Annotated in this window: 52 protein-coding genes, 2 tRNA genes and 1 pseudogene (1 of these 55 running past the window's edge); 21 read left to right on the top strand and 34 right to left on the bottom strand. The window is 67.5% G+C overall.

Annotated features, from left to right (window positions below):
- Positions 1-120 precede the first annotated feature (120 nt).
- Positions 121-723 carry a TetR/AcrR family transcriptional regulator gene (locus ACIA12_RS12750; protein WP_396367077.1) on the bottom strand — a complete coding sequence of 201 codons (603 nt, stop codon included), beginning with the start codon at positions 721-723 and terminating at the stop codon, positions 121-123.
- Between the two features lie 236 nt (positions 724-959).
- On the opposite strand from ACIA12_RS12750, the pseudogene ACIA12_RS12755 reads away from it, so the two are divergent.
- Positions 960-1702, top strand: a pseudogene (locus ACIA12_RS12755) (SDR family NAD(P)-dependent oxidoreductase).
- Positions 1703-2036: 334 nt separating this feature from the next.
- Complete coding sequence (locus ACIA12_RS12760; RefSeq protein ID WP_396367078.1) at positions 2037-2318, top strand: hypothetical protein; 282 nt, start codon at positions 2037-2039, stop codon at positions 2316-2318.
- Positions 2319-2648: 330 nt separating this feature from the next.
- Here the strand turns inward: ACIA12_RS12760 and ACIA12_RS12765 are convergent, their stop codons facing one another.
- Positions 2649-3917, bottom strand: coding sequence for an NAD(P)/FAD-dependent oxidoreductase (locus tag ACIA12_RS12765; RefSeq protein ID WP_396367079.1), 1269 nt, complete (start codon positions 3915-3917; stop codon positions 2649-2651).
- Positions 3918-4007: 90 nt separating this feature from the next.
- On the opposite strand from ACIA12_RS12765, the gene ACIA12_RS12770 reads away from it, so the two are divergent.
- Positions 4008-5561, top strand: coding sequence for a helix-turn-helix domain-containing protein (locus ACIA12_RS12770; RefSeq protein ID WP_396367080.1), 1554 nt, complete (start codon positions 4008-4010; stop codon positions 5559-5561).
- A 255-nt stretch (positions 5562-5816) separates the two neighbouring features.
- On the opposite strand, the gene ACIA12_RS12775 is transcribed toward ACIA12_RS12770, so the two are convergent.
- From ACIA12_RS12775 to ACIA12_RS12785, 3 genes are read right to left on the bottom strand one after another with little or no spacing between them, the layout of a single operon-like run.
- Positions 5817-6833, bottom strand: a complete 1017-nt coding sequence (locus ACIA12_RS12775; RefSeq protein ID WP_396367081.1) for an NAD(P)/FAD-dependent oxidoreductase — start codon at positions 6831-6833, stop codon at positions 5817-5819.
- Positions 6830-7357: an isoprenylcysteine carboxyl methyltransferase family protein gene (locus ACIA12_RS12780; protein WP_396367082.1), complete on the bottom strand. Its 528-nt coding sequence runs from the start codon at positions 7355-7357 to the stop codon at positions 6830-6832. Before ACIA12_RS12780 ends, ACIA12_RS12775 begins: the two co-directional genes overlap by 4 nt.
- Complete coding sequence (locus ACIA12_RS12785) at positions 7357-8403, bottom strand: type III polyketide synthase (RefSeq protein ID WP_396367083.1); 1047 nt, start codon at positions 8401-8403, stop codon at positions 7357-7359. Before ACIA12_RS12785 ends, ACIA12_RS12780 begins: the two co-directional genes overlap by 1 nt.
- A gap of 18 nt (positions 8404-8421) precedes the next feature.
- Between ACIA12_RS12785 and ACIA12_RS12790 the strand changes: the two genes are divergently transcribed.
- The gene (locus tag ACIA12_RS12790) at positions 8422-9237 is read left to right on the top strand and encodes a UbiA family prenyltransferase (RefSeq protein WP_396367084.1); all 816 of its coding nucleotides are present in this window, start codon (positions 8422-8424) and stop codon (positions 9235-9237) included.
- A 65-nt stretch (positions 9238-9302) separates the two neighbouring features.
- On the opposite strand, the gene ACIA12_RS12795 is transcribed toward ACIA12_RS12790, so the two are convergent.
- A complete protein-coding gene (locus ACIA12_RS12795) occupies positions 9303-10178 on the bottom strand; it encodes a LysR substrate-binding domain-containing protein (RefSeq protein WP_396367085.1) in 876 nt (291 codons plus the stop codon).
- Positions 10179-10298: 120 nt separating this feature from the next.
- On the opposite strand from ACIA12_RS12795, the gene ACIA12_RS12800 reads away from it, so the two are divergent.
- On the top strand, positions 10299-11813 hold the full coding sequence (locus ACIA12_RS12800) for an MFS transporter (RefSeq protein WP_396367086.1): 1515 nt from the start codon (positions 10299-10301) through the stop codon (positions 11811-11813).
- Here ACIA12_RS12800 and ACIA12_RS12805 read toward each other — a convergent pair.
- Complete coding sequence (locus tag ACIA12_RS12805) at positions 11807-12505, bottom strand: SRPBCC domain-containing protein (protein ID WP_396367087.1); 699 nt, start codon at positions 12503-12505, stop codon at positions 11807-11809. The two genes, ACIA12_RS12800 and ACIA12_RS12805, sit on opposite strands and share 7 nt — an antisense overlap.
- A 114-nt stretch (positions 12506-12619) precedes the next feature.
- Complete coding sequence (locus ACIA12_RS12810; protein ID WP_396367088.1) at positions 12620-14128, bottom strand: lysyl oxidase family protein; 1509 nt, start codon at positions 14126-14128, stop codon at positions 12620-12622.
- Positions 14129-14379: 251 nt separating this feature from the next.
- Here ACIA12_RS12810 and ACIA12_RS12815 point away from each other — a divergent pair, with 251 nt between their 5' ends.
- Complete coding sequence (locus ACIA12_RS12815; protein ID WP_396367089.1) at positions 14380-16422, top strand: fibronectin type III domain-containing protein; 2043 nt, start codon at positions 14380-14382, stop codon at positions 16420-16422.
- A gap of 230 nt (positions 16423-16652) precedes the next feature.
- Here ACIA12_RS12815 and ACIA12_RS12820 read toward each other — a convergent pair whose 3' ends face one another.
- Entirely contained in the window at positions 16653-17426 is a 774-nt protein-coding gene (locus tag ACIA12_RS12820) for an SDR family NAD(P)-dependent oxidoreductase (RefSeq protein ID WP_396367090.1), read from the bottom strand.
- Positions 17427-17548: 122 nt separating this feature from the next.
- Here ACIA12_RS12820 and ACIA12_RS12825 point away from each other — a divergent pair, with 122 nt between their 5' ends.
- Complete coding sequence (locus ACIA12_RS12825) at positions 17549-19831, top strand: bifunctional SulP family inorganic anion transporter/carbonic anhydrase (RefSeq protein WP_396367091.1); 2283 nt, start codon at positions 17549-17551, stop codon at positions 19829-19831.
- On the opposite strand, the gene ACIA12_RS12830 is transcribed toward ACIA12_RS12825, so the two are convergent.
- Positions 19771-20619 carry a phosphatase PAP2 family protein gene (locus ACIA12_RS12830; protein ID WP_396367092.1) on the bottom strand — a complete coding sequence of 283 codons (849 nt, stop codon included), beginning with the start codon at positions 20617-20619 and terminating at the stop codon, positions 19771-19773. The two genes, ACIA12_RS12825 and ACIA12_RS12830, sit on opposite strands and share 61 nt — an antisense overlap.
- Before the next feature lie 566 nt (positions 20620-21185).
- Entirely contained in the window at positions 21186-23084 is a 1899-nt protein-coding gene (locus ACIA12_RS12835; RefSeq protein WP_396367093.1) for a S41 family peptidase, read from the bottom strand.
- A gap of 85 nt (positions 23085-23169) precedes the next feature.
- Here ACIA12_RS12835 and ACIA12_RS12840 point away from each other — a divergent pair, with 85 nt between their 5' ends.
- Positions 23170-23874 (top strand): M50 family metallopeptidase, encoded by a 705-nt coding sequence (locus ACIA12_RS12840; RefSeq protein WP_344840815.1) that lies wholly within the window; start codon positions 23170-23172, stop codon positions 23872-23874.
- A gap of 8 nt (positions 23875-23882) precedes the next feature.
- Here ACIA12_RS12840 and ACIA12_RS12845 read toward each other — a convergent pair whose 3' ends face one another.
- The gene (locus ACIA12_RS12845; RefSeq protein WP_396367094.1) at positions 23883-24914 is read right to left on the bottom strand and encodes an aldo/keto reductase; all 1032 of its coding nucleotides are present in this window, start codon (positions 24912-24914) and stop codon (positions 23883-23885) included.
- A gap of 66 nt (positions 24915-24980) precedes the next feature.
- Here ACIA12_RS12845 and ACIA12_RS12850 point away from each other — a divergent pair, with 66 nt between their 5' ends.
- Entirely contained in the window at positions 24981-25481 is a 501-nt protein-coding gene (locus ACIA12_RS12850; protein ID WP_396367095.1) for a DinB family protein, read from the top strand.
- A 21-nt stretch (positions 25482-25502) separates the two neighbouring features.
- On the opposite strand, the gene ACIA12_RS12855 is transcribed toward ACIA12_RS12850, so the two are convergent.
- A complete protein-coding gene (locus tag ACIA12_RS12855; RefSeq protein WP_396367096.1) occupies positions 25503-26633 on the bottom strand; it encodes a hypothetical protein in 1131 nt (376 codons plus the stop codon).
- Between the two features lies 1 nt (position 26634).
- Entirely contained in the window at positions 26635-27501 is an 867-nt protein-coding gene (locus ACIA12_RS12860) for an exodeoxyribonuclease III (RefSeq protein ID WP_396367097.1), read from the bottom strand.
- 46 nt (positions 27502-27547) lie between these two features.
- Between ACIA12_RS12860 and ACIA12_RS12865 the strand changes: the two genes are divergently transcribed.
- A complete protein-coding gene (locus ACIA12_RS12865) occupies positions 27548-28810 on the top strand; it encodes an alpha/beta fold hydrolase (RefSeq protein ID WP_396367098.1) in 1263 nt (420 codons plus the stop codon).
- A 14-nt stretch (positions 28811-28824) separates the two neighbouring features.
- Positions 28825-29952, top strand: a complete 1128-nt coding sequence (locus tag ACIA12_RS12870) for a winged helix DNA-binding domain-containing protein (RefSeq protein ID WP_396367099.1) — start codon at positions 28825-28827, stop codon at positions 29950-29952.
- Here the strand turns inward: ACIA12_RS12870 and ACIA12_RS12875 are convergent.
- The 3 genes from ACIA12_RS12875 to ACIA12_RS12885 form a co-directional block, all read right to left on the bottom strand.
- Positions 29949-30302 carry a VOC family protein gene (locus ACIA12_RS12875; RefSeq protein ID WP_396367100.1) on the bottom strand — a complete coding sequence of 118 codons (354 nt, stop codon included), beginning with the start codon at positions 30300-30302 and terminating at the stop codon, positions 29949-29951. The two genes, ACIA12_RS12870 and ACIA12_RS12875, sit on opposite strands and share 4 nt — an antisense overlap.
- A 54-nt stretch (positions 30303-30356) precedes the next feature.
- Positions 30357-31685, bottom strand: a complete 1329-nt coding sequence (locus ACIA12_RS12880; RefSeq protein ID WP_396367101.1) for an RICIN domain-containing protein — start codon at positions 31683-31685, stop codon at positions 30357-30359.
- Positions 31686-31790: 105 nt separating this feature from the next.
- The gene (locus ACIA12_RS12885) at positions 31791-32393 is read right to left on the bottom strand and encodes a dihydrofolate reductase family protein (RefSeq protein ID WP_396367102.1); all 603 of its coding nucleotides are present in this window, start codon (positions 32391-32393) and stop codon (positions 31791-31793) included.
- Between the two features lie 120 nt (positions 32394-32513).
- Here ACIA12_RS12885 and ACIA12_RS12890 point away from each other — a divergent pair, with 120 nt between their 5' ends.
- Complete coding sequence (locus ACIA12_RS12890) at positions 32514-35327, top strand: helix-turn-helix transcriptional regulator (RefSeq protein ID WP_396367104.1); 2814 nt, start codon at positions 32514-32516, stop codon at positions 35325-35327.
- Here ACIA12_RS12890 and ACIA12_RS12895 read toward each other — a convergent pair.
- Positions 35295-35846 carry a hypothetical protein gene (locus ACIA12_RS12895; RefSeq protein ID WP_396367106.1) on the bottom strand — a complete coding sequence of 184 codons (552 nt, stop codon included), beginning with the start codon at positions 35844-35846 and terminating at the stop codon, positions 35295-35297. The two genes, ACIA12_RS12890 and ACIA12_RS12895, sit on opposite strands and share 33 nt — an antisense overlap.
- A gap of 106 nt (positions 35847-35952) precedes the next feature.
- On the opposite strand from ACIA12_RS12895, the gene ACIA12_RS12900 reads away from it, so the two are divergent.
- Both ACIA12_RS12900 and ACIA12_RS12905 read left to right on the top strand, forming a co-directional pair.
- The gene (locus tag ACIA12_RS12900; protein WP_396367107.1) at positions 35953-36534 is read left to right on the top strand and encodes a TetR/AcrR family transcriptional regulator; all 582 of its coding nucleotides are present in this window, start codon (positions 35953-35955) and stop codon (positions 36532-36534) included.
- A 4-nt stretch (positions 36535-36538) separates the two neighbouring features.
- Complete coding sequence (locus ACIA12_RS12905; protein ID WP_396367108.1) at positions 36539-37084, top strand: AAA family ATPase; 546 nt, start codon at positions 36539-36541, stop codon at positions 37082-37084.
- A gap of 6 nt (positions 37085-37090) precedes the next feature.
- On the opposite strand, the gene ACIA12_RS12910 is transcribed toward ACIA12_RS12905, so the two are convergent.
- The gene (locus ACIA12_RS12910) at positions 37091-37852 is read right to left on the bottom strand and encodes a hypothetical protein (RefSeq protein WP_396367109.1); all 762 of its coding nucleotides are present in this window, start codon (positions 37850-37852) and stop codon (positions 37091-37093) included.
- Positions 37853-37855: 3 nt separating this feature from the next.
- A complete protein-coding gene (locus ACIA12_RS12915) occupies positions 37856-38755 on the bottom strand; it encodes a M24 family metallopeptidase (RefSeq protein WP_396367110.1) in 900 nt (299 codons plus the stop codon).
- 254 nt (positions 38756-39009) lie between these two features.
- On the opposite strand from ACIA12_RS12915, the gene ACIA12_RS12920 reads away from it, so the two are divergent.
- A complete protein-coding gene (locus tag ACIA12_RS12920) occupies positions 39010-39768 on the top strand; it encodes a hypothetical protein (protein WP_396367111.1) in 759 nt (252 codons plus the stop codon).
- On the opposite strand, the gene ACIA12_RS12925 is transcribed toward ACIA12_RS12920, so the two are convergent.
- Positions 39765-40715, bottom strand: coding sequence for a GlxA family transcriptional regulator (locus tag ACIA12_RS12925; protein WP_396367112.1), 951 nt, complete (start codon positions 40713-40715; stop codon positions 39765-39767). The genes ACIA12_RS12920 and ACIA12_RS12925 overlap by 4 nt on opposite strands.
- A 222-nt stretch (positions 40716-40937) precedes the next feature.
- On the opposite strand from ACIA12_RS12925, the gene ACIA12_RS12930 reads away from it, so the two are divergent.
- Both ACIA12_RS12930 and ACIA12_RS12935 read left to right on the top strand, forming a co-directional pair.
- A complete protein-coding gene (locus tag ACIA12_RS12930; RefSeq protein WP_396367113.1) occupies positions 40938-41432 on the top strand; it encodes a pyridoxamine 5'-phosphate oxidase family protein in 495 nt (164 codons plus the stop codon).
- A gap of 35 nt (positions 41433-41467) precedes the next feature.
- On the top strand, positions 41468-42460 hold the full coding sequence (locus ACIA12_RS12935) for a phosphotransferase (protein ID WP_396367114.1): 993 nt from the start codon (positions 41468-41470) through the stop codon (positions 42458-42460).
- A gap of 8 nt (positions 42461-42468) precedes the next feature.
- Here ACIA12_RS12935 and ACIA12_RS12940 read toward each other — a convergent pair whose 3' ends face one another.
- The 3 genes from ACIA12_RS12940 to ACIA12_RS12950 all read right to left on the bottom strand — a co-directional run bounded on the left by ACIA12_RS12940 (position 42469) and on the right by ACIA12_RS12950 (position 44950).
- Positions 42469-42918, bottom strand: a complete 450-nt coding sequence (locus tag ACIA12_RS12940; RefSeq protein ID WP_396367115.1) for a DUF6069 family protein — start codon at positions 42916-42918, stop codon at positions 42469-42471.
- A 3-nt stretch (positions 42919-42921) separates the two neighbouring features.
- The gene (locus tag ACIA12_RS12945; protein WP_396367116.1) at positions 42922-43896 is read right to left on the bottom strand and encodes an RNA polymerase subunit sigma-70; all 975 of its coding nucleotides are present in this window, start codon (positions 43894-43896) and stop codon (positions 42922-42924) included.
- A 97-nt stretch (positions 43897-43993) separates the two neighbouring features.
- Entirely contained in the window at positions 43994-44950 is a 957-nt protein-coding gene (locus tag ACIA12_RS12950) for a helix-turn-helix domain-containing protein (protein WP_396367117.1), read from the bottom strand.
- A 191-nt stretch (positions 44951-45141) separates the two neighbouring features.
- Between ACIA12_RS12950 and ACIA12_RS12955 the strand changes: the two genes are divergently transcribed.
- Genes ACIA12_RS12955 through ACIA12_RS12965 form a run of 3 tightly spaced genes read left to right on the top strand, consistent with a single transcriptional unit; the run spans position 45142 to position 47533 of the window.
- Positions 45142-45936: an alpha/beta fold hydrolase gene (locus ACIA12_RS12955; protein ID WP_396367118.1), complete on the top strand. Its 795-nt coding sequence runs from the start codon at positions 45142-45144 to the stop codon at positions 45934-45936.
- 2 nt (positions 45937-45938) lie between these two features.
- Positions 45939-46745 (top strand): alpha/beta hydrolase, encoded by an 807-nt coding sequence (locus ACIA12_RS12960; RefSeq protein WP_396367119.1) that lies wholly within the window; start codon positions 45939-45941, stop codon positions 46743-46745.
- On the top strand, positions 46742-47533 hold the full coding sequence (locus ACIA12_RS12965) for an MBL fold metallo-hydrolase (protein WP_396367120.1): 792 nt from the start codon (positions 46742-46744) through the stop codon (positions 47531-47533). The genes ACIA12_RS12960 and ACIA12_RS12965 overlap by 4 nt, the downstream gene beginning before the upstream one ends.
- An 8-nt stretch (positions 47534-47541) precedes the next feature.
- On the opposite strand, the gene ACIA12_RS12970 is transcribed toward ACIA12_RS12965, so the two are convergent.
- The 4 genes from ACIA12_RS12970 to ACIA12_RS12985 form a co-directional block, all read right to left on the bottom strand.
- A complete protein-coding gene (locus tag ACIA12_RS12970) occupies positions 47542-48111 on the bottom strand; it encodes a hypothetical protein (protein ID WP_396367121.1) in 570 nt (189 codons plus the stop codon).
- Positions 48112-48393: 282 nt separating this feature from the next.
- Positions 48394-48690: a protease inhibitor I42 family protein gene (locus tag ACIA12_RS12975; RefSeq protein WP_396367122.1), complete on the bottom strand. Its 297-nt coding sequence runs from the start codon at positions 48688-48690 to the stop codon at positions 48394-48396.
- Between the two features lie 25 nt (positions 48691-48715).
- Positions 48716-50635, bottom strand: coding sequence for a C1 family peptidase (locus ACIA12_RS12980; protein WP_396367123.1), 1920 nt, complete (start codon positions 50633-50635; stop codon positions 48716-48718).
- Between the two features lie 388 nt (positions 50636-51023).
- Positions 51024-51100: transfer RNA gene (locus ACIA12_RS12985), tRNA-Ile, on the bottom strand.
- Positions 51101-51219: 119 nt separating this feature from the next.
- Between ACIA12_RS12985 and ACIA12_RS12990 the strand changes: the two genes are divergently transcribed.
- Positions 51220-51366, top strand: a complete 147-nt coding sequence (locus ACIA12_RS12990; protein WP_396367124.1) for a hypothetical protein — start codon at positions 51220-51222, stop codon at positions 51364-51366.
- Positions 51367-51500: 134 nt separating this feature from the next.
- Here the strand turns inward: ACIA12_RS12990 and ACIA12_RS12995 are convergent.
- From ACIA12_RS12995 to ACIA12_RS13020, 6 genes are all read right to left on the bottom strand, one after another.
- Positions 51501-51573, bottom strand: a tRNA-Asn gene (locus ACIA12_RS12995).
- A 94-nt stretch (positions 51574-51667) separates the two neighbouring features.
- Entirely contained in the window at positions 51668-52210 is a 543-nt protein-coding gene (locus ACIA12_RS13000) for a hypothetical protein (protein ID WP_396367125.1), read from the bottom strand.
- 47 nt (positions 52211-52257) lie between these two features.
- A complete protein-coding gene (locus tag ACIA12_RS13005; RefSeq protein ID WP_396367126.1) occupies positions 52258-53172 on the bottom strand; it encodes an RNA polymerase sigma factor RpoD/SigA in 915 nt (304 codons plus the stop codon).
- An 84-nt stretch (positions 53173-53256) separates the two neighbouring features.
- Positions 53257-55164: a DNA primase gene (gene dnaG / locus ACIA12_RS13010; protein ID WP_396367127.1), complete on the bottom strand. Its 1908-nt coding sequence runs from the start codon at positions 55162-55164 to the stop codon at positions 53257-53259.
- A gap of 92 nt (positions 55165-55256) precedes the next feature.
- Complete coding sequence (locus ACIA12_RS13015; protein WP_396367128.1) at positions 55257-56501, bottom strand: NAD(P)/FAD-dependent oxidoreductase; 1245 nt, start codon at positions 56499-56501, stop codon at positions 55257-55259.
- Between the two features lie 106 nt (positions 56502-56607).
- On the bottom strand, positions 56608-56986 hold the 3' end of the coding sequence (locus ACIA12_RS13020; protein ID WP_396367129.1) for a deoxyguanosinetriphosphate triphosphohydrolase. Its footprint extends 863 nt past the window's final position; only the last 379 of its 1242 coding nucleotides appear in the window; the start codon falls outside the window, past its right edge; its stop codon occupies positions 56608-56610.

Consider the following 56986-nt stretch of genomic DNA (forward strand, 5'->3'; position numbering starts at 1 on the left):
CCCGCCCCGCCCCCCCCCCCACACCCCAATATATAAAACCTATTTATAAAACCCCCCCCCCCCCCCCCGCGGCGGGGGGCCCCCCCCCGCTTCTGTTTGCCGGTACTACGTACGCGTGGCTCAGGTCCGCGGGTAGGCGCGGTCGAGGGCGTTGAGGGCGGTGCCGATCTCGGCGCGGATGGTGTTCTCGATGGTGGTGATCGGCTGGGCTTCGACCAGGCCGGTGACGAGTAGTCGGTGACGGAAGGCGAGTAGGCCGACGAGCATGGCGGACCAGCCTGGCGAGTTGGTCTCCGCGATCAGGGGCGTCGTCCAGGAGTTGAGGATGACGAGGCGGCGGGCCCTGAGGGTCGGAGACTCGTTCTCGCAGCTGTGGAAGGCACGGAGGGCTTCGTAGATGTGCTGGTCGACGACGGGCCAGGGGCAGTTGAGGTCCAGCATCGGGCCTTCGAGGAGCAGGGCGCGGACGGCGCTGGTGTGGGACTCGCCGGGGTGGTCGCGGAGGGCGGTCAGCAGGTTCTCGAGGGCTTGGGGCTCGGCGTCGAAGAACAGGTCTTCCTTGCTGCCGAAGTAGTTGAAGATCGTCTTCACCGAGACGTCGGCCGCGGTGGCGATCTCGCTCAGCGTGACGTGCTCGAAGCCGCGCTGCTCGAACAGACGGGTGGCGGCGTCCGACATCGCTTGACGGGCGGCTGCCTTCTTGCGCTCACGTAAATTGTTCATCGAATAAAACTTTACAACCATGCGAACTATTGGCCAAGGTGGACGGCATGGATGCGAATGATGGACGGACTTGGCTGATCACCGGGACGAGCAGCGGGCTGGGCCGGGCGCTGGTTGAGGCGCTCGGCGCGCGGCACGGTCGGAGCGATCGCCAGGGTCGCTGCGATCGGCAGGGGCGGGACGATCGGCAGGGGCGGAGCGATCGGCAAGCTCGGGGGGATGGCGGTGATCGGGTGATGGCTACGGCTCGGGACCTTGGCGCTATCGCTGAGCTGGCGGAGTTGGCGCCTGGGCGGGTGCGGGTGGCGCGGCTCGATGTGACGGATGGGGCGAGTATTCGGGCAGCGGTCGCTGAGGCGGAGGAGGCGTTCGGCGGGATCGACGTACTGGTGAACAACGCGGGGTCTGCGCTGCTGGGGCGTTCGAGGAGCATGCGGACGAGGAGTTGCGGGCGGCGTTCGAGACGAATCTGTTCGGGGCGCTGGCCGTGACGCGGGCGGTGCTTCCCGGGATGCGGGCGCGGCGGTCGGGGCATGTGGTGCAGATGTCGTCGGTGGTGGGCGTGACGTCGGGCGCCGGCGGTACGGCGTACGCGGGGCCGAAGGCTGCCTTGGAGGCGATCTCGGAGGCGCTGGCCGCGGAGGTCGCCGCGCTGGGGATCCGGGTGACGATTGTCGAGCCGGGGCCGTTCCGGACGGACTTCGGTGGGCGGTCGTTGAGTTGGGGGCAGCCGCTGCAGGACTACGCAGCCCTGATCGGGCCCGCTCGGGCCGCCTTCGAGGCGTCGCACGGGACACAGAGCGGAGATCCGGTACGGGCTGCCGAGGCGATCATCAACGCCGTCGAGCAGGCCGATTCGCCGCTCAGGGTGCCGTTGGGAGCAGAGGCCTACGAGTGGATCCGGGGGTATCTGCGCGGGCGGCTCGATGAGCTTGATGTCGCTGAGCCGATCGGGGCGGACACCGCACTGCGGAATTAGATAGAGCGTGGCCCCCGAGGGAGCCGCGCTCTCTTCCAGTCCGGGCTTCATTGGCCGGGCCGGGTGGTGCGAACGGTCCTCCGCCCGAGGACCGCTGGTGCCCGTGGCCTTGCGGCCTCCGGGCGTCGAGTGCTCTGGCCGGAAGGTCCATTGCTGCTTCCGGGTCGGGCACTGGGTGGTGCGGCCGGCTCCCGCGCGGCATCGCGGGAGCCGGGTCTTGCGTTCACGGTCCCGGCAGGCGCTCGGGTGCTGGACCGCTACCGGGTTCCGGAGGTGAGGCTCCGCGGAATCCGGGTACTGCGCCGCGGTTCTCCCAGCAGGGTGGGAGCCGCGGGTGGTGCTGCCGGTATCCGCAGAGCAGGCGCCGTACGGAGGCCGGGTAGTGCTGGCGGATCTGCCGGTTGCTGCGGAGATCCGCCGGTGCTGGCAGATCCGCTGGGTCTCGGCGGGTCTGCCGGTTGCTACTGGCCGGCCGTTGGCTGCGGCCGCCGGTGGTGCTGACGACTTCCCGACAGGGGCCGGGACTTCGCCGGTACTACGCCCCGGGCCTGTGGTCCCGGGATGGTGCCGCCGGATCGCGGTGAGCAGTCCGGGTAGAGCTGCCGGGTCCTGGTGAGCGATCCGGGTGGTGCCGCCGGTCCGTGGTGAGCGGATCGGGTGGTGCGCCGGGTCTTGGTGAGGGGCCCGGGTGGTGCGCCCGGATCTGTGGTTCCGGGGTGGTGCGGCCGGGCTGTGGGGTCACAGGTCCGGGTGGTGCTGCCGGGGACCGCGGAGTCGCGGGCCCGGGGTGGTGCTGCCGGAGCCCCGGGAGATGACGGGGCCGGCCGATGGTCTCCTGCAGGGTGGAGGCCGGTCTGGTCCCGTCGCGGAAGAGGCGGCTGGGGTACGGCTCGGCCGCGACGGGAGTTCGAGGGTGGTCTGGTCGATGGATCTGCTGGCCGGTGGGTCAGCGGAGGGGGTCGAAGGGAGCCAGCTCGGTCGGGGTGCGGCCGGTGGTGATGGTTTCGGCGAGGAGCTGGCCGGTGATCGGGCCGAGGGTGATGCCCCACATGCCGTGACCGCCGGCGGCGAAGACGCGCGGGGACGAGGTGGCCCCGATCAGGGGCAGGCCGTCCGGGGTGCACGGGCGCGGTCCCACCCACTCGAAGGTGCGAGCGTCCAGGTCCGCGTCCCGCAGCAGCGGCCGGGCCGCTTCCACGATGGCGTCGATCCGGCGCGGGTCGAGCTTCGCGTCGGGCTTGCGGAACTCCATCATCCCGGCGACGCGGAGCCGGTCGCCCAGCGGCGTACAAGCGATCCGTTGCGCCGGGAAGTACACGGGTCCGGCCGGCACGTGCGCGATCGGGACGCTGAAGCTGTAGCCGCGACCCGCCTGCACGACGGTCCGTACGCCGAACTGCCGGGCCAGATCGCCGAGCCAGGCACCGGTCGCCATCACGACCGCGTCGTACGGCGTGCTCTCACCGTCCGCCGTGACGATCCGGACGCCGCGGATCTCGTCCACGATGTCCTTCACCGTCACGCCGGTGACGATCTCGCCGCCGCGGGCGCGGACCGAGTCGGCGAGCATGTTCACGTACTCGCCCGGGTTGATGAAGCGCTGGCCGTGCAGCCGGATCGCGGCGCCGATCTCGTCGGACAGCGACGGCTCGATCTCGCGGGCGTCGTCACCGGTGATGGCCTCGAACTCGATGCCCTGGCCGGCCGCGTGGATGTGCTCGATCTCCTCGAGCAGCACCGAGCGCTCGGCCTCGGTCCGGTACGCCGCCAGGAACGACTTGGCCTCGTAGGTCTCCGCCTCGACGCCCGCCTTGGCCAGCGCGTCGAACCCGTTCAGCGCCTGCCGGTTGATCGGCACCAGCGCCTCCATCGCGGTCTTCCAGCGTCCGGCGGTGCTGTTGCGAGCGAAGCGGGTCAGGAACGAAAGGAGCCGCGGGCTCGCCGTCGGCGGCACGTAGACCGGCGAGGAGGGGCTCAGCACCGCACGGACGCCGTACTTGAGAACGGCCGGCTCCGGCAGCGGGGTCGCCAGGCCGGGGGTCAGCCAGCCCGCGTTGCCCCAGGAGGCACCCGCGGCGACGCCTTCGCGATCCAGCACGGTGACCTCGATGCCGGCCTCCTGGAGGAACCAGGCGGTGGCGAGACCGACCATGCCGGCGCCGACGACGGCGACCCGGTCCGGGACGATGTGAGTGCCTTGCACGGAAGCGACCATGTATCGATGGTGCGGCCGCCCGATACCGCTGTCATGGTGCGATCGCACCACAGCTGGCACTGATGACAGTGGCAAGAGCACAATAACTTCATGATCACCGTGCCTGACCTGGTCGTCGCCGTCGGACCGGCCCTGTTCGAGATCGTCGTCGCCGGGCAGGGCGACGGTGAGGTCCGCGATGTTTTCCTCGCCGATCCGCAGGAAGTTTCGACCGGTCAGCCGGGCGACCTGGTCCTGGGCTTCGGCCTGGGCAGTCCGGAGGAGGCAGTTGAGCTAGTAGAGCGCTGTGCAGTCGGCAACGCCTCCGGCATCATCCTGCGGACGACACTGGCCCAGGACCCGGCCGTGGTGGCTCACGCGGACAAGCGGCGCCTCACCCTGGTCGCACTGCAGCCGACGGTCACGTGGGCTCACGTGGTCTGGCTCCTGCGAGGTGTGATCGACAGGGCGGCCGCGCCCGACTCCCCCGCTGCTGGAGACGCCGGTGTGCACCAGGAGCTCTTCGCGCTGGCTGATGCCGCCGCAGCCATCGTCGACGCGCCGGTGACCATCGAGGACAACCAGTCCCGCGTACTCGCGTACTCGAGCCTCCATGACGTCACAGACACGGACCCGACGCGCGTGTCGACGATTGTCGGGCGTCGGGTGCCTGCTGAGGTCATTGCACACTTCCGGGCCCGAGGGATCTTCAGGCGGCTGGCCCGGTCGAGTGAGCCGTTCCTGGTGCCGGACGGGCCGAACGGTATTCGGCCCCGGCTGGTAGTACCCGTGCGAGCCGGCGGTGAGTGGCTCGGGTCGATCTGGGCCGTGGTGGATGGGCCGGTGAGCGCAGAGGTGACTACTGAGCTCAGCAACGCGGCATCGGTGCTTGCGCTGCACATGCTGCGGCTCAGAGCTCAGGCGGACGTCGCTAGGCGGAGTGCGATCGACAGGCTGCGCACTGTCCTACGGCAGTTCTCCCCTGACACTCCGCTCGACGTACGGCTGCCACCGGCGCCGTGGCGGGTGGTGGCGCTGGGTTCGCCGGCCGCGTACGACGTACCGCAAGAGCTGGACCTCTGGGAGTCCACTGGTCGCCGCCACGGCTGGAGCGAGCCGCAGCTCGCCGACCTGGATGGGACTGTCCTGGCGGTCGTCTCAGACGGAGACGGGCCCGGCTCCTGGCGCTGGCTTCGCAAACTGGTCATAGACCTAGCCAAGGACTTCCCCGGTACTACGGCCGCGGCCGGCGGGCGCGCCCGGGGCGCGGCAGACCTACCGAGCTCTCGCGCCGAGGCGGTCGAACTGCTGGGACTGGTACGCCGTGAGCTGGCGCCCGGCCCGGCGCTGCGGGTCGAGCAGGCCTGGCACATCCTCACTGTTCACCGGGCGGTCACCTCGCTTGACACGACCAAACTGGATGGGCCGTTGGCCACTTTGTTACGGCATGACATCGAGCACGACACCGCGTTCGTCGACACCTTGCAGGCGTGGCTGAACTATCCCGGGCAGCCGCAGCAGGCGGCACGGGAGCTGCATTTGCACACGAACACCCTGCGGCACCGGATGAAACGGATCGGGGAGATCGCCCGGCTCGACCTGTCCAGCCCGCGCGAACGGCTGGCTCTGCAGCTGCAGATCGCCGCGGTGCGCACGGAGCACTGAGACGTAGGTCACCGGCCTAAGTAACAAGGCTTCATATTCCGGCAACGGATGGGCAACATCCGGCTGGCAATCTTTAACTCAGAAACACCGAGAACTTGTCCCAGCCTTTCACCAGGAGGCTGGGGCAGACCGTTCCAGCTCTTCACCAGGGAGCTGGAGCAACCCGAGCGAGCATTTCACCAGGATGCTCGGTCGCGTGTGGGCCCGGCGATTGTCTGAGCGATCGCCGGGCCAACGCGCGTTCTGGGGCAGGGCTCAGGCGAGTTGGTTGACGATGGCACCGAAAACTTTCGGCAGCCGCGTCGCGGCCGGGACGATGTGGGGTGCGAGCAACGATCTGTTGCGGGCCCAGAGCAACGAACCGGTGAGGAACCGGCACTCCCAGGACACCCGCCGCCAAGCCGCGTCGTAGGCCGCTGGGTCGTCGCGCTCGACACACCGCACCAGTTCGGCACTGGTCCGCAGAGCCACCGCTATCCCCTCACCGGTCAACGCGTCGACATAGCCGGCCGCATCACCCACCAGCATCACCCGCCCAGCCACCCTTCCCCGGACCCGCTGGCGGAGTGGGCCGGCGCCCATGACGGAGGATGCCTCGGAGGCTCCCTCCAGGCGGCGCTTCAAGGCTGGAAAGGCCTCCAGATGGCTGTCGAAGGAGCCACGCTCGGAGGTGAGAATGGCGACGCCGACCAGGTCGTCGGCAACAGGTGTCACGTAGGCCTCGCCGAGCCGCGACCAGTAGACCTCGACCAGATCGCACCACGGCCTCACAGCAAAGTGCTGCCGCAGCCCGCGACGCGGCTGCGTACTGCCGGTAGTACCTAGGCCTAGTGCGCGGCGGGTTGGGGAGTGGAGGCCGTCGGCGGCTGCTAGGTAGCGGGCGGTGAGGCCGGCGGCTGTGACTGAGTGCTGGTTTTGGGTGATGGCCTCGACCCGGGCCGGGATGACGGGGACTTCCAGCTCGGCCAGGCGATCCACCAGGGCGCGCTGGAGCGTAGTACGGCGTACTCCTAGGCCTGGGCCTTGGCGGAAGCGGGCGTCTACTACGTGGGATGCATCCAGGTAGCGGATGCCATGGAACGGGCGGCCTTCAAGGGAAACGCCTAGACGCTGAAGGTATTCGACGGCGGTGAAGGAGATGCCTTCGCCGCAGGCCTTGTCGATGGGGGTGGGGCGGGGTTCTACGACGGCGACGGACAGGCCGGCCAGGGCGGCGCGGATTGCGGTGGCGGCGCCTGCTGGGCCGGCGCCGGCGACGAGGAGGTCGATCACTTTGTCAGCGTTGAGTCCAACGCTGCTTCCTCCGCGCGGATCCGGACCGTCAGCAGCGGGATGTTCAGCAGCAGGAAGGCGGTGGCCGTCACCCACGCCGTATGCACCAGCGGCAACGCGATCCCCTCCGCGACGACGGCGACGTAGTTCGGATGCCGGAGGAACTTATAGGGGCCAGAGGCAACCAACGACAGGCCCGGTACGACGATCACGCGGGTGTTCCACTGATGCCCGAGCACCGAGATGCACCACCACCGCAACCCCTGCGCCAGCAGCACCACGACGAGCATCGTCCACCCGAGCGCCGGGATGAACGGCCGGTCCGCCACGATCGCCTCGACCAGGCACCCGGCCAGGAACCCGGTGTGCAGCAGCACCATGAACGGGTAGTGCCCCTTGCCCGACTCCACCCCGCCCTGCTTGAAGCTCCACGCGGCGTTGCGCAGCGAGACGACCAGCTCGGCCACCCGCTCGAGCCCGACCACCAGCACCAGCGCGACGTACCACCACAACGACGAGTCCATCACCACTCCAGGAGTACGAGCTCGGAACAGAAGCCAGGGCCCATCGCGAGCAACACGCCCATACCCGAAGGATCCAGCCGGAGGGTGTCACCGAGCACGTGCAGTACCGACGATGACGACAAGTTGCCGACCGCGTCGAGCGACTTCCACGTCAGGTCGAGCGCGCCCGGCCGCAACGACAGCGTCTCCGCGACCGCCTCGAGCACCTTCGGCCCACCCGGGTGGCTCACCCAGGTACCGATCTCGGGAATGGTCAACCCAAAAGCGGCCAGGAACGCCGTCACATCACCACCGAGGTACTGCCGAACCACCTGCGGTACGTCGGCCCCGAGCACGATCCGGAACCCACCAGACCCGACATCCCACCCCATCACCCGCTCCGAGTCCGGATAGAGCCGCGACCGCGTAGCCACCACAGACGGCCCCGCCGCGGCCGGGTGCTCCGAGCCGGTCAGTACCACCGCCGCCGCCCCGTCCCCGAACAGAGCACCACCAACCAGGTTGGGCAGCGACGAGTCATCCCGCTGCAGCGTCAGCGAGCAGAGCTCCACAGACAGCAGTACTGCGACATGCCCCGGCCAGGCCTTGAGATAGTCATGCAAGCGCGCAACCCCTGCCGCTCCCCCGACACATCCCAGCCCGAACAACGGCAGCCGCTTGACGTCCTGACGCAGCCCAAGCCGTACAGCGACCCGCGCGTCGATCGACGGCGCCGCGACCCCTGTCACGGTCGTGAACATCAGCACGTCGACGTCATCCACCGTGAGCCCGGCCGCCGCCAGCGCCCCCGACACCGCCTCGGCGCCCAAGTCGACCGCGACCGAGATCCACTCGTCGTTGGCCTCGCCGAAGTCCTTGAGCGTGGCGTACCGCTCCAGTGGCAGCGCCAGATGGCGATGGGACACCCCGGCGTTCGCGTGCAGCCGGCGGAGCAGGCCGATCCCCTTGCCGTCCGGGAGGCAGATCTCGGCGAACGCGTCGGTGAGCTCCTGTTGCGCATACCGATGGGGCGGCAACGCGGCCTGCACCGCGGCGATCCGCGTCATCGTGGCATCGTTGGGTCGGTGAGCGGGCTGAGCGTACTCAAAGGGCTCGCGATGGCGAGCCATCCCGGTCCGACCGTTGCCGTCACCACCCTGGTCACCGTTGTCGCCTGGTCGGCGGGCCGAGACCCCGCCGGATGCCTGTTAGTCGCCGCAGCAATCCTCACCGGCCACCTCTCGATCGGCTGGAGCAATGACGCGATTGACGCATCCCGCGACACCAGTGTCCACCGAAACGACAAACCAATCGTGCTCGGACTGGTGAGTCGCCGGACTGTGTGGAGCGGCGCGATCGCGATGGCCGTTGCCTGCGTCCCGCTCTCGCTCGCCAGCGGCGTGCTGGCCGGCCTGGCGCATCTGGTCGGCGTGGGCGCGGCGTGGGGTTACAACCTCGGTCTCAAGTCGACCCGGATCTCCTGGGTCCCGTACGCCGTGGCCTTCGGCCTGCTGCCGTCGTTCGTCACCCTCGGTACCGCCGATAGCTGGGCACCTTGGTGGGCATCGGCCGCCACCGCACTCCTAGGCGTCGGCGCCCACCTCGCCAACGTCGTACCCGACCTCGCCGACGACCTGGCCACCGGCGTCGAAGGCTGGCCCCAACGCCTGGGCAAACTAGCCCGGTACGCCGCTCCGCTCCCCCTCGCCGCCGCCACTGTCCTACTCGTCATCGCCCCACCCGGCCCCCTGGGCGCAATCGGCTGGCTAACCCTCGCAGTCGTCGCAGCCCTCCTCGCCGTAATCGTCCTGTGGAAGAACGCTCCATTCCTAGTCACGATCGCCGTAGCCGCAATCAGCATCCTCGCCCTAGTCCTCCGAGGCGACGCCCTAACCCGCTAGCGCGGCAGGGAGAGCGGCGCGGGGTGCGGGCGCGGAGTGCGGGGGCGTGGGCGGAACTGGCTTGGCTAGTCGGCTGGTTTCAGGGGGGCGTTGTTGCTGAGGATGGCTGAGGTGAGCGCTTCGGCTGGTTCCTTGGCGGCTCGGGGGTTGGTGATCAGGACCAGGTCGATGGCTGGTAGCTCGGGGAGGCCGGCGCTGGGTGGGGGCTCTACCAGGTCGGCGGGCATCAGGGAGCGGGCGAAGATGGCTATGCCGAGGCCAGCGCGAACGGCGGCGAGCACTCCGTTGACACCCCGGACTATGCAGGTGATGCGGCAGGAGCGGCCGGCCTGCTCCAAAGTCTGGACGCCGAGGGAGCGGCTGAGGCTCGGCGCTTGGTAGGCGACCAACGGCACCGGGCCGTCGGGCGCGATCCGGGTGCCGGCGATGCCCGCCCAGACGAGCGGGTCGCGCCGGACCACCCGGCCGTTCGGTTCGTATCCGCCGCCGAGGCTGTGCTTGACGTAGGCCAGATCCAGATGCCCCGACTCCACCCGCCGCAGCAGATTGGGGCTCTGGGCAACGGTCAGTTCGAGATCGATGCGCGGATACAACTGCCGGAAGTCCCGCAGGATCCGCGGCAACGGAGTCAGCGCGAGGTCATCGGTCACGCCGAACCGCAGCCGCCCGCGCAGCTCCGAGCCGGTGAAGTATCCAGCGGCCTCCTCGTGCGCCGCGAGGATCGTCCGGGCGAAGCCGGCCATCGCCTCCCCGTCCGCGGTCAGCGTCACGGTCCGCGTGTCGCGGACGAACAACGGCCGCCCGACCGCCACCTCGAGTTTGCGCACGTGCTGGCTGACCGTCGGCTGCCGGATGCCCAGCCGTTCCGCGGCCTGGGTAAAGCTCAGCGACTGCGCGACCGCCAGGAACGTGCGCAACTGGTCCGGATCGTAGGCCACCATCACACCTCTCATTGCGGGACGCAATAAGACTAATAGGAGTGATTCGGTGTCGGAATCCGGTCTCAACCAGTGAGGATGGAACAGACCTCCCCTGACACAAATCTTCCGTAGGGATGACTCTTGACCACCCGGGCCACCGGTTCTGTCCACCCCGTCCCCGACTTCCACACCCATCGCACCACCACCAGCAGGCCGGACCCGCTCAGCCGGCCAGGTTTCAGAGAGACCTTCAGCGCTCTGCAGGTCCGCAACTTCCGCCTCCTGGTGAGCGGACTGTTCGTCAGTTCGACCGGCGGCTGGATCCAGCGGATCGCCCAGGACTGGCTGGTCCTCACGCTGACCGGCAGCGCCACGGCGGTCGGCATCACCACCGCCCTGCAGTTCCTGCCCACCCTCCTGCTCGGCCTGTACGGCGGCGTGATCGCCGACCGTTTCCCCAAGCGCAAGGTCCTGCTCGTCACCCAGTCCACGATGGGCCTGGCCGCCGCGATCCTGGCCACCCTCGCGTTCGCCGGCAGCGTCCAGGTCTGGCAGGTCTACTCGCTCGCCCTCTTCCTCGGCCTCGCGACCGCCGTCGACAACCCCACCCGGCAGTCGTTCGTCACCGAACTGGTCGGCAAGCAGCGGCTGCGCAACGCGATCAGCATGGTCTCGTCCACCTTCCAGCTCGGCAGCCTGATCGGCCCGGCCCTCGGCGGCGCGCTGCTCGGCACGGTCGGTACCGGCTGGGCCTTCGCGCTCAACGCGATCACCTTCTTCGGCTCGATCACCGCGCTGACGATGATGCGCGAGAGCGAGATGCCCGGCCTCCAGGCTGCTCGCAAGGCGGGCGCCGGGATCAAGATCCGTGATGGATTGCAAGCAGGCGTGAAGTACGCGTTCCACGAGCCCGCCGTGCGCTGGGCGATCGCGCTGGTCGGCGTCTACGGCATGTTCACGATCAGCCTGCCGGTCACGTTGACCGCCTTCGCGGATCGCGTCTTCCACACCGGCGCCACCGGGTACGGCGTACTGAACTCCGTCGTTGCGGTCGGCTCACTGACCGGGGCGTTGCTGTCGGCAAGGAGAGTACGGCCGACCCGGCTGCGCAACCTGGTCGCGATCGCCTCGATCCTGGCCGTGACCGAGATGGTCGCCGCGATCCAGCCGTCGCTGTGGACGTTCCTTCCATTGCTCGCCGCGCTCGGCATGGCGACGCTGATGTTCCTCACCGCCGCGCAGTCGATGGTCCAGCTCACCACTCCCGACGGACTCCGCGGCCGGGTCGCCGGGATCTACAACCTGGTCTTCATCGGCGGCGGCGCGATCGGCGGCCCGACCGTCGGTTGGATCGCCCAGCACTGGGGTGCCCGCTTCGGTCTGCTGCTGGCCGGGATGATCCCGGCCGTCGCGACCATCGCGATCGGGATCAAGCTCGCCCGGACCGGCCGGTTCCGCGTGGTGGTGGTCCGCTCGGACACCCGGTCGCCGTGGCTGCAGCCGCCGCGACTCGGGCTGACGCAGACCGAAGTACGGGTCGAGCGGCCGGCGGCGCCACGGATCGAGCGGCCACGCACGATCGCCCGGCGCCATCACCAGCGCGACGCTGACCATCCGCACCCCCGGCGTACCAGGAAAAAGCCCCTGCATCACTGAGTCAGGTAGAACTCCGTCAGCCAGGATTGCCAGGCGTCTTCGAGGCGCTTGGCGTCCTGGCCGGGGCCGTAGTAATGGTGGCCGAGGGCAACGGGCATGCCGAGCAGGCCGCGGTTGTGGAAGCGGAGCAGCGCGTACTCCGTGGTGATGCCGAAGTGGCTCGGACCGTCGTAATCGACCTCGCCGACCACCACCCCGAGCCCGTAGACGTCCAGCTCGACCTTCGTACCGACCTCGCCGCCGACCGCGTCGCGCAGCTTCTGCCACGCCTCCGGGGTGTTCGACCAGGCGGGGCCTTCGGCAACGACATAGGTCGCGGGCGCGCCATGGAAGCCGGACACATACAGCTGCAGCGTATGGAAGTAGAGGTCCCAGCCCCGCGCGGTTGCCTCGTACTCCGCCTCCCAGTCGTCGCCCAGGAATCCGGTCTGGACGAAGCGCAGGACGGAAGACCCGTCCTCCTGCTCCTCGATCAAGTACTCGAAGGCGCTCGTCTCGGTCTGGATGGCGTAGCCGAGACCGGGCTCCCAGCGCAGTACGACGCCGTCGGCCGACAGCCCGTTCTCGTCCGGCGCCGGGTCCATCGGCGCGAACCACCCGGTCAGGCCGGCCTCGGTCGCGATCGCGTCCCACACCTGCGCGGGAGTCGCGTCCAGCGGGATCTCGGCCTCGATCCGGCGTTCCTCGGTCATCGTCGCTCCTGTGCTGTCGACTGCTGCCATTCCATCACCTGTACCCAGCACCGGGGCAACACAAAGGCGGCCCTCCCCCAGGAAGGGCCGCCCAGGCGTTCAGCAGTTAGTGCTTTACGGAACGTCGATCAGACCGACCGGCGGAACCTTGACCGTGCGGTGGTGCGCCGTGCCGCCCAGGATCACCTTGCGGAGGGCGACGTTGTTCGTCGTGCTCGACTCGATCAGCCGCTTCTCCGGGTTGGCCTGCACCTGGATGTAGTACGTGCCGTTCGCCAGGCCGGTGATGTCGAAGGACTGGCCGGGACGGAACTGCTCGTAGGTGTCACCGGATCCGACGTCCAGCACCTCGCGGACCGACAGCGATCCGTGGTTGCCGCACGCGGTGTGCAGGTCGGTGTTCGACGGGTGCCAGTTGGCGTTCTTCACCGTGTAGTCGATGGCGTCGGTCGCGGCCAGGCAGAACGCTTCCTTCTGGCTGCGGACGACCTCGGTCTGCTTGGAGCTCAGCAGGCTGTAGCGGGCGAAGTCGGTGAAGTGCCAGTGGGTGTGGCCTTCCCGCGGGTCCCACTCCATCGTGCCGGTCTTCTGGTACCCGACCTCCTTGCCTGCCGCGTCGTAGAAGTACTGGTAGGCGTCCATCAACTCCTTGCCCTGCTGCCGGAAACCGTCCAGCACCAGCGGCGACGGACCCGCGTTCCACACAGTCGCGGAGAACGCCAGGTAGTCCTTGTCAGCCTCCGGCGTGCCTTCCTCGCCGGTGGTGACCTGGATCCCCCACGCCGGTACCGACCGCAGGTCCGGCTTCGGACCCGCCGGGACCGAGGCCTTGCCGACCGGCCGCTGCGCGTGCGGCTTGACAGCGATATTGGCCGACTTCGCCGCGACGCCCGACTTGGTTAGCGCCTTGGCCTGCGCCTTCGCGAAGGCCTGCTTACAGCCCTCGGCGACCCCATGGCCGCAGTCCTCGACGTTCTTGACCGTCACCTTCAGCGTCACCGCCGAGTCGTAGGCGCCGATCTTGAAGAAGTCCTTGTACGCCTTGTTGACGCTCAGTTTCGCGGTGTACTTGCCCTCCGGCAGATCGACGGTCTCGTCGTCGCGGAAGTAGCTCGTGGTGTTCGACGACCAGCCGGCCTGCAGGCCCCAGACCGCGCCAAGCGTGAACGGGTTCGCGCTGCAGCCCTCCGGGTACGGCGAGGTGGCCGGCGCGTCCGGCCGGGTCCGCGAGCCTTCGCCGTTGAGGCAGAAGGTGCGGTCCTTGTCATAGACCTTCTTGCCTCCTGCATCAGTGATGGTCAGGTGCAGGAACTTGGCCAAGCCGCCGAAGTCCGTCACCGAGCCGGCCGGCAGCGCCTTGGGCTTGCCGTTGACGATCTGCACGCCGACGACCGGGTCCTTGTACGACTTGCGCGTCGCGCGGACCTCGATCGGGCTCTTGCCGGCCACCATGTGGGTGCCGAGGTCGAGCACGATGCCACCCCCATCGGGGTAGCGGTCGAGCGTCACGTCGGTACTGCCGGCCACCAGCTTCAGTTGCGGCTCGGCCGCCGCCTGCCGGCTCGAGGTCGCTGCTCCCGCGGCCCCCGCCGCGAGCGCGACGAGTGTCGCGGCTCCGGTCACGGCCACCGCCGTACGACCGAACTTCCGTGAAATGTTGATGATCAATCCCCTCCCGTTCGGGCAGACCCGCCTCACACGGGTCATCGATCCCTTACGTGTAGAGAGACTCCCGGCCCCCTCTCAAGGTTGATCTCAGTTGGATGGCATTCGTGTTACAGCACTTACTCAGGGTTATCGCGGCTTGTTACTTGACCTCGTAAATTAATCAGCTCTAGGCTCGGCGCACGTTCCGCCCACAACGGAGGACCCCTATGTCTGTACGCCGTACTGGCATTGCACTGCTGGCCGCCGTCGCCCTGGTGTCGGCAGCGGCCTCGATCGCACCCGCGAGCGCCACCCTCCCGACCGCCAAGCCGCCCGTACCAGCGAAGTACCCGCAGATCGCCGCGAAGCCCTATCTGGGCTGGAGCAGCTGGAGCCTGCAGTCCACCAACTATCCCGGGGTGAACCCCGACGGCCCGGGCAGCTTCATCAGCGAGAAGAACATCCTCGCCCAGGCGCATGCGATGGCCACCAAGCTGAAGCCATACGGCTATGAGTACATCAACGTCGACGCCGGCTGGCAGGGCGGCGGTGACGAGTACGGCCGGCCGATCGCGAACCCGGCGCGCTTCCCGCGGGGCATGAAGGCGGTCGGCGACGACATCCACAAGCTCGGCCTGAAGTTCGGCATCTACACCGTGGTCGGCCTCGGCTTCGACGTCTACCGCGAGGGCAACACGCCGATCTTCGACGCACCCGGTTGCTTCACCCGCGACATCGTCTACCCGGACCTGCGGACGACGAACGGCTGGGACCAGGCGTACAAGATCAACTACGCCAGCCCGTGCGCGCAGAAGTACGCGGACTCGATCGCGCGGACCTTCGCGAGCTGGGGGGTCGACTTCATCAAGATGGACGGTGTCGGCCCGGGCTCCTGGAAGGGCGCCCCGGACGACCCGAACCACAACAACACCGAGGACGTCGAGTCCTGGTGGCGCGCGGTCCAGAACGCCGGCCGCCCGATGCAGTACACGCTGTCGTGGTCACTCAGCCACCGGTTCGCCGACACCTGGAAGGCGAACTCGAACGGCTGGCGGATCGATACCGACGTCGAGTGCTACTGCGACACGATCGTGCGCTGGACCGGCTCCGTCGTACAGCGTTGGTGGGATGTCGCGCAGTGGGTCGACGACGCGGGACCGGGGCACTGGAACAACCTGGACGCGCTGAATGTCGGCGTCGGCGCGATGGACGGCATCAGCGAGATCGAACGCCAGTCCTACATGACGTTCTGGGCGATCAACTCGGCGCCGCTGTTCGCCGGTGACGACCTGACCAAGCTCGACGCGTACGGTCTCAAGCTGCTGACCAACCGCGAGGTGATCGCGATCGACCAGGCCGGCGTCCCGGCCCGGCCGCTGAACCAGGACCAGCTGCAGCAGACCTGGTACGCGAAGAACACCGACGGCTCCGTCACCGTCGGGTTGTTCAACCTGGGCGAGGAGCCCGCGACGGTGACCGGGAAGTTCGACGAGCTCGGGATCACCGGCAAGGCCCGGGTGCGGGATGTCTGGGCCGGGCAGAACATGAACAACGTGAGCGGCCAGGTCAGCGCGGTGCTGCCGGCGCACGGGTCGAAGCTGTACAAGATCTTCCCGAACAGCCTCGGCTCGGTCAGCAAGCCGGCCAACGTCAAGGCGACCGATGTCGGCCGGACCACGGTTTCGCTGGCGTGGCGGCCGAGCACCGGCGCCACGTCGTACAAGGTGTTTGCCAATGGCAAGCAGGTGGCCACGAGCACTGGTCCGAATGTCGTCGTCACCGGGCTGTTGCCGCAGACGCAGTACAAGTTCGAGGTGAAGGGTGTCAACGGCAACAAGTCGTCCGAGGCCAGTGCGCCGGTCACGATGTTCACCTCGAAGTCGGGTGGGCCGGTCAGGTACGAGGCCGAGGCGGCGAACAGCACGCTGACCGGCAACGCGAGCGCCAACGGCTGCACGCTGTGCTCGGGTGGCAAGAAGATCGGCAACATCGGCTACGACGCCTCGGTGACGCTGAACGACATCACCGTGCCGGCCACCGGTACGTACCTGGTCAAGATCGCCTACACCGACGGCGACACCAGCCGCCAGAGCATGCTGACGATCAACAACGCCGACTCGTACTGGGTCAACTACCACGGCCTCGGCGACAACGACTGGGGCACCCCGCAGACCGTGTACCTCCCCGTGAAGCTGACCGCCGGCAGCAACTCCCTCAAAATCTCCAACCCGTCGGGCTACATAGCCGACATCGACTGGATCACCGTCTAGCCACCAACTGTGCGAGGGGGACGGACCGCCTGCCCGCGGCCCGTCCCCTCCTCACGTTCCCACCGCGCCTCCCGGCCGCGCCCGTCCCGCATTCGAATCCGCCAGCCCAGCACTCCACCCCGGCCCCGCGCTCCAACCCGCCGGCCCCGTGCGATCCCCGCACTCCAACCGGCCAGCCCCGCGCGATCCCGCATTTGAATCGGCCGAGGTGACGCGAAGCGTCACGAGGCTTAGATGACGGAGGCGACGCCGCCGTCCATGGGGATGACGGCGCCGGTGATGTAGCTGGCTCGGTGGGAGGCGAGGAAGACTGCGAGGTCGGCTACCTCGGCCGGCTCGGCGGCTCGGCCCAAGGGGATGTCGGCAACCATCTCGGCGAGCAGTTCTTCCTTCGGGCGGCCGGTCGAGCGGACCGCCGCCTCGAGGCCTTCGTCGATCCGCCCGGTGCGAGTCATCCCAGGGTTGATCACATTCACCCGTACGCCGCGATCGGCGTATGCCTTCGCATACCCGACCGACGCGAGCATCAGCGCCGCGTTGGCCGCGCCACCGCCGATGTGCAGCGGGTTCGCCGCGCGACCACCCTGCCCGACGATGTTCACGATCGCCCCGGCCCCACGCTCAGCCATCCCGCGGACGACCGCCTCCGTCGCATGCATATATGTGAAGTACTTCGCCTCCATCGCCGCATGCAACGCCTTACTGTCCAGCTCCGCCACCGGCGTACGCCGTGCCGCGCCCGCACAGTTGATCAGAATATCCGGCACCCCGATCCGCTCGAACACCCCGGCCGTCGCCACCGGATCCGTCAGATCGACCGCCTCGACGTCGAACCCGAGCCCCTTCTCCCCCAGCACCTTCTGAGCAGCGGCAAGGTTGCCCGGATCACGCGAGATCCCGACCACCTGCACCCCCTCCCAGGCCAGCGCCTCGACACAGGCCAACCCGATCCCCTTGCTCGCCCCGGTCACCACCGCGATCTTCCCGGACAGTTGCAGATCCACTCGTCGTCCTCCCAGGACTGTGCTGCGCGTTCGTGCGCCGACAGCGAGCCTAGCTCTCACTAATGGAGCCATCGGCAACGAATCGGAGTTATCGCTCGTCTGCCCTTGAACACACCGCTACTATGAGTACTCAGATCGACACCCTTTGTTTCGACGTTCTGTTGCTGTCAGCACCCAACGCCGGAGGACCCGTGCCGAGCATCTCTCACAACCATTCACCACCTCTGTCCGAGCCCGCGAGCTCGTGGAGGTCCATCGTTCGTCATGACGTACCGGCCTCGCTGGTCGTCTTCCTGATCGCGATCCCTTTGTCGCTGGGGATCGCCGCCGCATCCGGAGCCCCGCTGATCGCCGGGCTCGTCGCCGCCGTCGTCGGTGGCATCGTCGCCGGCGCGCTCGGCGGCTCCCCCTTGCAGGTCAGCGGTCCCGCCGCCGGCCTCACGGTCGTCGTGGCCGGCCTGGCCACGCAGTTCGGCTGGGCCGCGACCGCAGGAATCACCTGCGCGGCCGGCCTGCTCCAGATCCTCCTGGGCGTCACCCGGATCGGCAGGCTCGCGCTCTCCCTGTCCCCCGCCGTGGTGCACGGCATGCTGGCCGGCATCGGCGTCACCATCGCCGTCCAACAGCTGCACGTGGTGCTCGGCGGGCAGGCGCAAAGCTCCCTGATCGCCAACGTGGCAAGGCTTCCCGAGCAGTTGGTCGCCCATCATCCGGGCTCCGTACTGGTCGGCATCCTGACCGTGGCGATCCTGCTCATCTGGCCCAAGATTCCCAAAGCCAGCATGGTTCCCGCGCCGCTCGTCGCAGTGGTCGCCGTCACCGCGGTGGCCGCAACCTTCATGGTCGACGTCACCCGAGTCAACCTGCCCGACCAGCCCTTGAAGGAGCTCATCCCACCCACGCTCCCCGGTGGCGGCCCGATCGCGATCGCGACGGCCATCCTGACCGTCGCCCTCGTCGCGAGCGTCGAGTCACTGCTCTCGGCCGTTGCCGTGGACAAGCTTCATCGCGGCAAGCGCAGCAACCTCGATCGGGAGCTGATCGGCCAAGGTGCAGCGAACGCGATCTCCGGCGCACTGGGCGGGATGCCCGTCACCGGCGTGATCGTGCGAAGCTCCACCAACGTGGCCGCGGGCGCTCGCACCAGGGCGTCGGCGATCCTGCACGGCGTCTGGATCGCGGTCTTCGTACTCGCCGCGGGCGCGATGCTCGAGCTGATCCCGATGGCCGCACTGGCCGGCGTCTTGCTGGTCACCGGCCTGCGACTCGTCCAGCTCGCGCACATCCGCACCCTCCGACGCCACGACGAACTACTCGTGTACGTCGTCACAGCAGCAGGCGTCGCCGTCCTCGGACTCGCCGAAGGGGTGCTCGCCGGACTCGTCCTCGCGCTCGGCCGGGTGCTGTATCGGTTGGCCAGGGCAACGGTCACCACGGCCGAGGAGGACGGGGTGTGGATCGTCCGGATTCGCGGCACGCTGGTCTTCCTCGGGGTGGCGTCGCTGGTCCGGACGCTGCGGACGATCCCGGTCGGTGCATCCGTCCGGGTGGATCTCCAGGTCGACCACCTGGACCACGCGGCGTACGAGGCGATCGAGGACTGGCGGCGCGGGCATCTCGCCCGTGGCGGTTCGGTCGTTCTCAACCGGGCGGCGTTCCGGGCCGCGATGCGTGGCGACACGGGCCGCCGGCTGATTCCCTGGCAGCCGCAACGCCAGTTGGTGGCCGAGGTCGACCAGCGGGCCGCGATGCTCGACGGGATCCTCGAGTTCGAGGCGTCGGCCGATCCGATCCGGCCGATGATGGCGCGGCTGGCGGCCGACGGGCAGAAGCCGACGCAGTTGTTCATCACCTGTGCCGACTCGCGGATCGTGCCGAACATGATCACGACGACCGGCCCGGGCGACCAGTTCTGCGTCCGCAACGTGGGCAACCTGGTGCCGCCGTACGGGTCGAACAGCAACTCCGTCGACGCGGCGGTCGAGTACGCGGTCGAGGTACTGGGCATCGCGCAGATCGTGGTCTGCGGTCACTCGCACTGTGGTGCGGCTGCGGCGGCGCTGGAAGCTTCCGCCGACGAGGGTTCCGCGTTGCGGACCTGGCTGAAGCATCTCGAGCTGTCGGTACGCCGGTCCGCCGCGCTGCCCGACATCATCGACCCGGTGACCGGCATCAAACTGTCACCGGCCGACAAGTTGTCCGTCACCAACGTGGCGGTCCAACTGGAGAACCTGCGCAGTTTCGCCTGCGTCCGCAAGGCCGAGGAGGCCGGCCGGCTCGAACTCGTCGGCCTGTACTTCGACATCGGCGCGGCCGCCGCCCGGCTGGTCCTCGAACGCGAGCCCTACCTGGTACGCGCCGACGAGGAACTGGCCACCACGGCTCGTCCACCAGCGGACACCTGAGTCGGCAACTGAGCGGCATCGGCGGGTGCGCTGTCCTGGCGCACCCGCCGGCTGTCGAAGATCAGCACCAGCGGGATCGCCAAGGCGAGCGCGACCAGACCGTCGAGCCAGTAGTGGTTGGCCGTCACGACGACCACCGCGAAGGTGATCACCGGATGCGCGATCCACAGCCACCGCCAGCGCGACTTCGTGGCGCGGATCAGGAACACGGCAACCATGAACGACCAGCCGACATGCAAGCTCGGCATCGCCGCGAACTGGTTGGCCAGCCCGCTCTCGGCATCGGCGCTGTAGACCGACTGCCCGAGTAGCTGCGCGGTGTCGACCAGCCCGTACTGCGGGAACATCCGCGGCGGCGCGAGCGGGAAGACCAGGTGCCCGATCAGCGCCAGACCGGTCAGCGATGCGATGGCCCAGCGCGCTTTCGCGTACTCCGCCGGCCGGCGGATCAGCAGCCAGATCAATACGGCGGCGGTGAGTGGGAAATGGACCATGGCGTAGTACCGGTTTGCCGTCCGGGCGAGGTCGGGGACCTGTAAGGCGACCTGCTGGACCTGCGCCTCGGTCGGCAGACCGAGCCAAGCCTGGAAGTGCCGCACCTCGTCCGCATGGATGAACGCCGAGCCGGCGTGATGCGCCGAGATCAGCCGGCCGAGGTTGTAGATGCCGAAGAGCACCGCCAGCAGGGCGATCTCGCGGACCACGCGCTTGAGCTTCGCGTGGTGTTCGGCGGGTGGGGACAGCGAGGGCAGGTCCTCTAGTGGTCGACAAAGAGTTACCTGCGCCATGTCGCCCTCCCCTGGAAACCGAACGCTCGTTCTCTACCGTCCACCCTGCGCCCGTGAGCCAGCGAAGATCAAGAACGGTCATTCGTTTTACCTTGTGATCTCACTTACACCTTCAAAACTATCGCAACCTGCTGATAGTTGCGAACAATATGAACGACATCACACCCACCCACCACCCATCCCCCAACCTCACCCCTCCCCACAACTTTGAGCACCCACCAGTCACCCTCACGCCGATCCAACGACCACCCCGTGCTCAAGGTTGCACCCCACCCACCAAGCTCCCCCTCAGCCCAGGCGACCCAGCCGCGGAACCAACTGGCCGGCCGCCGAGCCGCCGAGCTGCACAGCCGCCACTTTGGGCACGGGGCAGTCAGCCGTACGCCGAATTGACGACTGCTCGGTGCCCAAAGTGGAACGCGGCCGGCCGGGGTCAGCGTCAGCCGGCAGGAACAGCGGTCACTTTGGGCACCGAGCAGTCGCGCGATCGGTGGATTGGCGACTGGTGGGTGCTCAAAGTGGTGGCTACGGGTGGGGAGTGAGGGGGGAGGCGCGGGGTGGGGTGGTCAGATGAGCGTGCGGTGGGAGGCGGTGAGGGTGCTGGCTGTGTAGCCGTCGGCGCGGAGGAGTTGGCCGGGGGTTACGTCGATGATGTCGATGGTGATGGGGTCGGCGGCCAGGTCTTCGGAGCTGATCGGGCGGTCGTCGAGGTAGAGGTCGACTCGGTCGAGGCCGTCGACGTCCAGGTCGACGGTCAGCGTCGTGCCGGTGAGTTTGGTGGTGACGTCGAGGCGGCGATTGGGCATCGCGGCCAGCAGGGCGCCGGCTGCGTCGAGGAGGTCGACGTTGCCTTCGAGGAGGTCCCGGCGGGTCATCTGGTGGGTCGAATCCGGTCGTACGCCGAGGTCTTCGACCGGCGTGCCGGACAGGTTGCCGACGCGGAGGGTGCGGCGGATCGCGACGCGCAGGTTGGCGCCGTTGGGCAGCGCTACGTACGGCGAGGTCTCGTCCGGTGGCGGCGGCTCGTTGAGCAGGCTGGCGAGCAGGCCGTGGGTCCAGACGTTGGCGCCGCCGGCCCCCGTGTTGTCGTCGACGCCGAGGATCTGGCCGATCTGGTGGTCAGCGAAGCCGGCGGTGAAGATGTCCGTCGCCGAGTACACGCGGGCGTCGGTGATCAGCACGATCGGGCCGTAGTACGTCTGACCGATCGCGTTCGCGCCGTCTTCGGGGGTGATCGGCTTCGCGGCCGAGTACGCGGCGCCGGTCTCGGTGGCGAGGTCGAGCGAGTCGAACCACGGGCCGAGGTCGATGCCGGCCGGGTTGTCCTTGTGGCGACGGCAGATGCGCAGGTTGAGCGGCGTACTGATGAACTGCACCGGCTCAGGTGAGATGTGGCGTGGCGTCAACGTCTGCAAGGTGTACTCGCTCGCGTAGATGTGCCCACCGCAGTTGTCGCGGACGTCGACGACCAGCCCGTTCTGCGGCAGCGCGGCAGCGAGCCGGACGAACTCGTCGCGGAAGGCGATCGGGTCGGTGACGCTGAAGGTGAAGATCCGCAGGTGGCCGAAGGTGCCGCTCGCGGTGACCACCTCACGGGCGCGGAACACGCCAGGCATCGTCGTCGGCAGGTCGTCGCCACCGACTGCTTTGGGCTTCTTGAGTTCGGCCGAGCTCTGGCCGCGTTCCAGTTCGACGACCTCACGGACGTACAGCGCCTTCTTCGCCCGCGACTTCTCGTCCGAGTCCAGGTCGAGCCCCATCGACGCCGAGGCCGGGGTGAGCGCGTCGAGGTCGGTCATCGGCGGCAGGTTCGTCGTCACCTTCCACTGCTCGCGCAGTTCTTGAGCAGAGCCGTCGAGGCCGACGTAGGTCAGGGTCACCCAGTCCTCGTCGGGCGGCGACTGGATCACCAACGGCCTGAGCGTGAGGGATTCCAGGCCGCGGGCGAGGTTCGCGGCGTCGTTGCTGCCGGCGAACTGGGCTCCGTTGAGGGCGACGGCGCGAGCGATCGGCGTACCGTTCCAGTGCGTCACCTCGGCCCCGGCCCCGAACTGCGTCGCGGTGTAGCCGGTGATGGTCCTGGTGATGAGGTAGTGGTCACCGCTCTCGTCGGAACACTTCTCGATCATGAACGGCAGGAACGCGATCTTGCCCGCGAACGGCGCCGGCAGCAGGTAGTTGGTGTGCAGGTCGCGGACCGAGTGGAAGATGCTCGACATCTGCCGATGGAACAGCCACTCCGCCTCCATCGTCTCGGCAGTCTGACGCTCCATCCGCGCACGCATCACCCGCAGGCGTTGGAGCGGATTGACCGCGTGCATCGCGACCTTGAGCGGCAGGTGCACATAGTTCTGTTCGAGCAGCAACAACGACTGATCGACCAGCAGCTTGCGCTGAGCCGGCGTCAGCGTTCCCGCCGAGTCGAGAAACTGCGCAAGCGGTACGACGGCAGTGACGGCTTCCATGGTCTCCCCCTTCGCACTGACGGTCCTGCCCGCGGAGATCGGTGTCAACGGCGGGGTGTGACCGGGTGCCTGCAAGGATGGGGCGATGGGCGAGGTCTGGGACAACATCACGAGCACGCAACCGGGTGCTTCGGGCACGGTGGTCATCGTGACCGGCATCGTCGCGCTGTTGCTGATCGCCTGGCGGCCGGTCTGGCGGCAGACGCGGCAGGTGGTGACGATCGCGCACGAGGGCGCGCACGGGTTGATCGCGCTGCTCGTCGGGCGGCAGCTCGCCGGGATCCGGTTGCACTCGGACACGTCCGGCGTCACCGTGTCGCGTGGCAAGCCGGACGGCGTCGGGATGATCGCCGTGCTGCTGGTCGGGTACCCGGGGCCGGCGCTGTTCGGGATCGCGGCGGCCTTCGTGCTGAAGCAGGGGTACGCCGTTGCGTTGCTGTGGGGGCTCCTCGCCGCGTTGCTTCTGCTGTTGCTGCAGATCCGCAACCTGTTCGGGCTCTGGTCGGTGCTGGCGTTCGGCGCGATCGTCTTCGGTGTCTCCTGGTGGGGCTCGGAGCAGGTGCAGTCCGGGTTCGCGCATCTGCTGACCTGGTTCCTGCTGCTCGCGGCGCCGCGCGCGGTGCTGGAGTTGCAACGCTCGCGGCGGCACGGTGGCGGGCGGAGTTCTGACGCTGATCAGTTGCGGCGGCTCACCGGCGTACCGGCGATTCTCTGGGTCGGGTTCTTCGGCATTCTCACGCTTGCCTGCCTCGCCCTCGGCGTGGCGTGGTCCGGGATCCTGCCCAGCTGACGAGCGGACTAGGCTCGGCCGCCGGTGATCGGGCGGTCGCGCTGGTTGACGCCTGGACCGCCGTACGGGTAGTCCGCCGCCCCCGGGTCGCTTGCCTCGTCGAGGCGCTGGGTCTCCTCGGGCATGAGGTGCAGTCCGGCAGCGGCGAGGTTGTCGTCGAGTTGCGTCGTCGTGCGGGCGCCGAGGATGACAGAGGTGATCCCCGGCCGGTCGACCAACCACGCGAGCGCGATCTGCGCCATCGAGACACCCCGCGCCTCGGCGATCGCGCGGACCGCCTCCACCACGTCGCGCACCCGCTGGTTCTTGCTCCGCCGGAACCAGGACTCGACACCGCGGTTCGGGTCGTCGCCCAGCCGCGTGTCGCCCGTCGGCTCCTCGTCGAAGGAGTACTTGCCGGTCAGCCAGCCACCACCGAGCGGCGACCAGGGCAGCAGCCCGAGACCGTTCTCCTGCGCGGCCGGGATGATCTCCCACTCGATCTCACGCACCAGCAGGTTGTACTGCGGCTGCAGCGTGACCAGTGGCGACCACCCGCGCCGGTCGATCAGGTCGCACGCCTTCTGAAGCTGCCAGCCGGTGAAGTTCGACAGTCCGCCGTACAGGATCTTGCCGGCCCGTACTGCGTCCTCCAGGAAGCTCAGGCTCTCCTGGAGCGGGGTGATCGGGTCCCACGCGTGCAGCTGGTACAGGTCGACGTGGTCGACACCGAGCCGGGTCAGCGACGCGTCGAGCGCCTGCCGCAGGTGCCGCCGCGAGGTACCGAGGTCGTTCGGCCCCTCCCCCATCGGGAAGCGGCCCTTGGTCGCCAGTACGACGTTGTCGCGGGCGCCGGACTTGGACAGCCAGTGCCCGATGATGTTCTCCGAGGCGCCGGCCGTGTACACGTCGGCCGTGTCGATGAAGTTGCCGCCGGCCTCGAGGTACCGGTCGAGCTGCTCGTGCGCGCCGTCCTCGTCGGTCTCGTTGCCGAACGTCATCGTGCCCAGCGCGTACGTCGACACGACCGTGCCACTGCTGCCCAGAGTGCGGTATTCCACGACTGCTCCTTGCTACGAGAACCTATGTCCTGACCAGACTAGACTGCCCGTGACGAAGGGATTTCGATGAACACCAGTGAACTGTTGCTCGACGCCTTCGGCCGGATCCAGGAGGTCGTGCAGGAAGCTGTCGAGGGGCTGGACGACAAGGCGCTCGCGACCCGGCCCGGCGACACCGGCAACTCCATCGGGTGGCTGGTCTGGCATCTGGCCCGGATCCAGGACGACCACCTCGCCGACGCCGGTGGCTACGAGCAGACCTATACGGCTGATGGCTGGTACGAGCGGCTCGGTCTGCCGTTCGACGCGGCCGACACCGGTTACGGACACACTGCTGATGACGTGGCGGCGGTCAAGCTGTCCAGCGAGCAATTGATCGGGTACTACGACGCGGTGCACGCCCGCAGTCTCGAGTACCTGAAGACGCTGACCGACGACGACCTCGACCGGATCGTCGACAAGCGCTGGAACCCGCCGGTGACGCTCGGGGTCCGCCTGATCAGCGTGCTGTCCGACGACCTCCAGCACGCCGGCCAGGCAGCGTACGTCCGAGGCCTGCTCAGCTGAAGACAACCGTTCCGGATCTCCTCAGTTGAGAGTGGTCTTCCAGAGGGATGCGGGTTTGTCGGCAGGGCCGGCCAGCAGGTAGAGGGTCTTGCCGATCAGGGCAGCGTCGTTCACCACGCCTTCAGGACCGGTCGACTCCTGCACCGTCCAGCTGCCGTCGTGCCCGCTGACCACCTTCACCTTGTTGCCCTCAGCAATGAGTTGGTAGATCCGCCGGTCGGCGACCACCGGCGGCGGCAGCTTGTCCTTGTCGCCGACCGCGATCGGCGGCACGTTCGGCAGCCGCTTGCCCTGATCGCCGTCGACCTGCCAGATCGCGAGCTTGCCGTCGACGAACCCGGAGATCGTGCAGGCCGTCGCGCTCGTACAGGTGGCCGTGTTGCCCTGACTGCGATCGCCCAGCTCCGGAAGTTCGATCCTGCTCCAGCCCTGGTCGACCTTCGCCGAACGCCAGACGGCGGTCTCCTGCTTGACCTTCGAATCCAGCCGGACCTGCGAACCGACCAGCAGAATCCCGTCACCGGCCGCGGTGCCGTAGCTCGGGCTGAGCAGCAGCGTCTTCACGCTCTCCAGCGGCGTCTTCGCCGACGACTGCCGCACCCATTTGCTGGTCCCCTGTGGCAACCAGATCGCGCCGTCGAGCCCGGTGTTCGCGCTCCCCCAGGTACCGGCGAGTGCTTCACCAGCAGGCGTGATGATCGCGGAGTACAGGCCGCCCGCGTTCTGCCCGCCGAACGTGTTGAACTCCTGCGGGTACTCCGTCAGCGTCTTGCCCGACCCCGTCCACACCGTCCACCGGGTGTTGGAGTGCGCCCCACCGGAGGCGCCGCCGAGAGCGAGCAGCCGCTGACCGTCATACGCAACGGACTGCCAGGTCGCCAGCAGCGCGTACGGACTCTTGGCCTCCACCTTGATCTCCTGCCGGCTGCCATCCGCCTGCTGGAGCAGCAACCTGGGCACGACCTTCGCACTGCGATCACGCAGCCCGATCAGCAACTCATCGCCATGCCCGGTCAGTACGACGGGTTCGGCCGGCAACTCAACCTGCGCCCACACCACAGCCTGCGGCGGCGCTGCCTTGTCTTCGGAGGAGCAACCTGCAACTGCCAACGAGAGCGCGCTGACGAGCGCAACCAGGCGGAGGGTTTTCACGTCAGCGGTTCTGCGGGAGCTTGGTGGTCTTCTTCTTGGCGCCGCGTGGTGCCGACGGCGGCGGTACGACCGGACCGATGTCGCCGTCCGGCGCCATGTCCAGATCGATGATCACCGGCGCGTGATCGCTCGGACCGGTCCCCTTGCGCGCCTTCCGGTCGATCCACGCCGCCTTGACCCGCTCGGCCACCGGCTCGGAGGTGAGCATCAGATCGATCCGCATGCCGAGGTCCTGGTGGAACATCCCGGCGCGGTAGTCCCAGTAGCTGAACACCCGCTCGCTCGGCCACCGATCGCGAACGACATCGTGCAAACCGGTCGACATCAGGTCGGCCAGCGCCTGCCGCTCCGGCGCGGTGACATGGGTCGACCCGACAAACGCCGCCGGGTCGAAAACGTCCGCATCGGTCGGCGCGATGTTCATGTCGCCACAGACGATCTGGTCGGCCGGTCCAGCCGCCACGACCTCCTTCAACGCGGCGAGCCAAGCCAACTTGTACTGGTAGTGATCCGAGTCAGGCTCGCGCCCGTTCGGCACATACAGCGAGTGGATCCGAACCCCACCACACGTCGCGGCGATCGCCCGCGCCTCCGGATCGGGGAACCCCGGCGCCCCGGCGACTCCGGTGACGACGTCCTCCAAACCGACCTTCGAAAGCAGCGCGACACCGTTCCACTGCGCCTGCCCGTAGACGGCGCTCTCATACCCACGCCCGGACAGCTCGTCCCCCAGCAACTTCGCGAAGGCATCGTCGGCCAGCTTGGTCTCCTGCAAACAGACGACATCAGGCTGCCGCTCATCCAGCCACTCCAGCAACCGTGGCATCCGCTGCTTGACCGAGTTCACATTCCAGGTAGCTACTCGCACCCGCCCTACGTTAGCCCTCTGACCTCGCTGACTGGAGAATGGCCGCGTGCCCAGACTTCCAGGACTTGTCGTCACCGACCATGTGTTCACCGTGCCGCTCGATCACTCCCGGCCGGACGGGCCGACCATCGAGGTACTCGCCCGTGAGGTGGTGGCAGCGGCCAAGGTCGACGCTGATCTCCCCTGGCTGATCTACCTGCAGGGCGGCCCGGGTGGCGCCTCCCCACGACCCACGGGTGCCAGTGGCTGGATCGGCCGCGCCACCCAGGATTACCGGGTGCTGCTGCTCGACCAGCGCGGCACAGGACGCAGTACCGCAGTCACAGCCCGTACTGCGTCCAAACTCGCGCCGGCCGAGCTAGCGGCGTACCTGCGGCACTTCCGCGCCGACTCGATCGTGCGGGACGCAGAACTCATCAGGGCACAGCTCAGCCCCGGCAAGCCGTGGACGACGCTGGGGACGAGCTATGGCGGCTTCATCACGCTCACCTACCTGTCACTCGCACCCGAGGGCCTCAAGACCTGCCTGATCACCGGCGGGCTGCCGGGCCTCGACACGATCGCCGACGACGTCTACACCCGGACCTATCCGCGGGTACGCGCCAAGGTGGAGGCGTTCTACCAGCGCTATCCCGAGGACGTCGAGCGGGTACGCCGGATCGTGGATCACCTGCGCGACAACGAAGTACGGCTCGCCGATGGCGACCCGTTGACCGTCCGGCGGTTCCAGACGCTCGGCCTCAACCTCGGCATGGGCGACTACGCCGAGACCCTGCACTGGCTGATCGACGGAGCCTGGGACGACGGCGCACTGGGTGCTGAATTCCTCTACGGCGTGATGGAGCGAACGCAGTTCGGTACCGGCCCGCTCTTCAGCGTCCTGCAGGAGAGCATCTACGGGCAGGACCACCGCCCGACGAACTGGGCCGCCGAGCGGCTGCGCCCGGCCGAGTTCGACGGCGACGCCGAGCGCTTCCTGTTCACCGGCGAGATGATCTACCCCTGGATGCTCGACGAGATCGCCCTGCTGAAGCCCTTCAAGGAAGCGGCCGACCTGCTCGCGTCGGCGAACAACTGGACTCCCCTGTACGACATACCGAAGCTGCAGGCCAACCGCGTTCCGGTCGCGGCCGCCATCTGGCACGACGACATGTACGTCGACGCGGGGCTCTCACTGCAGACGGCCGCCCGGGTCGGCAACCTCAAGACCTGGATCACCAACGAGTGGGAGCACGACGGCGGTCGCGCGTCCGGCGGCTCGGTCCTCGACCGGCTCCTCACCATCGCCGCGGATCTCCCGCCCGCATGAGCCTGGGTTCGCCGATGAAGGTCAGTACCGAGGAGCTCAACCGGGCGACGCTCGCGCGACAGTTGCTGCTCGAGCGGGAGGCCTTGGATCCCGTCGAGGGGACGCGGCGGATCGTCGCCATCCAGGCCCAGCAGGCGGCATCGCCGTACATCGCGCTCTGGAACCGGCTCGTCGACTTCAAGGCAGCCGACCTCGACGCGGCGTTCCTCGACGGGCGGCTGGTCAAGGCGACGCTGATGCGTTTCACCTTGCACGCGGTGCATCGCGACGATCACCTGCCACTGCACACCGCCATGCAGGCGACCTTGCGGGGCCGACTGACTCAATCCCGCGCCGGCGGACTACCGCTTGGCGATGCCCACGATCTGATCCCCGGGCTGCTCGAGTTCACCGCGCAGCCGCGCACCAACGCGGAGATCGAGCAGTGGCTCGGCGAGCAGGGCGACATCCCCGGCAAGGATGTGTGGTGGGGTCTTCGCAGCTTCGTCCCCGTCCTGCACGCACCGACCGGAGGTCCGTGGTCCTTCGGCCAACGACCCCAGTACGTCGCAGCGCCGCAACCTTCCCCGTACTCCGAGGAACTGGCGACCGAAGCGCTCAAGACCCTCGTCTGGCGCTATCTCGAAGGATTCGGCCCGGCGTCGATGCCCGACGTGGCCCAGTTCGCCTCCGTCCACCGGACCCGCGCCAAGGCAGCCATCGCGGCACTCCTCGACCAGTTGATCGTCCTGGAAGGGCCGGCCGGCGAGCAGCTGTACGACGTACCGGATGCACCACGGCCGCCGGCCGAAACGCCTGCTCCCCCACGCCTGATGGCGATGTGGGACAGCACCCTGCTCGCCTACGAGAACCGCTCGCGCATCGTGCCCGCGGAGTACAAGTCCGTCGTCACCCGCACCAACGGCGACGTCCTGCCGACCATCCTGGTAGACGGCCACGTAGCCGGCCTCTGGCGACCCACCCCCGCGGGCATTGAAGCCAGAGCCTTCCGCCGCCAACCCGCCAAGGTCTGGAAAGCCCTGCGCAGCGAGGCCGAATCCCTCACCACACTCCTCGCCGACCGCGACCCGACCGTCTACTCCCGCTACAACAACTGGTGGTCCAAGCTCCCCTCGGGCCACACCCGCATGCTGACGAGCTAGTCGACGCAGAGGCAGAACGGATGACCGGCCGGGTCGAGGAAGACGCGGAACGTAGTACCAGGCTGGTGCTCAGGCTTGGTCGCGCCGAGCTCGAGCACCTCGGCCTCGCCGGTGTCCAGATCCTGAACCATCAAGTCGAGGTGGATCTGCTGCGGCACCTCCTGCCCCGGCCACTCCGGCGCGCGGTAGGCGTCGACCCGCTGGAAGCCAATGCAGTGCCCGTCACCACGGATCTCGCTCCAGTTGTCGTCCTTCTTCACCTCCCACCCCAGGATCGCCCCGTAGAACTCCGCAAGCGCCACCGGGTCAGGACAGTCGAGAGCAAAACTTGGATACTTAGCAATAGCCATGTCCAGCACGGTACCCAGCTACCCGGACGGATCATGTCCGGGTAGCCGAGCGTTTCACCAGTACGTGTTGAGGTCCGCGAGCAGGTTGCGGACGGCGCCGCCTTCGGGTTTCTGGTAGAAGTCGAGGGCTACGTAGTTGGGCTTGCGGCCGGCGGCCGGGCCGCAGATGCGGCGGATGCGGTTGGTGAGTTTGGTGCCGTTGTCGGCGGTGGCGGAGCCTTCCGACGGGATGTCGCGGTAATGGTTCATGGAGTAGAGGCGGCGGAAGCCGGGCTCTTCCTTGGCGAGCGGGACCTCGTCCCAGCGGCTGTAGCACTGGATGTCGTTGCCGCTCGAGCCCAGCGACCAGTAGTTCTCGGCGGTCCAGTCGCGGTCGAACATCACTCCGTACGAGTCGCGCCCGGAGCGTTGTGAGAAGACCAGCAGGCGGCGGTTCTGGGCGACCAGTTCGGAGATGCGCGGCCAGCCGTTCTGCCGTACTCCGGCCTGCCCGGGATTGAAGACGCGATCGGCGAACCCGTTGACCCGGGCAACGGCTGCCCGCAGCTCCTCGACGCTGGTGTAGTCCTCGATGAACACCGTGACGATCGCGTCGCGGTTCGCGTTGAGGAAGTCGACGACGTCCTGCAGCCCCGCCGTCAACGTCCGTTCGTTGCCCCAGCAACTGCCGTGGCACATCCGGACATCACCCTGGTACGCATAGGCATCGATCTGCAGACCGCGTACTCCTTGGGTCAGCTGGTCTTTCAGACGGTACGACTGGTTGGGGAACCGCCCCCAGAACCCCTCGTCCGTGTTGGCCATCGCGTTGTGCGCGGCCAGGAAGGTGACCTGGTCGAGACGCGGGTCGGCCGGCATCGCGCGGCGCGGTACGTCGAGGCCGTTGAGGTACCACTCGGCGCCCGCCCCCGAGTCGGAGCTGGTGATCAGTTCGCGACCGTTCGAAGGGCCGGTGGCGACGACCTGGAGGTAGCCGCCGGCCGGGTCCTTGATCCGGAACCGTCCGCCGAGGTCCTCGACATCCCAGCCGGATGAGTTGCTTGTGCAACTGCGAAGTACGACCCTCGCCTGATCCCTCGACAGGCACCACGCGTGGTTGCTCTCGAGCCTGATCTTGTAGTGATCGCCATCCCGCTGCACCAGCCACTGCTGGGCGGCCGAGCCGTTCGCGGGCCACTCCTGGATCTTGTGGCCTTCGTCGACTCCGCCGCCGTCCAGGTCGGCGACCCGGCCGTTGGGCACGCTGACGATGAACACCGGCCAACTCGGCGGCTCGGCCGCCTGCCTCGCCTCGGCCTGCGTAGTCCCCAGAGCACAAGTCCCTAGAGCGCAGGCCCCGGCGAGCAGGGCAGCCGTCAACAATCGGACCGTTCGAAGAACCATTTCAGGTACCTCCGGCGTCTCGCCTCGATCCGGCTGGGCGGTGCGGATCCGAGGCGTCCCGCACACAGCGTGCCCAACCGTGCGCACCCCGTCAAAACGAGCCGGTCAGTCGCGCTTGCGGTCGTACAGGAGGCAGAGGGCGCCGCTGTCCGTCGGAGTGGAGTCGACGAGCGTCCACGAGCCGCGCGTGACCGTCTCGTCGAAGAGTTGGACGCCACCGCCGACCAGCTCCGGGCACAGCGTCACCGAGAGCCGGTCGATCTCGTCCGCCGCGAGCAGCACCTTGATCACGCTCGCGCTCGCCAGTACGACGATGTCGCCGCCGCGCTGCTCACGCAGTTCCTTCACCGTGGTGACCGGGTCGCTGGTCGCGATCCGGCTGTTCTGCCAGGCAGCGTTGCGCAGCGTGGTGGAGAAGACGACCTTGTCGACCTCGTTGAGCCAGCGCGAGAACTCCCGGCTCTCCACCGGCGCGGTCTCGTCGTCGGCGACGGTCGGCCAGTACCCGCCGAAGCCTTCGTAGTTCTTCCGGCCGAGCAGCGCGGTGGTCGCGGGCCCGGTCACCCGGGTCATGTGCGCCAGTGCGACGCGGCTGACCGCGTGCGGCACGACCCAGCTCTGGTCGTAGTCGCCGCCCGGGCCATTCACCCGTCCGTCGAGCGTCAGGGAGATGTTCGCTACGACGGTACGGTGCGAAGTGTCGGTCATTTCGGGTTCCTCCTGTTTGGTCGTCCTGATGCATCAACCCTGGCCGCCGACAGCCACCCCGGTCGTCATCCGATCTGGTGACATCCGATCCCGGACCCTGCTGATGCGACGATGGGCGGCATGCCGACGACGATCGTCAGTCCGGAGCTGGTCGGGCGCAGCGATGAGCTGGCCGAGATCCTGGCGGCGTACGAGAAGGCCGCCGGGGGCGAGTCGGTCACGGTGCTCGTCTCGGGTGAGGCCGGCATCGGCAAGTCCCGCCTGACGTCGACCGCGCTCGGCTCGCTGCCGGGCGATCCGCTCGTCCTGTCCGGCGGTTGTCTGGAGCTCGGCGCGGGCGGTACGCCGTGGGTCCCGTTCGTCGCCGTACTGCGCGATCTCCTGCGCACCTGGGGTGCTGAGCGACTGCGTGCCGAGCTGCCCTCCGACGGTACGGCGCTGGCCGCCTGGCTCCCCGAACTCGGGTTGACTCCTGCAGACGGCGGCCAGATCCGGCTGTTCGAGGAGCTGATGACGCTGCTCGACCACGCGGCGCGGGACCGGGCTGTCGTAGTACTGATCGAGGATCTGCAGTGGGCGGATGCGTCGAGTCGGGAGTTGTTCGTCTATCTGGCCCGCAATCTCGGGCCGCGGGCCGTGCTCTTGGTGGGCACGGTTCGTACCGGCGACCTGGTGGCCGGTCATCCGACGCGCCAGTTGCTCGGCGAACTCGGGCGACGCGCCGAGATCGTCCAGCTGGAGTTGCAACCACTGAGCCGCCAGCAGGTCGGCGCACTGCTCTCCGCGATCGAGGGTCAACCTGCGCATCCGGTGGTCAGCGCCGAGATCCACCAACGCAGTGCCGGAAACCCGTTGTTCGTAGAGGCTCTCAGAGCATCCGGTACTTCGCCCGCCGGGCTCGCCAATCTCACCACGCTGCTACTCGACCGCGTCGCCGACCTGTCGCCGAATGCTCGCCAACTACTGGAGACGATCGCGGTCGCCGGTGCTGAGGTGACCGACGACCTGCTGTCCGAGGTCTGCGACAGCGAGCCCGACGACGCATTGCGCGAGCTGATCGAACGCAACCAACTGGTCGCCACGGCCGACGGCTATGCGATCCGGCACGACCTCATCCGCGAGGCTGTCTACGGTTCACTGCTGCCCGGGCAACGGCGCCGGCTCCACGCGCGCTATGCGCGAGTGCTGGCGGACCGTACGAATTCGTCAGCGGCACTGGCCGAGCACTGGGCAGCAGCCGGCGAGCCTGCACTGTCCTTCCAGGCCGCGTGGCGGGCAGCCGCGGTCGCCTCGCAGCAGCACGCCTATGACGAGCAACTCAACCTTCTGGAGCGTGTTCTCACCCTGTGGTCCGCCGGCTCCCCTGCCCAGGAACGAGTCGACGTCCTCCTTGCCGCGGTTGAAGCTGCGTATGCCGCTGGACGATCCACCTCCGGAGTTGCCTACGCGACCGAAGCGCTGGCCGGCCTGGACATCGCTACAGAGTCCGCGCGGGCCGCTCGACTCCTCGGACTCCGAGGACTGCTGCGCAACCGGATCGACAACAGCGGGATCGACGACCTGACCAAGGCCGTCGAACTGGTACCGCCCGGAGCCGACGACGCGTTGCGGAGCAGGCTGCTTTCATCCCTGGCCTACTTGCACTGCATCGACGGATTGCAGTCGCGCGCCCAGACCTGCGCTGCAGAGGCATACGAGCTCGCGCGCGGAGATGACAGCCTGCGAGCGGCAGCGCTGCTGGTGTTCGGCTGGGTCGACGACCGCAACGGCGACGTCCAGTCGGCCTTGAAGCAGTACGCCGATTGCCGTGCGGCGGCGGAGGCCGGCGGCGACCACTACACCTACCTGACCGCCGTCCAATGGGCCGGCCTGACCCTCAACAAGAACGGTCGCCGCGAGGAGGCTGTCGCTCTCATCGCGGCCGCGCAACAGTCAGCCGAACGCTGGGGACTCGGCCGCGCCCGCGGCAGCATGCTGGCCCAGAATCGTGCCTACGCGTTGTTCTACCTGGGCCGCTGGGACGAGGCACTCGACGTCGTCGACGACGCCCTCGCGGACGGCCCGCCACCGCGCCACGACGCCGCTCTGCGATTCCTGGTCGCCCAGATCGCCTGCAGACGTGGCGATCTCGACTACGCCGGCGAGTTGATCAGCATCGCCGAGGACACCTTCGGCGACCGCCGTCCCGCTGCCTTCGAGCACTTCTTCACCAGCCTGCGAGTCCTGGTCCTGGCCGGCCGGGGCGAGCTCGACGCCGCCGAGAAGGTCCTCGCCGACCACTTCGACAAGGTCCTCGCGAGCAACGACATCCTGTACTACGAAACGGCATGGGTACTCCTCGTCGCCGTCTACTTCGAGCGCCTCTCCCGCTCGCACCGCAGACAACCCGCCACCCGCCTCACCGAAGTACGGGCTCGACTGGCCGACGGCGAATCCCGCTGGCCCACCGTCGCCGCCGTCCTCCGCACCGCCGAGGCGGCCGAATCCAGCACCCTGAAGTCCTGGGACGACGCCGTCGCCGCCTGGCGGGCGCTGGCCGAGCCCTACGAACTGGCGATGACGCTGACCGCCGCCGCCTCGGCAGCCCTTGCCACCAGCAACAAACCCGGCGCCCGCCTCCGGCTGACCGAAGCCCAGGCCCTGGCCACCGGCCTCTCCGCCAAGCCTTTGCTGACGGAGATCGCCGCCTTGACCGCCCGGGCAGGTTTGGCCGAAACACCCGTCGTGGCCAACTCCTACGGGCTGACCGCGCGAGAACTCGTCGTCCTGAAGGTCCTCGCCCGCGGCCTGTCCAACGCCGAGATCGCCCGCGAACTGTTCGTCTCCACCAACACCGTCGCGACCCACGTCACCCGGATCCTGCGCAAGCTCTCCGTCACGACGCGCACCGAGGCGGCCGCCCTAGCGCACGGTACCGGCCTGTTGACGGCCTAGCCGGATCGCCGAGACGAGGAAGAAAATTCCACCGAGGACGGCGTACCCGGCGACGTTGGTCAGCTTCGGGTCGGTTGCGGATGCTCCGGCGATGAACGAGAGCCCAGCCAGCACGGAGATTCCGCCGCTCAGCATCATCGGCCACTGGCCTCCCAGCTTGCGACGGCCGGCGCCCACGATCAGCTGGATCAGGCCCGCGACGACCGCCCAGGCGCCCCACACACGCAGTACCGCCGGTACGCCGGAAGCGGCGGCGATCGCCAGTCCGATCGCGGCCAGCAGGCTGATCGCCATGTTGACGTAGAGCCCGCGGGTCGGGCCGGTGGTACGGACATCCACGATTGCCGCGGCGACGTCGAACAACGGGTACAGGACGATCAGGGTGACGGCGAGCGGGCCGAGGCCGGACTTGGTGGCGAACATCAGCCCGGCCCAGACGATGGCGAACGCGAAGCGTCCGAAGTACAGGCGGCGCAGGGCCGGAGCGATCCCGGCGGTGGTGGCTTCAATCGTGGTCATGGATGAGCCCTTCAAAGAGACCGAACGTTCTATCTCTGCCAACCATCGGCGACCGGCTGCGTCTTGTCAAGACAGAACGTTCTACCTATCTGTTACGCTCAGGCAGATGGGTGAGGTACGGATCTCCGAAGCGCGGCTGCGCCTGCTCGACACCGCGACGCGGGTTTTTTACACCGAGGGCATCCACTCTGTGGGCATCGACCGCATCGTCGCCGAGGCCTCGGTGACGCGAGCAACCTTGTACCGGCACTTCACCGGCAAGGAAGAACTGGTCGTCGCCTACCTGCACAGCGTCGCCCAGCTGGAGCGCGACCAGATCGAACAGGCCATCGCCGGTGCCGACTCAGCGGCCGACAGCATCCGTGCCGCGGCGAAGTCGATCACCGCCGGCATCACCTCCCCCGGCTTCCGCGGCTGCGCCTTCCTCAACGCCGCCGCCGAGTACCCGGACCCCGAACACCCTGTCCACCAGGCGGTCCTCGCCCATCGCCAGTGGTTCGCCACCACCATCGCCGACCTGTTCACCCAGCTGGGCGACGCGTTCCCCGAGCCTCCGGCCCGCCACTTCATCATGCTCCGCGACGGCGCCATGGCCGCCGGTTGCCTGGCCGACCCCACCGAGGTCTGCGACACCTTCCTCAAGGGCGTACAAGGCCTACTCACCTACCGCACCGCCCAGTACTCCTGACCACATGTCCGCAACCGTGTACCTCATCGTCGGCCTACCCGGCGCCGGCAAGACGACCCACGCCAAACACCTGGAACTCACCACCCCGGCCCTACGCCTCACCCCGGACGAGTGGCAGATCGCGCTGTTCGGCGACCAGAACCCGCCGGACAAACGCGACCTGGTCGAAGGCAAACTGATCCAGCTCGGCATGCGCGCCGCCCAACTGGGCACCAACGTCGTCTTCGACTTCGGCTTCTGGGGCAAGGACGAACGCTCCGCCCTCCGCTGGATCGCCGGTACTCTCGGCGCCCGCAGCCAAGTCGTCTACCTCCCGATCGACCACCAGGAGCAACGCAGGCGAGTCACCAACCGCTTCGCCACCACCCCCGACGAGACCTTCCGGATGACCGACGTCGAGTTGACGCAGTGGCGATCCCAGTTCCAAGCCCCGGACGACGAAGAACTCCACGGCTCCGAGATCCCACCCGCCCCCACCGGCCACCAGACCTGGTCAACCTGGGCCTCCGAACGCTGGCCCTCACTACCCGACCAGTACCTCGCCACCTAGCCAGGTCTAGCCAGTGAACTTGTCCGGCGACTGCTTGATGATTCCCTCGCTGTACATGTCGGCCATCGAAGCCATGTGCTCCTCGGCCTTCCCGTAGTCACGAATCGCGCCGGTGAAGTCGTTCTTCAGAATATCCACGGCATATGCGGCCGTTTGATCGATGTGCTCATGCCACATCGCTTCGCTGTCCACAACCGGCCAGCTACCAGAGTTCAACGACGACAGAAAGTCCGCGACCTGCTTGGCATTGGCGTACCAAGCGTTCATTGCCGACTGAAGTCCAGCTTTGTCACCTGCCTGAGCAGCTTTCAATACCGGGACCGCGTCATTGATGTGAGTCGTCAGCAGGGCCGTCAACTGCTTGCCCTTGTCAGGGCCGTAGTAGGCCGCGAACGCCGTTCCGATGTCCCGCTGATTCTGCAGAAGCCGGTCCACCGTCGGCTGCAGCGCTTTCTGGTCATGGAAGAACGCATTGACGGTCGAGTAGGTCCACTCCATGTGCTGCGACCACAGATTCCGCTGAGCTGTGTACAACTTCACCTCGGCATCCGTGTTGGCGCCATGCGCCATGGCACTCGTCGACATCGTTGCCGGCGTACTCGCTCCGGCGGCAGGCGTCGACGCATCACATCCGCTGACGACAGTAGCGGCAACACCCAGGCCGGCAACCACAGCCGCCAACTTCAGGCGCATATTGGGCGATCGTTTCCCGGAAATCCACTTCGAGGTACTCATCATTTCCTTTCTTTCACACATGAATTCGGACACGCATCAAAGTATTCCTGGAATGTTCTGGCCGTGGTCAGCCCAATAGCGCACATGGGGCAGGTCGTCGTCGAGCCAGTACGCGGTCTCCTCGGTCACCACGAGAACCTCACCCCATTTCGCACCGACGCTGCCCCGGCCGATGTGCGGCTCGAATGCCCATAGACCCGGCCCACAAGGCCGGTCGGATGCCGGCTTCCAGAACGGTGCGGAGTGAACGTCTCGACGCAGGGCGGACCCAATGACATCGCCGGCCAGGTAACCGACGGTCTGCGGACTGAACCCTTTCACGTTGAACGTCGGCAACCGCAGGCCCGGCACCCGGCCGACCCGGTGGGCGACTGCAGACCCGGGGTACAGCGCATGAATGTTGACATAACCCAGGTCTTTGACATGGACGTCTATTCTCTTGTCGATCTCGCCCTGGGTATCGCCATTTCGCACCATATCCAGAATCATCCGACGAAAGGGGGCGAGCGCCATCCGAGTTTCATGGAATTCTGCAGTTGGCTCGCCGAGGGTGCAGGAGTACCCGATATCGGCAGCCCCACGCCGATAGATGGGGCCGATATCGAGAATCACGGCATCCCCCTGCTTCAACGGGCGGTCGCTCGGCCGGTAGTGCCTACTGAAATGAGCCATGCGGCGATCGAAGAGATCCCGGACCCGCCGCGGAAAGGGCGGAAAGTTCAGGAATCGAGTGCGGTCACCGAACCAGACAAATCCGTAGTGGAAGAAGTGAGAAACTCCCCGCGCCCGCAGCCAGTGCTCGAGCCTCGCGGCCCCCTGCCGCTCGGTGATCCCTTCGTGCAATTCGGCTTCGATCGAGAGAGTCGCGTCGAAGGCGAGACGCTGAGCTGCCTTGAACGCTGCGAGTTCTTCGGCTGTGAACAGTTCGCGGGTCAAGGTCCAGTGCCTCCGGTGGTGACGTCGATTTGATCAGCTCCAGCTTCTTCGAGTTCTGCGTCGCACTGAAGTGCAGAAGCTGACAAAAGCCCCACAGATCTGGCCAGAAGCAGTTCGCGTCCGACCGGCGGCAGCTATGATCGAAAACACTGAAAGTAGTTGATCCTCCTCCCACTTTTTTATCTCCTGGAGCCCTCGTGTGCGCAAGCGGCGACGCAGCAAGTGGACCGGCCCCGGCACCCTCGTCGTCAGCGATGACCAGCTACGAATGGATCTGCAGAACGAACGGCGTACTGAATCGCGCTGAGCGTTCGGCTGTCCGCACCGGCATGCGAAAATTCGTTGCAACGGCAGTGGCAGGCTTTATTATGTGGCCTATCACCAGGTCACGCTCGGCCGAGGCATTTTCTTTTCCGGAGGTTCCTGACACAGAGGCGGCGAGAACTGCCATCGAAGTGGCCGGCCGGCAAGGCGCCACGCTGCTCTTCCACAGCTATCGGACGTGGCTGCTCGGAGCAGCCTTGGCCCAGGCGGATCAGATCAGCGTGGACTCGGAGATTCTCTTCGTGACCTCGCTGCTGCACGACTCAGGAATGCTTGCCAGTGTGCCAGGAGAAGATTTCACCCGTCGATCCGCGGACAATATCCTTGATGTCTTCGCCAGCGCCGGCGAGCCGCGCCGCAGGGCTCTCGAGGCTGCCGACGCCGTGGTTGCGCATGCGACACCTGGCCTGGACAGGTCCGTGGACCCGATCGGCTATTACGTCCAGTGCGGGGCCATGGCAGATCTTGCCGGCATCCGCAGGTGGCATCTACCGCCTGGCGCGATCAGTGAGGCTTATGCCCGGTATCCGTCGCACGATATCCATCGCACTCTTTCGGCACTCGCCCGGCGAAATGCGGAAGAAGCACCCGGGACTCGGATGTCACTGCTCGTGCCGAAAACAATAGGCAAGAAGAAGATTCGACTCGCCGGATCACTGAGGAGAACAACTGGCGAGTCCAGTCACTAGAGGGTTTTACGCGATGCAGTGCTCTTGAACCGGCCGCGATACTGACTGGGCGAGATCCCTAACCGAGTTACGAATGTACGACGCATTGATTCCGTGCTCCCGAATCCCGCTCCCTCTGCCGTCTCCGCAACGTTGTATCCCGAATCCAGCATCGACTTGGCGCGATCAAGCCGGACTTGCTCGACATACCTGGCAGGCGTCATATCGAACTCTGTTTGGAAGAGCCGCGCGAGGTGGCGCTGGCTCACCCCGACCTGGTCGGCAAGACGACTGGAGCTGTGATCCAAACCAGGATCTGCCGAAATGAGGTCGACGACGTCCCGGAGGGTCGGCGTCCGTGCGGGCCTCAACTCCAGCGGCGCGGAGAACTGCGACTGGCCACCTGGACGTTGCATGAAGACAACAAGACTCCGAGCTACCGCACGTGCGATGTCGGGGCCATGATCGGCCTCGACCAACGCCAGCGCAAGGTCGATCCCGGCGGACACTCCCGCCGACGTGAACACCCCGCGGTCCTCGACAAAGAGCGCATCCGGTACGACATCGACATCAGGAAAGGCTCGGGCAAGAGTCTGCGCATGGCGCCAATGGGTAGTTGCCCGACGCCCCGACAGTGTGCCTGCGGCAGCCAGGGCAAATGATCCGGTGCAAATAGAGACGAGACGGTGTGTCCGCTCGCGAAGCAACCGGACTGCAGCCACCAAATCGGGATCGATGGGCGCGCCGACAAGTATGTCGCCGCCGCAGACCACGACTGTGTGTGCGTGCGAAACACTCCCCGCGGGACCATCGACCGGCATGACCGGACCAGTCGAGGTAGCAACGGCCTCGCCCGAGGGTGACACGTAGCACAACGAGTAGGCCGCCCCGAAGAGGTTCGCTTCCGCGAAGACCTCGGCCGGACCTACCACATCCAGACTTTTCACCCCATCGAAGACGACGAACACTACTTTTCTCGAGCTGGACACTGTTTGATCTCACAATCGCCGAATCCGACGCTCGGTTCCGAAGTGCCGGGTTGACCTGAAGCGTCGCATCCCTGACGCCACGTGCTGACCTCATGTCCGGATCTGTGGGTTGTTGGTCAGTTTTCGCTCTAAAACACGGTTCCCTGCTCCGACAACCTGGTCGGCGGACGCAACGCCGTCCCGCCCCCTAAGATCCGACTCATGGATGACCCGAACCTGGCGACCTGGCTGGGAGATCTGCAGGAAGCGTCCTTCAGCAAGGGCGGCGCGGTACGCACGGCGTACCCACCAGAGCGACGGCTGACCGGACCACAACTGGCCGAGTACCTGCAGCGCCGCAGCTATGCCCTAGCCTCCACCACCCGCGCCGACGGCCGCGCCCACGCCGCCCCGACCCTGTTCACGCCTTACGCAGAGGCGTTCTGGCTCCCCACCCTCGGCGCGGCGATCCGCCTTCGCAACGTACAAGCCAATCCGTGGCTCGCTCTGTCCGTACTGGAAGGCGAACACGACACACACGCCGCAGTACTGACCGAAGGCCCCGCCGAGGTCCTCACAACGGTCCCCTCCGAAGTCGTCGACCTCACCGTACGACGCAACAACGGCGGCGCCCTCGACTGGGCAACGGCCTGGCTGCGCATGACCCCGCAACGCCTCTTCAGCTTCGCCGAACACGCCTGGCGCGAACGCAGCTGACGGAACTCCGCGCCGGCGGCGACCGTTGGCGAATCGTGGACAAGCCGGCTCCGGAGGTGATCGCGCAGGCCTTCGACCTAGGGCGGCCACTGACGGACCTGGTGCTGGTCCGGCGCGGCGCCACGGAAACCTGGCGACTCGACACCGACCGCGGCAGCTACCTCGTGAAGGGCGCCTGGGACGGCATGGGTTTGCAGTTCACCCCAGACGGTGTGCCCGACCAGCTCGAGTCGGCGATGGCCTTCGAACGCCGCGCCCTTGAGGCCGGCATCGACATGGCAGAGCCGATCCCACCGGTCGACCCATGGCTGGGCTGGGTTGCACTGCTCAACGGTCGGCTCTTTCGCACGTACCGCTGGATCGACCATCGACCACTGCACGCTGATGATGACGTTGCTGGCTGGCTGGGCCGCACGATGGCGCAGATCCACCAACTGGCGCCGGTAGAACTCGTCGGCCTACCGGACTGGTGGCGAGGACCGATCTGGCCGAGGGCAACCTGGGAAGAATGGCTCGACGAAGCGCAGACCCTCGGCCGCCGATGGTCATCGCTAGCCCGCGAACGCCTGCCCGTTGTTCTTGCGCTGTCCAGCCGGATCGAGGAGCTGTGCGAAGTCGCACCAGACCCGGTCACGACGCACGGCGACTTCAAAACCCACAACCTGCTGATGACCTCCACCGGCCCGGTCCTGGTCGACTGGGACAGCGTCCGGATCGACAGCGCCGCACTCGAAGCCGGCCGCGTCGCGTACATCTTCGGCGCCGGTGAGCCTGAGCCGATCAAACGAGTCCTCACCGCGTACACCGGTGCCGGAGGCAACATTTCCTGGCCCGGCCAGGACCTGTTCTTCAGCGTCACCAGGCACGACCTGCAAGTCCTCTACGACCGGATCCTCGTCTCCCTCAACCGAAACCCACCCACCTGGTGGATGGGCGATCGCCGGACGATCGAGGAGGACGTCGAGCAGTTGCTGTCCGACCTCCCCGATCGGACCCAGCATCTCCGCGAACTCGCGGCCGACCTCTGACGACAACATCAATCGGTCTGCGCGCGAAGACTACGTGTCAGGGTTGGGATCATCACCGTCGCTGCGATCAGGTGCAGCGCGACGAGGGCGCCGGTGGCGGCGGCGTCCGTCCCGGCGAGCAGCGGCGGGACCAACGAGATCGCGGTCAGCGACCCTGCCGTCCACACGAACCGCTTGGCGGGGCGCGCGCTCCACCGCAGGAAAGCGGTGGCGATGACGACGCCCACTGCCGAGAAGAAGCCAGTCACCACGGCGAATCCAGCCAACGGAATCGTCTCGCCACCAGCTGGGACCTCGAAGTCGACTCCAACGGCCTGAGCGAGTGCGGCGGCGAGGGTGCTCGCGGCCATCGCGGCCACCGTGGCGACAACCCCGATACTCACCAGCCTGCGGAGCGGATGGGCATACCGGCTCCGACCCGATCCCGTCAGAGTCCCGGCGCCATTCATGCTGTCCATGTCCTACTCCGTGCCGTCAGCCGGGAGGCGGGCAGGCAGGTCCAGGCGTTGGAACTGGTCGGCGTGGAAGGTGGTGATCTCGGTGATCGACCCGCCGGTGATGCGTAGGACGTCCAGCGTGAGGGGTAGGTACGCGGCCTCCTTCTTCTGCCACTGGTAGAAGGCGACGGCGGGCTGCCGGTTCACGGAGGTGAGGACGCCACGCAGCCCCTTCATGCCCTCGAAACCGCTCTCGATCCAGTCGCTCACCACCGCTTCGCGGCCGACGTACAGGCCCGGCGTGGGCGGCATCGAGCTGCGCACATCATCCCGCAGCATCGCGGCGAGCCCGTCGATATCCGTGGCCACGCTGGCTTCGGTGAACCGGCGTACCAACTCGCGGGTCCCAGCGTCCTCCTCACCACCGGTCCAGTCCTGCCGCTCAGCCGGCAGGTGCTCCCGCATCCCCGCCCGAGCCCGCTGCAGCGCGCTGTTCACCGAGTTGACGGAATCCCCGAGCGCCTCCGCGACATCCTTCGCCGGCCACCCCAACACGTCCCGCAGAATCAGCACCGCCCGCGGACGCGGCGCCAGATGCTGTACTGCGACCAGGTAAGCCAACTCGATCGTCTCCCGAGCAACGGCCACACTCTCCGGCTCATCCGCATCCCCCGCCCGAACCTCATCCAGCAACCGATCCGGATAAGGCTGCAACCACAACACCTCACCCCCGACCGCAGGCTCCGGCCGCCACTTGGCCAGCAGATCCAGACACGCATTGGTAGCGATCCGATACAGCCAAGCGCGGAAAGTCGACCGCCCCTCATACGTCTCCCGCCCCCGCCAGGCCCGCAAGAACGCCTCCTGCACCGCATCCTCCGCGTCCTCAAAGGACCCAAGCATCCGATAACAGTGCACATGCAGCTCCCGCCGATGCCTCTCCACCATCCCCGAGAACCCGGCCTCGTCAACCTCACCCAGCCCCAGATCCACACTCATCGCGCCATCCTCCCGTCGCACCGTGTCCAGTCACACGTATGACGGCCACGACCACAACAACTCATCACCGGGATCGGTCGTCAGGCAGGACCGCAACTCAATCGGGGTTGCTGTGCAGACGGCGCCACTCTTGTGGCGTCATCCCGTGGGCTCTGCGAAAGCGCCGGGTGAAGTGGCCAGGATCGAGAAAGCCCCACTCGGCGGCGATCGCCGCCACGGGCCGGTGCCGGCTTTCGGGTGACGCCAGTTGCCGGCGCGCACCGGCGAGGCGCTCGCCGATGAGCCATTGCTCGAAGCTGAGTTGGTGACCGGCGAACAACTTGTACAGGTACCGCAGTGAGATGTTGTGCTCCGCGGCGATGCGGGCCGGGCTGAGCTCCGGATCGGTCAGGTGCCGGCGGGCGTACCAAAGAATCCTGGTGAAGAGAACGTCTCCCACCGCGGGATGCCACTGCCGGTCGTCGGCGGCGGATGACAGCAGCGCACGGACGAGTTGGGTGGTTGCCGCGCCGAGTGCCTCGGCCGCCGGCGTGCCTTGGAGTGAGTCGCTGACCACCGGCAGCACGGTGAGATGGTGGAGCACCAATTCGTACAGAGGGCTGCTCGGCAGTCGCTGGGCCGCTCGGCGTACCGTCTCGACGCTCAACCCGAGGTCGTCGTAGTCGATCTGGAAGGCCTGGGATGCGCCGTGACCGCTCCAGGCGAAGTCGTAGGGGGCGGTCAGGTCCACCAGCATCAGCTCACCGGTGTGGACGCGCCGGTCGGTATTGTCCTGGCTGAACTGGCCGGACCCGATCACCTGTACCGCGAGCGCGAGCCGCTCGGGAGCACCGATCCGGACGTGCCTCGGCGTACGGACCAGCCGGATGCCCGATCCCTCGTTGCGGAACAGGTCCGGAGCACCGAGCTGCCAGAAGTCCATCCGGGCATGCACTTCGCCGTGCCGGTCCTCGTGCTCGACCCGCGAGGGCACGCTCGCGGACATCATGGCCGCGTAGAAAGCCTCCGCGCGGTCCTGCCTCGGCAACGTGGCCGTCTCGAGCAGCACGGCCATCCAACCGCCCCCTGGCACTAGACATCCGCCCCGGCACGACTCCGGATCTGTGCACTCGCAGCCCAGAACCGTGCAGCGACATCCTACGGCGCACGGCCGTGGCACAGCTAGGTTTTCGGGCACCAGGCGCCCCACTGGAGCGATCGCCGTTTCCTCAGTCCCGCTGCGCTCGATCGACTCCGAGGAGAACCATGTTCCTGCGAAAGTGGCCAGTTCCCCATCTCCTGCTCGCGGTCGCCCTGGTCTTCAGCATGGCCGGGTCCGCCACCGCCGTCTCCACCCATGGCCCCAAGCCAACCGTCGTGCTCGTGCACGGGGCGTTCGCCGACGCGTCCGGCTGGAACGACGTCGCCCGCAACCTCCAGCGCAAGGGCTATCCGGTACTGGCGCCGGCGAACCCACTGCGCGGGGTGGACTCGGACAGCGCGTACCTGCGCAGCGTCCTCGCGACTGTGAGCGGTCCGATCGTTCTGGTCGGACACTCGTACGGCGGCTTCGTACTGACCAACGCCGCCACCGGAAATCCGAACGTCAAGGCCTTGGTCTACATCGCCGCCTTCGCCCCCGACGCCGCAGACACCGTCGGCGGACTGTCCACGCAGTTCCCCGGCAGCCGCCTCGGCCCGGCAGCGCTGGACCTCCGGCCGTACCCGGGCGGCGTCGACGGCTATATCAAGCCGTCCCTGTTCCGCGAGGTGTTCGCGGCCGACGTCTCCGCCTCCACCGCCGCCGCGATGGCGAGCACCCAGCGGCCCGCCGACCTGAACACGCTCGGCCAGCCATCCGGCGTACCGGCATGGAAGACCATTCCGTCCTGGACGCTCGTCGCCAGGAACGACCAGGTCATTCCGGCTGCCGCTCAGCGCTTCATGGCACAGCGCGCCGGCGCCCACCAGGTCGAGGTGAACGCTTCGCACGTCGCGATGATCTCGAAACCGGGGCCGACCACCGACCTCATTCTGAAAGCAGCGAAGGAGACCTCCTGATCATGGCCCCTGACACGATCGTCTTCGTCCACGGCTTCTGGGTCACGCCCCGCAGCTGGGAGAACTGGATCAAGCACTACGAGCAGCGCGGCTTCAAGGTGCTCGCTCCCGGCTACCCGGGATTCGAGGTGGAGGTCGAGGCGCTCAACGCCGACCCGACACCCGTGCTCAAGGTGACTGTTCCGCAGATCATCGAGCACTACGAAGCCATGATCCGCGAACTGCCGACCGCCCCGATCATCATCGGGCACTCCGCCGGTGGCGCCTTCACCCAGATCCTGCTCGACCACGGTTTCGGCGCGGCCGGGGTCGCGATGAACTCCGCACCGACCGAGGGCGTCCGCGTCATACCGCTGTCCCAGGTCAAGTCGACCCTCCCGGTGCTGAAGAACCCTGCCAACCGGCACAAGGTGGTACCGCTGTCGTTCGAGGAGTGGAAGTACGCGTTCACCAACACCTTCACCGACGACGAGGCCCGCGCGCTCTACGAGCGGTACGCCATCCCGGCGAACGGCGGCATCCTCTGGGGCAGCGTGCTCGCGAACTTCCAGCCCGGACATCAGGACACCTGGGTCGACTACCACAACGACCAACGCCCGCCGCTGCTGTTCGTCTCCGGCTCCGAGGACCACATCATGCCGCCGGAGGTACAGCGCTCCAACGCCAAGCACTACAAGTCGAACACCGTCACCGAGGTGAAGCTGTACGACGGATACGCACACCTGCTGCCTGCGCAAGCGGGATGGGAGCAGATCGCCGACGAGGTCCTCGACTGGGCCCTGAGCCACGCGGTCGACGACCGGCCGTGAGCGACGCCCGGATCACCCACATCGGCGGCCCGACGACACTGATCGAGGTCGACGGCTGGCGGTTGCTCACCGACCCGACGTTCGATCCACCTGGACGCCGGTACACGTTCGGCTGGGGCTCGGCCTCCCGGAAGGAGGCCGGGCCCGCGTTTCCTGCCGGCGACCTGCCGCCGATCGACGCGGTACTGCTCAGCCACGATCACCATGGCGACAACCTCGACGACGCCGGCCGCGCACTGCTACCCACCGTCGGCACCGTCCTCACGACGGTCGCTGGAGCACGTCGGCTGAGCGGCAACGCAATCGGCCTGGCACCCTGGGCCGTCCACACCTTGCGAAAGCCCGGGCTGCCCACGCTGCAGATCACCGCCACACCGTGCCGTCACGGGCCTCCGTTGAGTCGGCCCATCACCGGCGAGGTGACCGGCTTCGCGCTGAGCTGGGAAGGTCAGCAACACGGTGATCTCTGGATCTCCGGCGACACCGTGCTGTACGACGGCGTCCGGCAGGTCAGCGCTCGGCTCGATGTCGGAACCATGCTGCTGCATCTCGGCGCGGTGCAGTTCGGCATCACCGGCCCGCTGCGCTACACGATGACCGGCCGCGAGGGCGTCGAGCTGTGCGAACTCGTCCAGCCTCACACTGTCATCCCCATCCACTACGAGGGCTGGCGGCACTTCACCCAGGGCCGCGACACGATCGAAGAAGCCTTCGCCGCCGCACCCACCAACATCCGGGGCGCCCTGACCTGGCTCCCGATCGGTACGCCTCTGAGCGTGACGATTTGACGGTCGGCTTAGAGGTTGTCGATCTTGTAGACGACGCCAACCACCGATACGAAGTACGCGGTGTGTCCGACGAACTCCAACGACGTCGGACGGTCGAGGACGAGTGGACGGCCGCGGTTGTCGACGACAGGCGTCAGGCTCCCGGTGTGAGTGACGACAACCAGCCGGCCAGTGTCGGGGAAGGCGGGCGTACCCTCGCCCACACCGTCCCATTGCCCCTGCGACAGGGCGTACAGCCTGCCGCCCGGCCCCCGCTCGACGTCGATCAGCATGCTCGCGCCGCTGGCGATCTCGACGGGCTCCGATCCGCGACCAAGCGCGAGAACCTTTCCGTCTTCCGGTCTGTGCGGGTTGGGACCGGCCAGAGTCATGAAGACCTTGCCCTTGGCTACTTCGAGCCCGGTCGGCACCTGGTTCCCGAACGTCGCGACCTCTTTGATCAAGCCGTTGTGTCTGACCTGCAAGACCCGGTTGTGGTGTCCGTCGGTGACCAGAAATCCACCGCGGTACGGCTCCATCGCGTACTGCACGCCGGTATCGATGAAGATCGCCGGTACCGGCGGATTGTCTTTTGGCATTGGCCAACACCGTCTTCGGCAACCCCGTCGCGTAGGTACTGACCCGACCGCTCAGCCGATCGATCCGCAACACGCTGCCGGCATTCCCATCGGTGACTCGCTACTTCACAGCGGTCATCGCACTGCGATGGCCTGATCTGACAGCCCCACCGCCCCAGCCGCCGAAACCATCCTGAACCGCCCTCGCCAGCCTCCACCCACCCCCCGACCCCGTCAAGACGCCGGCTGATTGCCGACGATGGAGAACAGTCGCAGTTTGCGGCTTGACGAAAGAGGTCGGAGCTAAGGGGTCAGCTCGACCGGTTGGTGCTCGAGCGGATCGGAGTCCGGTGACCGGCGGAGGAAGAAGTCCAGCGTGATGCTGGACCCACCGAGGACCTCCACCTGGAAGATCCTCGTTCCTCCGCCGCCGGCCAGGCCTTGCTGGTCAGACTGCGGCGCGTACGTCGTACCGAGAACGACCGCCTCGGACGGGTCGTGGTCGAGGTGCCAGCGGTAGCCCGTCGTCGGGTTCTCCGGCAGCGCGATCTCCACGGGCCCGCCGGCGGCGGTGACCCGGAGCAGCGGACGTTGTCTCATCAGCCTGGCCAGTCTCGGTTGTCGGTTACGGGTACCAGTAATTGTCCTGGACGGATCCGCCCGCGCCGACCGACCAGACTTCCATGCTGTTGGGAATCCGGGAGACCGCCGCGATCCCACCGCGCAGCGAGACGCTGCCCCCGGGCGCGAGATCGAAGGTCTGCCAGTTGGCGCCGTCGTACCAGTACGAATCGCGCAGTGAGCCGTTCGCGCCCGTCCACCACAGCTCCATGCTGTTCGGAATCCGCGACACCGCCGCGATCCCGGCAGTGAGCGAGGCACTACCCGCGGCCGCCAACTCGAAGGTCTGCCAGTTGGCGCCGTCGTACCAGTACGAATCGTGCAGCGAGCCGTTCGCGCCGACCCACCACAGCTCCATGCTGTTCGGAATCCGCGACACCGCCGCCACCCCACCACCCAGCGAAGCACTGCCCGCGGGGGCCAGCTCGTACCGGGCCCAGTTGTTGCCCTCGTACCAGAAAGCAGCCTGCATCGAGCCGTTGCCGCCGACCCACCAGACCTCCATGCTGCTGGGAATCCGCGACACCGCCGCGATCCCACCATCCGGCGAAGCGCTCCCGGCCGGCGCCAGCTCGTACCGGGCCCAGTTGTTGCCCTCGTACCAGTACGCCGCCTGCACGGAGCCGTCGCCGCCGATCCACCACAGCTCCATGCTGTTGGCGATGCGCGACACGGCCGCGATTCCACCGTTCAGCGAAGCGCCGCCACCAGGAGCAATCTCGTACCGTCCCCAGTTGTTGCCCTCGTACCAGTAGGCCGCCTGCACCGAGCCGTTACCGCCGACCCACCACACCTCCATGCTATTCGGAATCCGCGACACCGCGGCGATCCCGCCGCCGAGCGAGGCACTACCCGCCGGCGCCAACTCGAAGCCCTGCCAGGGATTGCCTTCGTACCAGTACGAGTCGCGCACCGAGCCGTCTGCGCCGACCGACCACAGTTCCATGCTGTTGGGGATCCGCGAGACCGCCGCCACCCCACCGGCCTGCGAGGTGCTCTGCTGCCCGACCAGCTCGAAGCCACGCCAGCCGCCTGGCACCTTGACGCCTTCGACGCCGTACATGGCGAACCGATTCAGGCGGCCGTCGGAGTCCCGGTCGTTGCTGGTGTCGTCGATCCCGCACTCGCCGTACCCGATCCGGAAGAACCCGTTGTCTCCCCAACCCGCGCTCCAGGAGTTCTTCGCGATCCAGCAGCGGTCGGCGTCGGAGTATCCGATGATCTCCACGCAGTGATATCCGGCGCTGTTTCCGTTGGTGTGGCGGTAAACGCCGGTGTGGTTGAAGAAGTCGTCGTAGACCTGGAAGACCGCGCACACCGGACCGCGATTGGCGAGCCATTGCTTGCGTTCCGCCGTCGACACCAAGGTGGAATACCCGGTCGGCCGGTAAAGCCGCGCGTCGCGGTCCGGGTGCAGTTTGCAGCTGGGGTTTCCGGCCGCGTCGAAGGCGCTGGAATACGGGAACAGCTCCTCCAGCGGTACGCCGCGCCGGATGCACTCGTCGAGCGCGCTGCTCGGCCACCAGCCGCCGCAGCTGGCGCCGTGCGCGGAGCAGAAGTGCAGGTCCGCCTCACTCAGGTCGATGACGTCCCCGGTCGCGATCGACACCGTCGACTCGATCGTCGCGCAACTGCAGAACGACACGCACGAACCGCAGCCACCCTGATCCTTGACCGGTGAGACGTGATTGCGTCCCCCGACGTCACGCCAGTCGACAGCGGCCGGCAGGTTACCGATCGACACCGCGGCGCGGGGCCGCTGGTTGATCTCCTCCACCAGGTCCCGGGGCACCGTGACGCCGAGCAGCCGGGCATACAACTGCGCCCGACGCTCCGACGGCGCAACCTCCTCCGCCCCGGCCGCCACCCGGCCCGGCCGCTCGATCAATTCCTGAAGTTCCGCCAAATCGTCGATCGATGACATGGACTTCCCCTCCCCAGGGTCTGTGAGATGTGCCATCACCCCGTCACTTCCGGTAATGACGCAGCCACCTTCCCCCGCACCGAAATACCGGTCAACGACACCACCCAACCTCTGCCCCCAAAGGCACCAAAACGGACCGATCAGGCGCCGTCCAACAATTCGCCACTGCACGATCGGCTCAGGGGACGGTGGTGACGAGGCGCATTTCGGTACCTACCGCGATACGGGAAGCGCAAGCCAAGGTGGGGGAGGCAGGCAATCAGCGGCGGGCTCGGGCGGTCACCGCGACGGAGGAGCGGCAAGGATGGGTGGGCGGGAGCGACCCGGAGCGGCGGCCGACGTAGGAGGTCGCGGCGGAGGGCGCGTGGGGTCTTTGGGTGGGTGGTGCTGGTGGGGCGGGTGGGACTCGAACCCACGACCCAGGGATTATGAGTCCCTTGCTCTAACCGGCTGAGCTACCGCCCCGTGCGGCGGGGCCGCGTGGTGATGGTATCGGATTCCAGGGGTGGGTCAGGGGGATGACGGAGGGGTTTTGGGGTGTGGGTGGGCGATGATGGGGGCTAGGTCCGATGGAAGGAAGTTCGATGGGCTTTTTCATTCTGCTGGTGCTCGTGGTGGCTGCTGTGGCGGCGTACAAGTTCCGGGTGCCGTTGATCGCGAAGCTGACGGGGCAGCCGCAGCACCGGATTCAGCGGGCGATCGAGCGGCGTAAGGAGAACAAGCGGCGTTGACACGCCGCGGCAACTCGTCGCCAGTAGCCGGCAGGTTACTGGTTCGAGCCGCGGTCAGCCGTCGTTCGGCTGACCTGGAAGAGCAGAACATGCGGAAGGCCGGTTCCTGGTGTGGAACCGGCCTTTGGTTGTTGCTCCCGCGACTGGACTCGAACCAGTAACCTGCCGGTTAACAGCCGGCTGCTCTGCCAATTGAGCTACGCGGGATCGAAGTGCTTCTTTGTCCCCGATCCCCGAGGACTTGAGTAGGTTAGCAGGACTGGGACCAAGTACAAAAATGGGATTTGGGATCGCTTCCAGGTCAGACTCCGAACTCGTCCCGGACGGCTGCCAAAGCGGCTTCGGCGCGCTCGACCAGGCCGGGCTGGGTGGGCTCCAATCCCTTGTCCAGAACGAAGTTCCAGCTCACCGGGGCGTTGGGGTCGGACGGGTTGCGCCGGCCGACTACGCGGACGCCTTTCTTGCCGGCTAGCGGGACGTGGCGCTGGACGAGGACGCTCGCGTCGATGCGTTCGCGCAGCAGCTGTCCGAAGCGGCCCGGGTCCTCGACCTTGAGTTCGGTGGCGCGCAGGGGCGTACCGAAGGCGGTGGTCTCGTAGACGCGCAGGACCGATTCCTCCGAGTCCCAGCCGGCTCGCTCGATCTTTTCCCAGCCGACGCGGCGTACTGCGCCTTCGGTCTCTGTCGGCAGGTAGAGGGCGGCGCGGCTACCGGCGACCCAGTTGCCGTCGATGAGCTGGACGGCGGCCAGGACGTCCTCCTTGCCGCCGGGCGAATGCCGGGAGGCGACTGCTACCGCTTCGGTCAGCTCGCGCGGCCATGACGTACGACGGAGTCTCAGCACACTGCCATGATCGCAGCCCGCTCCAACCACCGGACAGAACCGTCCCATCAGGCGGCGTAGTCGCGCAGGCCGATCGCACAGCGGGGGCGGAGTGCGCGCAGGGCTTCGGCTTCCAGGGTGTGTACCTCCTCTGGGGTGATTCCGAGGGTTAGGGCAGTCTCCTCGACTGAGGCGGCGGTCGGTCGGGTGAGGCCGAAGCGGAGGGTGAGGACCGCTCGTTGCAGGTCGTCGAGGAACTCAAGTTGGTAATGGAGATCACGTCGGAGGGCGGCCTGCAGGACGATTGCCTCGTCGTCGACGTATTGATCGGCCTCCTCCAGGTCGAGGACCTCGGGGCGGACTTTCCAGGCGTACGCGCGCTCGACTCGCGCGATGGTGAGGCAGGCGCCCGCGGCTACCTCGGCTGTCGTTGGTTCGCGGCCGAGACGTTGGGTGAGGTCGCGTTGGACGGCGATCACCCGGCCGGCGTCCGTGTAGGCCTGGGCGGGCATCCGGACGAGTCTGGAGCGGTCGGAGATGGCTCGTCCGATGGCCTGCCGGATCCACCAGATCGCGTACGTCGAGAAGCGATGGCCGAGTCGGTGGTCGAACCGCTCGACCGCTCGCATCAGCCCGAGATTGCCCTCCTGGATGAGGTCGAGCAGGGAGATGCCCTTGCCGGTGTATCGCTTGGCGAGCGAGACCACGAGCCGCAGGTTGCCCTCGATCATCCGCCGCCGCGCCTGCTCCCCGAGGATGACGACGGCTTGCAGGTCGTCGCGCAAGTCAGCCGAGGGCGTAGAGCAATCACCGCGGTCGGGGCGGTCGAAGTGTTCTAGGCGGTCGGCAGCCAATAGGCCGGCTTCTATCCAGTTGGCGTGGTCGGTGACCTCCTCGGTGGTCAGCAGGTCGTGGCGGCCGATGTCGCGGAGGTACGCGATCAAAGCGTGCAGGTCGGCCGGGTCGCAGTCCAGCTCAGGCATGGCAGTCTCCCTCTGTCACTAGGGATAGTGCCGTGATCACCACGAGTGACCAGCCTGTAATTCAGCGGCTGTGGATAACCACGCTCAGATCGCGCCGCTGATCGCCTGTTCGCGCAGTTCGGCGCGATACCGCTCGAGCGCGATCAGCTCGCCGAACATCCGGTTGTAGTCGTCAGCCCGGTCGATCGGGTTCGTCCGCTGCAGCTTCGACTTCAGGTCGGCGATCCGCCGCAGACACGTGAGCTCCTGCAGCCGCGCTAGATGCGCCCGCGCATAGATCTCATCCGGCTCGCGATCGAGGCGTACCGGATCCACAGCGAGCGCGCTGACCACGGCCGCCGCCGGATCGATCCCCATCGCCTCCCGGACCGCGACCACCCACGCCTCCCCCGGCGCCGCGTTCGCCGGCCCGCCCGTCTTGGCCATCGCACCGCGCACAGCCGCGAGCCAAGGATGCGTGAAGTCCTGGTCGTCCAACTCGTCGAAGGCAGTCCCCATCAGGTGCGGGTACTGCATCGCGATCTTCAGCACATCCCACTCGATCACGAACCGCTGGTCCCGCGGCGACGGCAGGTCTACCCGAGGCGGCGCGACAGGCGCCTCGCTGGTCGTCTGCACCGGCCCACGGTCGACCACGGCAGCCGGAGCCGGGGCAGGACGAGAAGCAGCACGATGTACTTCCGTACGCACCTGGTCCACCTCCATCCCCAGATGCCCGGCCAGCTCGCGCGTGAACGCGTCCACCTTCGACCGGTCGCGGATACTCACCACGAGCCGGGCCGCATCGCGCAGCGCGTCGATCCGGGTGTCCGCCCGATCCAGGTCGTACTTCGACAGCACATTGGACAGTACGAACCGGTACAGCGGCACCCGTCGCCCGATCAGCTCCCGCACCGCCGCATCGCCCTTCTGCAGCCGCAGGTCGCACGGGTCGAGCCCGTCCGGCTCCACAGCCACATAGGTCTGCGACGCAAAAGCCTGGTCACCCTCGAAGGCCTTCAGCGCAGCCCGCTGCCCCGCGCTGTCCCCGTCGAAGGTGAAGATCACCTCGCCGCGGAACTGGTCGTGATCCAGCAACAGCTGCCGCAACACCCGCGAGTGGTCCTCACCGAAAGACGTGCCACAAGTAGCAACAGCAGTCTGTACTCCGGCCAGGTGGCAGGCCATCACGTCGGTGTACCCCTCGACGACGACCGCCTGCTTGCCCTTCGCGATCTCCCGGCGCGCCAGGTCCACGCCGTACAGGACCTTCGACTTCTTGTAGATCGCGGTCTCACCCGTGTTGAGGTACTTCGCCTCGATCTTGTCGTCGTCGAACAGCCGCCGCGCCCCGAACCCGATCACGTCCCCGCCGGCGTCGCGGATCGGCCACATCAGCCGGCCGCGGAAGCGGTCGTACAGTCCGCGCTGACCGTCCGAGCAGAGCCCCGACGCGACCAGCTCGGTGTTGGTGAAGCCGCGGCCGCGCAGATGCGCCACCAGCGACTCGCCTCCGCGCGGCGAGAAGCCGACGCCGAAGGTCGCCGCGGCGTCGCGGTCGAAGCCGCGCCTGTCGAGGAACTGCCGGCCGAGCATCGCTTCCGGCGCGGTGAAGAGCTGCTCGGCGTAGTACTCGGCGGCGACCTTGTGCGCCTCGACGAGCCGCGGCCGCTGGTTGTTCTGCGAGCGCTGGATCGGCGCGCCGGATTCGTCGTACCGGAGCTGGATGCCGACCTTGGCGGCGAGCGTCTCGACGGCCTCGTGGAAGCTGATCTGATCGATCTTCTGGATGAAGTCGATCACGTCGCCGCCCTCTTGGCAGCCGAAGCAGTAGAAGAAGCCGCGGGCCGGCGTGACGTTGAACGACGGCGACTTCTCGTCGTGGAACGGGCACAGCCCCTTGAGCGATCCGCCACCCGCGTTCTTCAGGGTCACGTAGGAGCCGACGATCTCGTCGATCCGAGCCCGCTCGCGCACCAGCGCGATGTCCTCTTCCTTGATCCTGCCCGCCACGCGCCGAGTCTACGGTCCAGCCGAAGCCCGTGACACAACGGAGGTACAACGGACGGCCCTGGCAACACGCCGGGGCCGTCCGAGGGCAGCTGTCAGACGTCCGTGAGCTCCACCGAGGTGTCCGCGAGGCGGGTCGGGTCGACCGGTTTCTTGGAGAGGATCAGCTTTTTGATCGGGTTGATGATGTCCCAGCCGCTGTTCATCTGCAGGCCGGCCAGCACGTGGTTGTCTTCGGCCAGCCAGAAGGCCAGATAGGCGCCAGAGGCCGGGTCGCCTCGCAGGACGACCTGGTACGACGTGCCGCGCGGCACGTCGCCCGTGTACTCCAGGCTGACGTCGTACTGGTCGCTGAAGAAGTACGGGAGGGCGTCCTGCGCCACGTCCTTGCCGAGCATCGCCTGGGCGGCCGCCTTGCCGCTGTCCATCGCGTTCTGCCAGTGCTCGACGCGGATCGAGCGGCCGAGGAAGGGGTGGTCCCAGCGAACCACGTCGCCGGCCGCGTAGACGCCCGGCACGGAGGTCTGGAGGTCCGGGCCGGTGAGGATTCCGAGGCCCTCCTCGCGGCTCGCGACCTTGATTCCGGCAGCCTCCGCGAGTTCGGTGTTGGGCTGGATGCCGACACCCACCACCACGAGGTCCGCGGGCAGGACCTCACCGCTCGAGAGCCGGACGCCGGTGACCCTGTCGTTGCCCTCGAAGCCATCGACGCCGGTGTCGAATCGCAACTCGACCCCGTGGCTACGGTGCAGCCCGGCGATCAGGTCGCCGACCTGCTGGCCCAGCACGGAGGCGAGGGCAGTCGGCTGCGGCTCGACAATGGTGACCTCGCAGCCTCGTTCGCGCGCGGTCGCGGCGGTCTCGAGGCCGATCCATCCGGCGCCGACGACGACCACCCGCGGCTTGGCGGCATACGCGTCGCTGAGCGCCTTCGACTCGGCCGCCGTACGGAGGTAGTGCACACCGGCGAGATCACCACCCGGTACGTCGAGCTTGCGGACCCGGCTGCCCGTGGCGATGAGCAACTTGTCGTACCCGACCTCGGTGCCGTCAGCCAGCGTCACCGTGCGCGCCGCCGTGTCGATCGCGGTCGCCTTGACGCCCAGGCGCAGCTCGATGTTCCGCTCGTCGTACCAGGCCTGGTCGTGCAACTGGGCGACCTCGGGCTGGTCCTTGCCGAGCAGGACGGTCTTGGACAGCGGCGGGCGCTCGTAGGGCAGCTCCGGCTCGTCGCCGATCAGCACGATCTGGCCGGGCCACTCTTCCCTGCGCAAGAAATCGGCGGCTCTGGCCCCGGCCAGGCTCGCTCCGATGATGACAATGCGTTCCGAGTCGGTCATGGCACCGAGATTAAGCCTTCCGGCTCGCTCGCGTCAGGCAGCCGCGTCGGCGTACCGGTCCGGTACGTGAGCGGTGACGGCCGAGGCGACAGAACGTCCTACGTCGTCAAGAGTGTTGGCTGACGAGTCTGGTGTGCCAGCTGAGGGCTGACGGGTCGGTCAGGGACGCGACCTGGTCGATGATGACGCGGAGGCGTGCGTCGTCGTCGGCCGCGTCCGTGAAGTCGGCGGCGAAGGCGACATCCAGGTCCCGGGGCGCCGACTCCCACAGCGCCTCGACCAACTCGGTGAGCAGCTCTCGCTGACTGGCCCGACGCGCCTGCCGCTCCGGCGAGTTCAGCACCTGGAACATCCCGATGCTCTTCAACAACGCGATCTCCGTGCGAACACCGTCCGGCACGACCAGATCCGCCTCGTAGCGAATCAGCCGCGACCGCCCGAACCGCGCATGCGTCGCCTGCTCCGCCGCGGTCACCAGCCGTCCG

It is taken from the genome of Kribbella sp. NPDC051620, from assembly GCF_044453825.1.
Lineage (GTDB): Bacteria > Actinomycetota > Actinomycetes > Propionibacteriales > Kribbellaceae > Kribbella.

Bases quoted from the DNA above. Each gene is read 5' to 3' on its own strand.
- ACIA12_RS12970 (WP_396367121.1), bottom strand. From the start codon at position 48,111: ATGCCAAAAGACAATCCGCCGGTACCGGCGATCTTCATCGATACCGGC.
- ACIA12_RS12805 (WP_396367087.1), bottom strand. From the start codon at position 12,505: ATGACCGAGGAACGCCGGATCGAGGCCGAGATCCCGCTGGACGCGACT.
- ACIA12_RS13015 (WP_396367128.1), bottom strand. From the start codon at position 56,501: ATGACCGACTCGGAACGCATTGTCATCATCGGAGCGAGCCTGGCCGGG.
- ACIA12_RS12950 (WP_396367117.1), bottom strand. From the start codon at position 44,950: ATGGCCGTGCTGCTCGAGACGGCCACGTTGCCGAGGCAGGACCGCGCG.
- ACIA12_RS12795 (WP_396367085.1), bottom strand. From the start codon at position 10,178: ATGGTGGCCTACGATCCGGACCAGTTGCGCACGTTCCTGGCGGTCGCG.
- ACIA12_RS12905 (WP_396367108.1), top strand. From the start codon at position 36,539: ATGTCCGCAACCGTGTACCTCATCGTCGGCCTACCCGGCGCCGGCAAG.
- ACIA12_RS12890 (WP_396367104.1), top strand. From the start codon at position 32,514: ATGCCGACGACGATCGTCAGTCCGGAGCTGGTCGGGCGCAGCGATGAG.
- ACIA12_RS12875 (WP_396367100.1), bottom strand. From the start codon at position 30,302: ATGGCTATTGCTAAGTATCCAAGTTTTGCTCTCGACTGTCCTGACCCG.
- ACIA12_RS13005 (WP_396367126.1), bottom strand. From the start codon at position 53,172: ATGCCTGAGCTGGACTGCGACCCGGCCGACCTGCACGCTTTGATCGCG.
- ACIA12_RS12930 (WP_396367113.1), top strand. From the start codon at position 40,938: ATGGATGACCCGAACCTGGCGACCTGGCTGGGAGATCTGCAGGAAGCG.
- ACIA12_RS12945 (WP_396367116.1), bottom strand. From the start codon at position 43,896: ATGAGTGTGGATCTGGGGCTGGGTGAGGTTGACGAGGCCGGGTTCTCG.
- ACIA12_RS12900 (WP_396367107.1), top strand. From the start codon at position 35,953: ATGGGTGAGGTACGGATCTCCGAAGCGCGGCTGCGCCTGCTCGACACC.
- ACIA12_RS12825 (WP_396367091.1), top strand. From the start codon at position 17,549: ATGAGTACTCAGATCGACACCCTTTGTTTCGACGTTCTGTTGCTGTCA.
- ACIA12_RS12815 (WP_396367089.1), top strand. From the start codon at position 14,380: ATGTCTGTACGCCGTACTGGCATTGCACTGCTGGCCGCCGTCGCCCTG.
- ACIA12_RS12770 (WP_396367080.1), top strand. From the start codon at position 4,008: ATGATCACCGTGCCTGACCTGGTCGTCGCCGTCGGACCGGCCCTGTTC.
- ACIA12_RS12975 (WP_396367122.1), bottom strand. From the start codon at position 48,690: ATGAGACAACGTCCGCTGCTCCGGGTCACCGCCGCCGGCGGGCCCGTG.
- ACIA12_RS12750 (WP_396367077.1), bottom strand. From the start codon at position 723: ATGAACAATTTACGTGAGCGCAAGAAGGCAGCCGCCCGTCAAGCGATG.
- ACIA12_RS12830 (WP_396367092.1), bottom strand. From the start codon at position 20,619: ATGGCGCAGGTAACTCTTTGTCGACCACTAGAGGACCTGCCCTCGCTG.
- ACIA12_RS12870 (WP_396367099.1), top strand. From the start codon at position 28,825: ATGAAGGTCAGTACCGAGGAGCTCAACCGGGCGACGCTCGCGCGACAG.
- ACIA12_RS12880 (WP_396367101.1), bottom strand. From the start codon at position 31,685: ATGGTTCTTCGAACGGTCCGATTGTTGACGGCTGCCCTGCTCGCCGGG.
- ACIA12_RS12780 (WP_396367082.1), bottom strand. From the start codon at position 7,357: ATGGACTCGTCGTTGTGGTGGTACGTCGCGCTGGTGCTGGTGGTCGGG.
- ACIA12_RS12920 (WP_396367111.1), top strand. From the start codon at position 39,010: ATGACCAGCTACGAATGGATCTGCAGAACGAACGGCGTACTGAATCGC.
- ACIA12_RS12955 (WP_396367118.1), top strand. From the start codon at position 45,142: ATGTTCCTGCGAAAGTGGCCAGTTCCCCATCTCCTGCTCGCGGTCGCC.
- ACIA12_RS12840 (WP_344840815.1), top strand. From the start codon at position 23,170: ATGGGCGAGGTCTGGGACAACATCACGAGCACGCAACCGGGTGCTTCG.
- ACIA12_RS12885 (WP_396367102.1), bottom strand. From the start codon at position 32,393: ATGACCGACACTTCGCACCGTACCGTCGTAGCGAACATCTCCCTGACG.
- ACIA12_RS12835 (WP_396367093.1), bottom strand. From the start codon at position 23,084: ATGGAAGCCGTCACTGCCGTCGTACCGCTTGCGCAGTTTCTCGACTCG.
- ACIA12_RS12960 (WP_396367119.1), top strand. From the start codon at position 45,939: ATGGCCCCTGACACGATCGTCTTCGTCCACGGCTTCTGGGTCACGCCC.
- ACIA12_RS12990 (WP_396367124.1), top strand. From the start codon at position 51,220: ATGGGCTTTTTCATTCTGCTGGTGCTCGTGGTGGCTGCTGTGGCGGCG.
- ACIA12_RS12850 (WP_396367095.1), top strand. From the start codon at position 24,981: ATGAACACCAGTGAACTGTTGCTCGACGCCTTCGGCCGGATCCAGGAG.
- ACIA12_RS12980 (WP_396367123.1), bottom strand. From the start codon at position 50,635: ATGTCATCGATCGACGATTTGGCGGAACTTCAGGAATTGATCGAGCGG.
- ACIA12_RS12895 (WP_396367106.1), bottom strand. From the start codon at position 35,846: ATGACCACGATTGAAGCCACCACCGCCGGGATCGCTCCGGCCCTGCGC.
- ACIA12_RS12785 (WP_396367083.1), bottom strand. From the start codon at position 8,403: ATGACGCGGATCGCCGCGGTGCAGGCCGCGTTGCCGCCCCATCGGTAT.
- ACIA12_RS12765 (WP_396367079.1), bottom strand. From the start codon at position 3,917: ATGGTCGCTTCCGTGCAAGGCACTCACATCGTCCCGGACCGGGTCGCC.
- ACIA12_RS12940 (WP_396367115.1), bottom strand. From the start codon at position 42,918: ATGGACAGCATGAATGGCGCCGGGACTCTGACGGGATCGGGTCGGAGC.